We start from the raw sequence: 56,093 nt of genomic DNA, 5'->3' as shown, positions 1-56,093 counted from the left end.
AAGAGCGAGTTGATGGTCGTCGCCTCTGCGCACGCCCTGACCGGAAAGCGCGTCTGCTTCGTGGGGGTGGGCCTCCCGAACATCGCCGTGAACCTCGCCAAGCGCACCGTCGCACCAGAGATGGAGCTGGTCTACGAGGCGGGCGTCTTCGGCGCAAATCCCGCACGACTTCCACTCTCGATTGGTGACCCAACGATCGTGACCGGCTCCACCGCCACCGTCTCCATGCACGACCTCTTCGGCCTCTACCTGCAGGGGGGTCGCATCGATGTGGGCTTCCTCGGCGGCGCGCAGATCGATCGATTCGGCAACTTGAACACGACGGTGATCGGCGACTACGCGGCACCGAAGACGCGCCTCCCTGGGTCGGGTGGCGCATGCGAGATCGCGATCAACGCCAAAGAGATTCTGGTGATCATGCGCCAGAGCACGCGCAGCTTTGTGAAGGAGCTCGACTTCCGCACCTCGCCTGGCAATCTTGGCGGCGCCGTCGCGGCGGCAAAGACGCGCGCGGCGCAGGGCTGGGGCGGCAGTGGACCATCGGGCGTTATCACCGATCTCGGCGTTTATGGATTCGACGACGACGGTGAGATGGCGCTGCGCAGCCTGCATCCGGGCGCAACCCTTGATGAGGTGCGTGCATCGATCGGTTGGGAGATCCGCATCCCGCAGAGCTTCCCCGCCACGCCGACGCCGACCGACGAGGAGCTGCGCCTGATCCGCGAAGAGCTCGATTCGACCGGGGCATACGTCTCGTGAGTAGCGGCAAGATCTTCAGCCGCGGCGGTCCCGCGCTCCCCATCGCCGCCTCTGGTGATGGTGCCTACATTTCCGACACGTCGGGGCGTCGCTACCTCGATGCCGCAGGCGGCGCCATTGTTGTGGGGATCGGCCACGGCCGACGCGCCGTTGCCGACGCCGCAGCGGCAGAGATGGCAAAGATCGCCTACGCCCACGGGAGCGCCTTCACCGCCGAGGCGCTCGACGCCTGGGCGAGTGAGATTGGTCCACTTCTACCAATGAAAGACCCGTCGCTCTACCCGGTCTCTGGCGGTTCGGAGGCTGCGGAGACGGCGCTCAAAATGGTGCGCGCCTACTGGCTGGCGCAGGGTGAACCCAATCGCACCGTGGTGGTGAGCCGCTGGGGGAGTTATCACGGCAACACCCTTGGTGCCCTCGACCTCTCCGGCCGCACTGGTTTGCGCCGACCGTATGAGCCTTGGCTCGGGCGCTTTGAGCATGTCTCGGCCCCGTATTCGTATCGTGCTGGTCTCGACGGCGCCAACGCGATTGCCAGCGGCGCCGAGGCGGTCGCCGAACTTGACGCGCTGCTAAGCCGCGTTGGCCCAGGACGCATCGCCGCCTTCGTTGCCGAGCCGATCGTTGGCGCAACGCTCGCCGCCGCCGTCCCACCCGACGATTACTGGCCAGCGGTCAGCGCCTGGTGCGCGCGCAACAAGGTGCTGCTCATTGCCGATGAGGTGATGACTGGATTCGGCAGAACTGGAACCTGGTTCGGCGTGAATCACTGGGACCTGCAGCCGGACCTGCTGCTCGCCGCAAAGGGAGTCACGAGTGGCTATTGGCCGTTTGGCTTTGTTGCAGCAGCCGGCCACGTAGCTGAGCCGATCTTGGCGAGCGGCTTCGTTCACGGCTTCACCTATAGCCACTCGATTCCTGGAGCCGCCGTCGCGCGCTCTGTGCTGAAGATTCTGCGCGACGAGAACCTTATTGAGGCCGCCGCCGCAAAGGGTGATCAGCTCCGCTCGGCGCTCAGCGAAGAACTCGCTCATGATGCGTGGGTCGGCGAGATTCGCGGGCGTGGACTTCTGCTCGGCATCGAACTTGTTGCCGACCGCGGGAACAAGGCTCCGCATGCGCGTGCCAAGCGCGTCACCGAGCGCGTGTTGGCGCACGCCAAGAACGCGGCCGATGTTGGCCTGCTGCTCTATAGCGCCACGGGCCAGGCCAACGGCGTAGACGGCGACCAAATTGTGATCGGTCCACCGTTCGTCATTGGCGACGAGGAGATTGCGCGCATCGCGCGCGGGACCGCCGCAGCGATCCGCGCGGTACGCGACGAGGCTTAGGCGTTAATCGAGAGGGTGATCTCGACGTTCCCTGCGAGCGCTGCTGATATTGGGCAGCCGCCCTTCGCCCCTTCGGCAAGCTCCGCAAACTTCGCAGCATCAAGACCCGGAACATCGCCCTTGAGGGTGAGCGCCGACTTCGTTACGCGCCAACCCGCCTCGACCTTTTCAAAGGTCACGGTCGCCGAAACGTCGAGCTGCTTGGCCGGAGTTTCGTTGCGCGCCAGGCCGCCCGAGAGCGCCATTGCGAAGCAGGATGCGTGTGCTGCAGCGAGCAACTCTTCTGGAGAGGTTGATCCATCGTGCGCCTCTGATCGTCGCGGCCAACTCACTGGCAGTGTGCCGATCGCACCGCTCTCAAACGAGGTGATGGCCCCAGAGCCCTCGAGAAGTGTGCCGTTCCATGTGGCGGTAGCCGTTCGCGTGGTCATGATTAACCCCCCTTAATACGTTTTTAGCCCCGCAGCATCATCGGCGGGATTCCGCGATACTACGCCTGTTGGGCATTGTTGCCCACTCCAATCGGTGAAATAGAGGGAGGCTCCATGTTTTTCCTGACCAGGCTCGCGGTCGCTCGACGCAGCGTGACCATTTTGATCGCACTCGCAGTCTTCGGCGGGGGCGTGGCGAGCTGGGGGAGCCTGAAGCAGGAGTTGCTTCCAAACATCGACTTCCCAATCATCACCGTGATCGCGCCATACCCGGGCGCAGGCACCGCCGACGTTGCCGAGCAGGTGGCCGCGCCGATTGAGGCCGCTGTGGCCTCAGTTGCAGGCGTCGAGTCGCTCCGCTCAGTCTCAACGACCGGACTGGGCTTCGTCTCCGCCCAATTTGCCTACGGGAGTGACGTCAAGGAGATCCTGCGCCAGATTGAGGCCGCGATCGACGGTTCGCGCCTCCCCGCTGGCGTTACGCCAGTGGTTCGCAACTTCAACATCAACTCTGCTGCCGTTGTCATCGCCACACTGACCCCAAAGGGCGACACGACGTTGACGGAGCTGGCAACGCTTGCGCAGGGCGAGCTGATGCCGAGCCTCCGCGGCATCAGCGGCATCTCGGCCGCCGATCTCTCGGGTGGCAGTGAGACCCAGGCCTACATTCAACTTGACGCAGCAAAGCTCGCCGCCACGGGCGTCAGCATGTCGCAGGTTCAGGGCGTGATTCAGGCGAACAACCTGACCTATCCGGGTGGCCAGCTCCCAATGGGCAGCACCCTCGTGCCCGTGTCGGCCACTGGCCGCTTCACCTCAGTTGCCGACCTTGAGAACCTCATCGTTGGTGGCGGAGTGACGCCAGCGGGTCAGCCGTACCCCGTTTTTCTGAAAAATGTTGCGACCGTATCGCTCGCCGAAGTGCGCACCACCGGCTGGTCTGAGACGAACGGCACCCCTGGTCTAACCATCAGCGTGAGCAAGTCGGCTGATGCCAATACGGTCACCACCGCCCAGGAATCGATTGCCGCCATTGAGAAGTTTGCCGAGGCACACTCGGCCCAGGTGAAGGAGTCGGTCGTTACCGACGCGTCGATCTTCATCCTGGAATCAATCGACTCGCTCTTGCAGGAGGGTGGCCTCGGTGCCGCCTTCGCCGTCGTCGTCATCTTCGTCTTCCTGCTGAACCTCCGCTCAACCATCGTTGCTGCGGTGAGCATTCCGCTGAGCGTCTTGTCGGCAATTATCCTGATGTCAACGACCGGCATCACCATCAACATCATGACTCTCGGCGGACTCGCCGTTGCGGTCGGTCGAGTCGTCGACGACTCCATCGTGGTCCTCGAGAACATCTATCGGCACCGCAGCCAAGGGGAGCCCATCGGCGAAGCGGTGCTCAACGGCACGCGCGAGGTTGCCTCGGCGATCACCAGTTCGACCATCACGACGATTGCGGTCTTCTTGCCGCTCGGCGTCGTGGGCGGCCTGATCAGCCAGTTCTTCCTCCCCTTCGCACTCACCGTTACCTATGCCCTGCTCGCATCGCTGATCGTTGCGCTCACAGTGATCCCAGTGCTCGCCTACTTCCTGGTGAAGGTGAAGGGCGCTAAGGCAACCATTCCGTACGCGGTTGATACCGACCACGAAGAGATCTCCATCTGGGGACGCCTCTATCTCCCAGTGCTCGGACTTGCGCTGCGTCGTCGCGCGACGAAGCTCGTCACGCTGCTCATCGCGTTCAGCCTCTTCCTTGGGGCAACCTCGCTCGCAGGCTCCATTCCAACCCAGTTCTTGAACAGCGGAAGCGAGAAGGTGCTCACCGTGACGGTGAATCCGCCACTCGGCACCTCCACAGAGCGCGTCCTCACGCGTAGCCGCGCTGCTTACGAGATCCTCGCCAAGGACCAAACGGTTGAGTTGGTAACGACCTCGATTCCGAGCGCGGATTCAACAGGCACGCAAACGCTCGTCGCCGCGACAACCGGCCGAGCGCCAAATGCCGCCCGAATGACCGTCGTTCTTAGTGCTGATACAGACCTTGCCAAAGCGAAGACGCGCCTGGCAGAATCGCTCGCAGAGGTGGGCACCCAGGGATGGACCGTGACGATTGAGGAGATTGGCTTTGCAGCCGGCTCCAACGCCATCTCGGTCATTGTTACTGGTGAACGCGCCGCTGACGTAGAGGCCGCATCGGACCTCCTCGTTGCAACGCTGGCCTCGAACGGCGACCTCGCAAACGTCAAGAGCGATCTCGTAAAGGCTGGCCGCCAGATTGAGATCACCGTCAACCCATCAGCGGCCGCGATGGCCGGCCTCTCAGCGGCGCAGGTCGCTGGCGAGGTGCGCAATCTCCTGGTCGGTTCGCAGCTCGGACAGATCACGATTGACGGCTCCAAGGTGAACCTATCCATGAAGATTGACAGCAGCTCCATCAGTGACATTGCCCAGCTCGGTGCGTACCTGGTTGGCGGCGCCAATAAGGTGCCGCTCAGCAGCATCGCAACGATTGAAGAGCTATCCGTTCCATCAAGCATTACGCGCATCGACCAGGCGCTCGCCGCAAACGTGAGCGGCGAGATCGCGGTCGCCGACACCGGCGCCGTGAACACCGCCGTGAAGACAGCGGTTACCGAACTGCAGGACGCAGGGAAGCTGAGCAAGGTCGACGTGCGCCTTGCCGGCGTGACGGAGCAGCAGAACGAGTCGTTCAGTGGCCTCTTCACCGCCATGGCCGTCGCAATCCTGCTCGTCTACCTGACCATGGTGTTGGTCTTCAACTCGCTTGTTGATCCGCTCGTGATCATGTTCAGCCTGCCACTCGCCGTGATCGGTGCCTTCCCGGCACTGCTGATCACCAATCGCCCGATTGGCATCTCGGCACTCATCGGCTTCTTGATGCTCATCGGTATCGTGGTAACGAATGCCATCGTGCTGCTCGACCGCGTTGAGCAGCTACGCCACGAGGGGGTCCCAACGAAGGATGCCCTTCTGCGCGCCGGCGCAACACGCGTTCGCCCGATCTTGATGACGGCGGTCGCCACGATCTTGGCGCTCCTGCCGCTCGCAGCAGGGCCGAGCGAGGGCTCGATCATCGCCGCCGAGCTCGGCACGGTGGTGATTGGCGGACTCCTCTCATCGACGCTCCTCACCCTGCTCGTGGTGCCAGTGGTGTACAGCCTTATCGACGGGCTCAAGGAGAGCCTCTCACGCGGCAAGCGGGCGAAGGCCGCCTAAATAGGGGTCCCGAAGCCAATCCTGATAGAATCAGTCGGGATTACCCCACAGAGTCCAGCAGGGAAGAGGAGGCTCCATGACGATCGCCAAGGAGACGGTTCGCGACGAACGAGAGCAGTACGCCTTCCACGATGACATCACCTACCTGCGCGAGACGAAGGCCGGCCTGACCGAGGCCACGGTTCGGGAGATCTCCGAGACGAAGGATGAGCCAGCCTGGATGCTGGAGTATCGCCTCCGCGCCTACAAGCACTTTGAGGCCCGTGCGATGCCGATGTGGGGCGGCGACCTCACGAAGCTCGACTTCTCGAAGATCGTCTACTACCGCAAGCCATCTGAGCGAGAAGAGAAGTCGTGGGACGACGTCCCCGACCAGATCAAGAAGACCTTCGAGCGACTCGGCATCCCTGAGGCGGAGCGCAAGTTCCTTTCGGGCGTTGGCGCGCAGTACGACTCCGAAGTCGTCTACCACTCCGTACGCGAAGACCTGCAGAAGCTCGGCGTCGTCTTCATGGGTACCGATCAGGGGATGAAGGAGTACCCAGAGATCTTCAAGAAGTACTTCGGCACCGTGATCCCAGCTGAAGACAACAAATTCGCCGCCCTCAACTCGGCCGTCTGGTCGGGCGGCTCGTTCGTCTATGTGCCGAAGGGTGTCGAAGTGCCGCTTCCGCTGCAGGCCTACTTCCGCATCAATGGACAGAACACCGGACAGTTCGAGCGCACCCTGATCGTTGTTGATGAGGGTGCAAGCCTGCACTACATCGAGGGCTGCACCGCGCCAAACTGGGCAACCGACTCACTGCACGTTGCCGTCGTTGAGGTGATCGCACTTCCGGGTGCCAAGGTTCGCTACACCACGATTCAGAACTGGTCAAACGATGTCTACAACCTGGTGACGAAGCGGGCGCACGCGCACGCTGGTGCCACCGTTGAGTGGATTGACGCCAACACGGGCGCACAGCTCACCATGAAGTACCCAGGCATCTACCTGCTTGGCGAGAAGGCGCACGCCGAAATCGTCTCTGTCGCTGTCGCCTCAAAGGGTCAGCGTCAAGACACCGGCGCGAAGGCAATACACCTCGCGGCCAACACCACGAGTCGAATTGTTGGCAAGTCGGTCTGCAAGGACGGCGGCGTGGCAACGTACCGCGGCACGGTCCGCGTGGCGCCTGGCGCAACCGGTGTCACCACCAGCGTGCGCTGCGATGCACTGATCCTCGATGAGGGGAGCCGCTCCGAAACATATCCGTACATCGATATTCAAGAGGACGACACTTCGATGAGCCACGAGGCGACTGTCGGGCGCGTCTCCGATGATCAGATCTTCTATCTGATGAGCCGTGGGATGACGGAGAACGAGGCAACGAATTTGATCGTGCAGGGCTTCCTTGAGGTCTTCACCAAGGAGTTGCCGATGGAGTACGCCCTTGAGTTCAATCGCCTGATTCGACTCGAGATGGAGGGGGCCCTCGGGTGACCCGTCGCGCTCTAGCTGATCTCCCCCTCGAGTGGGCGACAACCGACATGATCACCACGCTCAGTCCAGGGGGCGCTGGCTTAGCTGAGCGCACGGCGGCACTCGCCGCGTTTCACGCCCTGCCAACGGAGTCGAACCTGCTCTTCACCGGATACGTCGACATGCGAGCGGCAGAGGTAGAGCGCGCCGCGCCCGCCCCGCTCCCACAAGAGATTCGTTCCCTACCCGGCACTGCGCTGCCAGAGGGCGCCGCTGCACTGATTGAGATTTCGAGCGCAGGTGTCGGCGCCTACCTTGGTGCGGAGGCCATCGCCGCGGGCTTGAGCGCCACGCCGCTCAGTCCATCCACACCGATGGGTGGCGCCAGCGAGGACCGCACCGCCGCGCTCGTCGCCGCACTCTGGAACACCGGCGTCTCGATCACGCTCAACGCCGGTCGCCTGAGCGCACCGATCGTGATTCGCGTCGTCGCCCCAGAGTCTGGCTCCTCACTTCTTGCCCGCATCGCCGTGCAGCTTGGCGATGGCGCACAGGCCTCGATCGTCGAAGAGATCAGCGGCAGCGCCGCCGTGCCCGGCGTCGCCACCTCACTCTTGGCGATCAGTAGTGAGATCACGCTCGGCGCCCGCGCATCGTTGGCGCTCTCATCCATTCAAGACCTCCCTGAAGACCGTGCCTATGTGACGGTTCGTCGCCACACCTTTGGCGAGAAGGCGCAGCTACAGCTCACCGTTGCACAGGTCGGCGCACGCCTGGTGCGCGGGCGCATCGATCACCTCCTTTCGGGCGATGGATCTGGTGTTCGCCAGGTTGAGGTGGTCTTCGGCGCCGGCGATCAGATTCACGACCTCACCACCTACAGCCTGCACTCCGGCCAGAAGACGGTCGGCGACCTGTTGGCGAAGGGTGTGTTTGCCGGGAACGCGCGCGGCTACATCAAGGGGGTCACGACGATTCCGCGCAGTGGACGTGGCACCAACTCGTATCTCGGTGAGTTCGGCATGCTCCTCTCGAAGACGGCGCGCAGCGTGGCGATCCCATCACTCTGGATTGACCAGCCTGACTGCGAGCGCGCGGCGCACGGGAGCTCCGTTGGGCCAATCGATCCCGCCCAGATCTTCTACCTCCGCTCGCGCGGGCTGACCGATGCCGAAGCGCGCCGCACCATCGTGATGGGATTCCTCGAGCCCGTCGTTGCTGCACTCCCGCTCGATGCCGACGCTGAGCGCCTGCGAGAGGTGCTTGCAGCGAAGCTTGATGCCGCGCTGGCGAAGCAGCCTGCGGCGCTCGCCTCTTAAACGGCGCAGATGCCAGCAGAGCGCCTCTTCCCCGCCGTAGAACTTCCTGACGGCACGATGCGCCTTGCGTGGCCAGGCGGCGCGGCCATCCTGGTGGTGAATCGTGGCGGCAAGCTGCTAGCGGTCGACGGCGTTTGCACCCACGAGTATTGCGAGCTGGATCGCGGCTTTCTCTCGCCAGCCACCGTTGACCGGCCCACGGTGACCTGCCCCCTGCACCTCTCGCGATTTGACCTCGAGAGCGGGGAGCCGCTCGATCCACCGGCCGAGATTCCGCTCGGGGTTCATGTGGTGAGCGTCGACGATCAGGGGTGGGTGGTGCTTCAGACCTAGCCCTGCGCAGCGCGCTACGATGAGGGCGACGCGCACCAAATGCGCAAGAGGGGAGCCCCAATGCAAGAGATCAAGGATCGCGCCGCAAGCATCGCTGGCCTCGCCTTAGAGTGCGACGCAATCTTCTTGTACGACGCCCTCGCCAAGATCGAGAAGGATCCTGCGCGGCGCAGCGCCTTTGAGCGCATCGCCACAAGTGAGCGCCGCCACGCCGCCATCTGGGAGGCGAAGCTCCTCAGCCTCGGCGAGCAGGTGCCTGCCAGCAAGCGCCCAAGTTGGCGCGTGCGCCAGATCACGCTCCTCGCTCGACTCTTCGGCACACGTGCCGTGAGTGACATGGTCAAGGCACTCGAAGGGTACGAAGAGGAGATCTACGGCGCCCACAGCGACGTTGCAGAGGTCACCGATATTGCCGCCGATGAGGCGAAGCACGCCGACATCTGGCGCGAACTCGATGCTGGCAAGAGCGAGGGTGCATATCGCGCTGGGCTCGCTGAGACGAAGGCGCGGGAGCCGTGGCACCGCGCCGGCAACAGCGGCACGCTGCGAGCGACCATCTTCGGCGTCTCCGACGGGCTTGTCTCTAATGCCGCCTTGGTGATGGGCATCGCCGGAGCAACCACAGCCAGTGGCCAGGGTGACTTCGTGGTGCTTGCCGGTGTCGCCGGCCTCCTTGCCGGTGCGTTCAGCATGGGCGCGGGCGAGTACGTATCGATGCGCAGTCAGACCGAGCTCCTTGAGCGCCAGATCGAACTGGAGCGCGCAGAGCTCGAGGCGATGCCTGAAGAGGAGGAGGCCGAGATCGTAGCGATCTATCAGGCGCGCGGCTTCCCCGATGAGGAGGCAAAGTCAATCGCCAAGCGCCTGATGGCCGATCCGAAGATTGCACTTGAGACGCTCGTTCGCGAAGAGCTCGGCCTGGACCCAGAGCAGCTTGGATCACCTTGGGGTGCATCCATCGGGTCGTTTATCGCCTTTGCGATCGGTGCATTTGTGCCGCTCTTGCCGTTCATCCTACTGGACGGCTCCACCGCACTCTTGATCAGCATCGCCTTGACGGCGGCCGCGCTCTTCGGTGTTGGCGCCGCGGTGAGCCTGTTGACTGGAAAGTCTGCAATCTATACAGGGCTACGCCAGCTCGCCATCGGCGCCGCAGCGGCAGCCATCACCTACGCCGTTGGATCGCTCATCGGGGTCAACATCTAAATGTTCCCGCTGCCGCCTGATCCGGTACTCATCGCGCTCGGACCACTCGCCATTCGCTGGTACGGCGTGCTGTACGCCGTAGGCCTGCTGGTGGCTTATCTCTTCATGGTGCGCGAGGCGCGTCGTCGCTCGTTGAACGAGAAGCTCATCCTTGACGGGCTGATCATCATCTCCATTGCGGCACTTGCTGGAGGCCGCCTCTATCACGTGATCGATGCGTGGGACCGCCTCTATGCGGCAAATCCCATTGCCGCGATCATCCCGCCGTATGAGGGGCTTGGGGCACCAGGTGGACTCATCACGGGAGCCATCGCCCTCGTTGTGATCTTGCGCCGCTGGCGCCAAGAGCCGTGGGGCTGGGTCGACGTTGCTGGTCCGGCGATCCTGGTGATGCAGGCGATTGCGCGCTGGGGAAACTGGTTCAACCAGGAGCTCTACGGCACACCGACCGATCTTCCCTGGGGGCTCGCGATTGACTGCGTCCATCGTGCGATCAGCGTCTCGTGCGCAACCATCGGCGACGCAGCTACGTTCCATCCGCTCTTCCTTTACGAGTCGCTATCGGGTCTGGCGGGCGCACTGATCCTCCCCGCGCTCGGGCAGCGGCTCAAGGGGCATCTGCTTCCCGGCATGGTCGGCCTCGGCGCCGTCGCCTGGTACAGCGTGACCCGCCTCGCCCTCGAGGGCCTTCGACTCGAGAATTGGCGGGTGGGCGGCATTGCAACCGCCTACTTCGTGATGGGGGCGGTCTTACTGGCCACCCTGGCCGTCGCGATCGTGCGCCTGCGAACTGCCGCCCCCGCCAAGAAGCGGCGCCAGCGGTAGGATCAGCGTGCTCGGCGACACCGCCGAGGGAGGAGGGCTCATGGCCAAGATTCAGCGTCGCAAGGTCACCGTTATTGGCGCAGGGAACGTTGGCGCCACAACTGCACAGCGCATCGCTGAATCCGGGCTCGCCGATGTCGTCCTGATTGACATCGTTGAGGGGCTCCCACAGGGGAAGGGGCTCGACCTTGCCGAGGCGGCTCCGATCGTGGGTCACGACGCCCACATCATCGGCACCAATAACTACGACGACACGGCGAACTCCGATGTGATCGTGGTCACCAGCGGCATTGCCCGCAAGCCGGGGATGAGCCGCGACGATCTGCTGAACACCAACGCTGGCATTGTTCGCAGCGTTGTGACCGAATCTACCAAGCGTTCCCCCGACGCCATCTTGGTTGTCGTCACCAATCCGCTCGATGCGATGTGTCACGTAGCGCTGAAGGCCTCGGGCTTCCCGAAGCATCGAGTGATCGGCATGGCCGGTACCCTCGACTCCGCTCGCTATCGCACATTCATTGCCGCTGAGGCTGGTGTGAGCGTTGAGGATGTGCGGGCGTTCGTGCTTGGCGGCCACGGCGACACGATGGTGCCACTGCCGCGCTACTCATCGATTGGCGGCATTCCGCTGCCAGAGTTCCTCGCTGCAGATCGCATCGAGGCGATCGTCAAGCGCACTCGCAGCGGTGGCGCGGAGATCGTTGAGCTACTGAAGACCGGCTCGGCCTACTACGCGCCAGCCGCCGCGACCTTTGAAGTGGTGGAGAGCATCCTGCTTGACCGCCGTCGGTTGATTCCGTGTGCCGCGCTCCTGGAGGGCGAATACGGCGTGAACGGACTCTACGTAGGGGTCCCTGTCGTGATTGGCGGGAACGGCATCGAGAAGATCATTGAGATCACGCTCACGGTTGATGAGTCGGCCGCCTTCCAGCGCTCTGCAGATGCGGTGAAAGAGCTCGTCGATCTGCTCTAGCGCCAGCGGCGCTCTCGTTTAGAACCAGCGAGCGGTGATGACCTTCTTCGTAGTGTAGAACTCCACCCCATCGCGACCGGTCGCGTGCAGGTCGCCGAAGAAGCTCTTGCGTCGACCGCTGAACGGGAAGAAGGCCATTGGGGCGGCAACACCCACATTTACGCCGAGCATCCCCGAGGTTGCCTTGCGCTTGAACTCGCGCGCCGCAGAGCCGGAGGCGGTGTAGATGCTCGCGGCATTGCCGTACTCGTTCGTCTCGGCCATCAGGCGGAGTGCCTCATCAAGGTCCTTGGCGTAGAGCACGGAGAGGACCGGCCCGAAGAGCTCCTCGCGTGCGAGCGGCGACGTTGGTGTGATCTCAAGCAGCGTTGGGCCAACGAAGTAGCCCTTTGCAGGGCCGGTGCCGCGTCCGTCACGCAGCATCTTGGCGCCAGCGGCGACCCCTTCGTCGACCAGTCGGTGAATGCGCTCGCGCGCCTCGCCGCGAATCACGGGACCGAGCGAGATGCCAGCATCAAGGCCGAATCCCATCTTGAGCGTGTCGGCGTGCTCAAGGAGTCGCGGCAGCATACGTTCGCGCGCCTCACCAACAAGGGTGAGCACGGAGCCTGCAAGGCAGCGCTGCCCCGCATTGCCGAAGGCAGACTCCGCGATGTTCGGCACGCTCTGGTCAAGCACGGCGTCGGGCATGGCGATGATGTGATTCTTTGCGCCACCGAGCGCCTGCACGCGCTTGCCACTCTTAGCCGCCGTCTCGTAGACAATGCGCGCCACGCGCTCTGAGCCGACGAAGCTGATCGCATCAACACCTGGGCTCGTGATCAGGCTGGTGACCGTCTCAACGGCGCCATGCACCAAGCCGACAACGCCCGCCGGAATGCCGGCCTCTTCGCAGATCTCAATGATGCGCTGCGCCGAGATTGGGGTGCGCTCGGACGGCTTCAAGATGAAGGAGTTACCGCAGGCGATCGCGAGTGGCAGCATCCACATGGGAACCATGAATGGGAAGTTGAACGGCGTGATGCCCGCGACGACACCGACGGGGAAGCGCACCATCTCGGAGTCGATGCCGCGCGAGACCTGGTCGAGGTTCTGGCCCATCAGGAGCGTTGGGGCGCCACAGGCAAAGTCAACGACCTCAATGCCGCGGCGCACCTCGCCGGTGGCATCGCTCAGCACCTTCCCGTTCTCGGTGGTGACGAGCTTGGCGAGCGCCTCGCGGTTGTCGAGCATCGCCTCGCGCAGCTTGAAGAGGTAACCGGCGCGCTCTGGTGGCGGCATCTCCCCCCACTCGAAGGCGGCGGCTCGGGCCGCGTCCACGGCAGCCTGCACGTCGGCGGCATTGGAGAGGGGCACGTAGGCGAGGGGGGCCTCGGTTGCCGGGTTTGGCACCACCAGCCGCTCGCTCGAAGAGGAGGCGACCCAGTGCCCGTTGATGAAGTTCTTTAGGGTGGCCGGGGCGCTCTGTGCGGCCAAGCTTTCAATAGTTGTTCCCATGGCGAGATTCTCGCCGATCTGCGCCCCGAGCGCAGCCCACGGTGTGATTGTCTCGCGCCACGCACCACCAGAAGGGGGGTATCCTGAGGGGTAAGAGGGCGCGCCTGCGCCTAACCGGCGGGAGGGACCATGAGCGCAGCCAAGAGAACCCCAATGAGTGGGCCAGAGATGGTGGCTCTCTCGAAGCGTCACACCATGACCGAATGGTCTGCGCAGGCTGCAGCGAACCCTATTCCAATTGCCCGCGCGAAGGGCTCCTGGTTTTGGACCCCCGAAGAGGAGAAGTTCCTCGACTTCAACAGCCAGTTGATGTGCACCAACATCGGCCACGGCGATGAGCGTGTGCTGAAGGCCATCACAGATCAGGCGGCCACCCTGGCCTACGCGAACCCATTTATGGCAACGGAGCCACGCGCCCGACTCGGCGCGAAGCTCGCCGAGATCTGCCCTGGCGATATCGACGCCTTCTTCTTCACCAACGGCGGCGCCGAAGCGGTCGAGAACGCCTTCCGCATCGCGCGCCTCTACACAGGTCGGCACAAGATCGCCGCACGCTATCGCTCGTATCACGGCGGAACCTCTGGAGCGCTCAGCGCAACGGGAGACCCGCGTCGCTGGTTCGCGGAGCCCGGCATGCCTGGCATCTTCCGCATCCCAGACTTCCACGAATTCGGCGCTGCAGAGCCACGCCCCGCTGCTGATGTACTTGCGGAGACCGAGAAGATCATTCGCTTCGAAGGTCCACAGACCGTCGCCGCGATTATTGTCGAGCCGGTTGTGGGCACCAACGGCATCCTCATTCCGCCCGATGGCTATATGCAGGGCCTGCGTGACATCTGCGACCGCCACGGCATTCTGCTGATTGCCGACGAGGTGATGGCCGGATTCGGCCGAACAGGGAAGTGGTTCGCCATTGACCACTCAGGCGTCGTGCCCGACATGATCACCATGGCGAAGGGTTTGACCAGCGCCTATGTGGCACTCGGTGCACTTGGCATGCGACGACCGATCGCCGATCACTTCGCCGAGAAGGTGTTCGGTGGTGGGTTGACCTACAACAGCCATCCGCTCGCCTGCGCGACCGCCCTCGCCACCATCGAGGTCTACGAGGAGGACGACCTGATCACCCGCGCCGCAACGATGGGGAAGACGCTCCGCGCGCATCACGAGCGGCTGAAGGCGAAGCACCCCTGCGTTGGGCCGATTCGCAATATTGGCCTCTTCGGGATCATCGAGCTTGTGCGCGATCCGAAGACGCAAGAGCCGATCGCGGCGTTCAATACGAGCGCACCAGAAATGTTGGCGCTCGGAGCATTCTTTCGGAAGAACGGTCTCTATACGATCGTGCGATGGAATGGATTCTTCACGAATCCACCGCTCATCATCACGAACGAAGAGCTCAACTTTGCGTTTGATGTGATCGACCGCGGCCTGACAGAGGTTGACAAGGCCCTCGGGCTGGCATGAGCGACGCTCGCGTCGGCGAGGGAGTGCCACCACCGGTGATTACGGTGGTGCAGCGTGGCCAGATCACCGAGGTGGCACATCGCGGTGACGTGGCGGTGCTGGCCGATGGCGGCCGCCTCGCCGCAAGCGTCGGTGAGCCAGATCGATTGATCTCATTGCGGAGCGCGGTGAAACCCTTCACCGCAGTGGCGGTGCTCGCCGCAGCAGACGAGGCCGGCCTCACGCTCGACGACGAGATGATCGCACTCGCCTCGGCGAGCCATGCGGGCGCGGACGAGCACACGGCGGTGGCGCAGCGCATGGTTGACATCTTCGGGCTGAACCCAGCACACCTGGTGCATGGTCGACCACAAAGCTTGCGTGGTGGCAGCGGTGATCTGCTCGCGCACATGTGCTCTGGGCAGCACCTCTCACTCTTGCTGCTGGCGAAGGCACGTGGATTTGATCCGATCGGGTACGACGCCTTCGATCACCCCGTGCAGCGCGAGCTGCGCACCGTGGTTGGTGAGCTGCTGAGCGTTGACCTACACGCAGCTCCGTGGGGGATGGATGGGTGCGCTATCCCCACCTCTGCGATTCCACTTCGCGCGGCGGCTGAGGGGGCGCGGCGCTGGGCCACCCCGCACGACCCACTCGTACCAGAGCGCTACCGCGCGCTTCTAGAGCGCGTTCGCGTCGCCGCCGTCAAGAACCCGCGCCTCATCTCTGGGGCAGGCTCTCTTGATACCGATCTCATTCGTGGCGGCGAGGGTCTCGTTGTGGCGAAGCAAGGGGCTGAGGGGCTCTGCCTCGTTGGCCTGCCGGGCTACGGCATCGCCGTGCGCACCGAGGATGGCGATGCTGCGGCGCGCTCTGGCCGCGTCGCAACGGTCGCCGTACTTGCGGCGATCGGTGCCAGCGTCGCCGCAGCCTCATCGCTCGAGGCGCATCGCATCGTGAACCTTGCCGATCCGCGGGGCGGCGCAGCACTCGCCACGGTATCTCCAGCAGCAGCGCTTTCGCTGCTTAAGGTTTCGTAGGCCATGTCAGCAGCGAAAATGCGCGTAGAAGAGGCGTGGCGAGTACTTGGTCTCCCTGCTCGGCCTTCTGCACTTGCCGTCAAGATTTCCTTCCGCCGATTAGCAAAGTCAACGCATCCTGATGCAATTGGGGGTGGTGAGGCGACGACTTTGCAGTTTGCGCGGATCACCGAGGCGTACGACGTTGCACTCGCTGACGCCATTGCAGCGGGTCGACTTGTTGGACCCGGTCGAGGCCAGCCACCAGCGCGTCCAGCACCGGCGACTCGCCGTGCAGCGCAGCCGCCGCGGCCGAAGTCTGGTGCACAACCAACCGCTAGTGCACGTCCCGGCTCCACGACATATGACGGAGCGACGGAGGAGGAACCGGTCTGGGATGGGGCCGCCTGGGTTGGTGCCGACTCCGGTACGTACTGGACGGTGAATCCGCGCGAGTACGCCGACCCCCGCAAGCATGGCCCCGAGTATCGAGCCCGAGGAAAACGACCTGTTCGGCGAACGCCGCGCGAACGCACGCAAGCGCAACCTGTTGCGCGACCTCAGAGAGCAGGGACACGTGGCGTGGCTCGATCGACCTCTCTCGCCGTTGGCGCCGCCTCGCTCGTTCTCATTGCGGTGCTGGTGAGTGGCTCACTTCGCCTGCTCGCGGCTGCGGCCCTCTTTGCACTTCTTGCGTTTGTGACCTTGAGTCGGCGTCGCAGGTAGGATCAGAACTATGGCAACCACACGTCGAGCAGCTATCACGGCGGCGGCGCAGGAGTATCTGCTCGCCTTCCGCAGCCACAGCGACGACGAGGGGGTCACCCCGTCACTCGTCGCGAAGGATCTCGAGGTCAGCAAGCAGGCGGCCGCTGAGATGTTCCGCCGACTCGCCGATGACCGACTGATCGCGCCGTGCAGCGGGCATGCGCGGCTTTGGAAGCTCACCGCCTCAGGCGAGAGCGCCGCCGATGCCGTCTTCCGCCGGCACGCGCTTTTGGAGTGGCTTTTAACTGGGATCGTCGGCATGCCGTGGGCGGCGGCCGATGTTGAGGCGCGACGACTGCACTCGTCGATCTCGCCCGAATTTGAGACGCGCCTCGAGGAGATGCTTGGCCATCCGCAAACCTGTCCGCATGGGAATCCGATCGACCGGGCAACCGAGGCGCGGCGGCCGAAGGGGGAGCCACTCGCAGCGCTCGAGGCGGGCGAGGCGGCCACGATCTATCGCGTTACCGAGGCGGCCGAGACTGACGCCGCACTGCTCAGCTACCTCGAGGCACGTGGGCTCGTCCCTGGTGCAAAGATCACTGTCCTCTCGCGGAGTGCATCGCTGGATTCACTCACGCTGGATGGACCGATCGGTCGAGCCTCACTTGGCCTCCGTCCCGCTGCGCTCGTGCACGTCATACGCGGTGCCGTTGATGCTGCCCTCTTCCACCAGATTCCGGTCCGACCATGAGTGACGTTGTGCGCGTTCGCATTGCGCCGAGCCCAACAGGGCCGTTCCATATTGGTACGGCACGCACAGCGCTCTTTAACCTGCTCTTCGCACGTCGCCACGGCGGCACCTACGTCGTGCGCGTGGAAGACACCGATACGGCCCGCTCCACCAAGGAGTTTGAGGCTGACATCCTTGCTGGTCTCGCCTGGCTCGGCCTTGCCGCCGACGAGGGGGTGGTCACAGAGGGGGAGCGTGGTGACCGCGGCCCCTATCGGCAATCAGAGCGCAGTGAGCGATACACCGCCGTCGCGAATGAGTTGCGTGCCAAGGGGCTGACCTACCCCTGCTTCTGCACCCCAGGCGATCTCGACGCAGAGCGCAAAGCGCGTGAAGTCGCCAAGCTCCCGCCGCGCTACTCCGGTCGCTGTGCCGCTATTCCCGCCGAGACCTCGGCCGCCCGCATCGCAGCTGGCGAGTCGGCAGCACTGCGCTTCCGTATTAAGCCGGGCGTGGTCGTTATTGAAGATCTTGTCCGCGGGCGAGTGGAGATCGACAGCGATGCACTGGGTGGTGATCTGGTGATCTTGCGCGCAGATGGCACGCCGCTCTACCACTTCACCGTGGTGGTCGACGATGCCGACATGGGGATCACCCACGTTATTCGCGGCGAGGACCACCTCTCCAACACGCCGAAGCACATCCTCCTCTTTGAGGCGCTCGGCGTGCCGCTACCGAAGTTTGCCCACCTGCCGCTGATCCTGAATCCAGACCGAACGAAGATGAGCAAGCGCAAGAGTCAGACCGCCCTCGTCGACTACCGAGCGGAGGGCTTCCTGGTTGAGGCGCTGATCAACTTCCTGGCACTGCTCGGCTGGTCAACGGGGAGCGAAGATGAGGTGCTCTCCATTGACGAGCTGCAGGAGCGGTTCAACCTTGAGCATGTGCAGAAGGCCGGCGCGGTGTTCGACCGCACCCGACTGGAGTGGCTCAACGGCCAATGGATTCGACGGCTGAGCAACGAGGAGTTGCTCGTGCGACTACGCCCCTTCTACGAGAGCGCTGCAGCAAACGGCACGTTGCAGCGAGCGGCCACCGACGCGGAGATCGTTGCGCTGATCCCGTTGATCCGTGATCGCATTCCGCTCCTCTCGTCTGCGGTCGCGCTCACCGACTTCCTCTTCGCCACCGCGCTCGAGCATGATCGTGCCGCGCTGGTACCGAAGCGTTGGGATGCCGCCACCACCCTGCAGGCGCTCGCGGCGGCGCGCCCGCTGATCGCTGAGGCGGTTGGCGAGGGCGAACAGCCACTCCTTGATGCCGAGGATCCGCTCGAGGCGCAGCTCCGGGCGCTCGCCGAGACGTCGGGCTGGAAGTCGGGCGACCTCTTCATGGCACTCCGTGTCGCGGTGACAGGGCGAACGGCAACGCCGCCACTCTTCGACAGCATGCGTCTCCTCGGCCGCGCCCGCGTGCTGGCGCATCTCGACGCCGCCGTCGCACTGGTGAGTGGCACCTAGCGTTTACATGGCGATAACACCCTCCCGTCAGAGTTTCGCCGTGGCTGAACAACCGATCAAGATTCTGCTGGTTGAAGATGAGCGAGCCCTCCGTGAGGCGCTCGCCGATGCGCTGACGGGCGAGGGATTCGTTGTCACCCAGGCCGACACCGGCGCTTCAGGGCTCGCCGCCTTTCGCGCCGCTCCACCAGACCTGATCCTGCTCGACCTGATGCTCCCCGAAATGGGCGGCATTGAGGTCTGCCGATCGATTCGCAGCAGCTCGCGCGTGCCGATCATCATGGTCACGGCAAAAGCGTCTGAGAGCGATCGCATCAGCGGCCTTGACCTTGGCGCCGATGACTATGTGACGAAGCCCTTCTCCTCCCGAGAACTCGTCGCGCGCATTCGGGCAGTGCTCCGCCGCGCTGAGACTGGGGCTAGCCCCGTTGCGGTGGGCTCTCGCCTCCGCATTGCCGAGGCGGAGGTTGACCTCGAGGGTCAGCGGGTACTGCGAGACGGCACCGTGGTGCACCTCAAGCCGAAGGCCTTCCAGCTGCTGGCGTTCCTCATTGAGAACCCGGGTCGTGTGTATACCCGCGAGCAGCTCCTCGACAAGGTGTGGGGCTATGACTATGCCGGCGAAACACGCACGGTCGACGTGCACATGCACGCCCTGCGCCAGGCCATGGAGGCGATCCCAGCCGAGCCGGTGGCCCTCCAGACGGTTCGCGGGATCGGCTACGTTCTCCGCCGCCCAGCCTGATCCACACACCCCTCCTGAACGAGAGCCCCGCGCGCGGGTAGGATTGACCACATGCGCATGAGCGAACTCTTCTTTACGACCCTCCGGGAGGACCCCGCCGACGCGGAGATGCCTTCCCATCGCCTTCTGCTGCGCGCTGGGTATATTCGGCCGCTGGGTGCCGGGATCTACTCGCTGCTCCCACTCGGCATGCGCGTCAACATGCGCGTCACCCAGGTGATCCGTGAAGAGATGAATGCGATCGGCGCCCAGGAGATGTTGATGCCGGTCGTGCATCCCGCTGACCTCTGGCGCGAGACGGGGCGCTACGACCAGATCGGCCCAGAGATGGGCCGCTTCAACGATCGCGGTGGCCGCGATATGGTGCTGGCGATGACGCACGAGGAGGTGGTGACCGACCTGCTGCGCAAGCTGATCAACTCGTGGCGTCAACTCCCACAGCAGATGTACCACTTCCAGACCAAGTGGCGCGACGAACCACGGGCGCGCGGCGGACTCATTCGCGTGCGCGAGTTCACGATGAAGGACGCCTACAGCGCCGACCGTGATGAGGCGGGCCTCGACCGCTCCTACAAGCTCTACTACCACGCCTACACGCGCATCTTCGCGCGCCTCGGACTCGAGGCAATCGCCGTGGCGAGCGACGTTGGCATGATGGGCGGCTCGCTCGCACATGAGTTCATGGCCTTCAGCACGTTTGGCGAAGATAGCCTCGTGCTCTGCGATGGCTGCGGCGCTGCGGCAAACCGCCAGGTCGCCGCCGTGCGGCGCGAAGTCGGGGCGAGTGCGCCACAGGAGCCGCTCAAGGAGATCGCAACGCCAGGTGCCTCAACCATCGATGAACTCGCGGCACAGCTCAAGGTTCCTGCATCAACCTGTGCCAAGGCGGTCTTCTTTGCCGACCGCGACGGCCGGTTGATCGTTGCCATTGTGCGCGGCGACGATGAGGTTGAGGAGACAAAGCTCACCAACGCTATCGGCGCACGAGACCTGCGGCCCGCCCGCGAGGAGGAGATTCGCGCCGCCGGCATGGAGCCAGGGTACGCATCGCCTGTTGGGATCAAGGGTGCAACCGTGGTCGTAGATGAGCTGGTCGCGTCGACCACCAACATGGTCGCTGGGGCGAACAAAGCGGGTTATCACCTTACTGGCGTGAACGTCGGCCGAGACTACACGCCGACCGCCGTCGCCGACATCGCCTCAGCGAAGGTGGGCGATGCCTGCCTCGCCTGTGGCGGCCAGCTACGCATCGAGAACGGCATTGAGGTTGGCAATATCTTCAAGCTCGGCACGCGCTACACCGGCGCTTTGGGTGCGACGTACGCAGACGAGGCGGGGGTCTCGCACCCGATCGTGATGGGCTCCTACGGGATTGGCGTTGGCCGCGCGGTGGCCTGTATCGCCGAGGCGCACCACGACGAGAAGGGCCTCTCCTGGCCGATCTCGATCAGCCCATTCGACGCGCAGGTTGCGATCGTTGGCGCGAATAAGGATCCGAAGGTTACCGAGATCGCACTCGCCCTTGAGGCTGAGGCGGAGGCTGCCGGCATCGAGCTGCTGGTCGATGATCGCGCCGAGACCCCTGGCGTGAAGTTCGCCGACGCCGAACTGATCGGTGCCCCATGGATGATCACCATCTCACCACGCTCGCTTGAGGCTGGCGGCGCAGAGGTCACACGTCGATCGACGGGCGAGCGCAGCGTCCTCCCAATCGGGGCAGTGCTCGACGCAGTTCGTGCCGCACAGGCCAGTGATCGCGCCGCCGTTGAGGCGGAGCTACTCGCGCGCGGCTATCCACCGCGGCATGCGGCGCGCGATCCTCACCCAGCCGCCTGATGCCAGACTTCGTCATCGGGCTCGCAACGGTACTGATCTCTGCAGGGATCACCTATCTGATCGCCCGCCGGTTCTCTGAGCAGGGTGTTGCAACCGAGGCCGACCGCGCAGTGCGTGAGAGCAGCCGGGCAGACGTCGCCTGGGACCGCGCCGATCGCCGCTCTGAGCGCCTGAACGCCCTCCTTCAGGCGACCGATGACGCCATCCTTCGCGTTGGCTCCGATCTCGTAATTCGTGCCGCGAGCCCGGTCACCGGCGAGATCCTCGCCCGTGGCGACGTGCAGTTTCGTGGGATGCCACTCATCGAAGCGACCGTCGACTTCCGGCTGGAGGAGCTCACCATAAAGGCGATCGCAGGCGAGGTCCATCGCGGCGAGATTGATATTCGCGACGGTCGCATCGATCACTCCGATGAGGCACGGCACGTCTCTGTTGTGGCGGCACCTGATGGTGACGGCGGAGCCTGGCTCGTCTTGCGTGACCTCACTGAAGTGCGTCGACTGCGACAGATCCGCACCGAGTTCGTGGACAACCTCTCGCACGAGCTGCGCACACCGCTCTCAACGATTCGCCTCCTCGCGGAGACGATTGGCGGCGCGGCGGCGAAGGGTGATGTCTCTGGTGTGGCAAGCCGCAGTGCCAAAATCGAGGTTGAGGTGCTCCACCTCGTGCAGATGGCCGATGAGATGCTTGACCTCGCCACGCTAGAGGCGGGCGAGATCCCGCTTCGCAAGGCCGAGTTCGACCTCGTCGCCTTGGCCGAGGAGGTCGCGCAGCGGTTCGCTCCGGTTGCGGCGCAGCACGGTGGTGGCATTGATGTGATCGGGGCGGGCCCGCTCCTGATTTCTGGCGACCGCGATCGCCTCCGCCAGGCGGTGGCGAACCTCGTCCATAACGCCGTGAAGTACAGCCGCGAGGGCGGGCGAGTAGAGCTACACATTGACCGACTCGGCGATGGCGGGACACAGATTGCGGTGGTTGATCACGGCATTGGCATTGACCGCGCCCACCTCTCACGCATCTTTGAGCGCTTCTTCACAGTGGAGCGGGTTGACGGTGGCGCAGGGGCCGTCGGTGGTGGTGGAACCGGACTCGGCCTCGCGATCGCCCGACACGCCGTGCTTCGTCACGGTGGCGACATCACCGTTACCTCAACCGCTGGCGTTGGAACGACCTTCACGATGACGCTGCCAGCCGCCGGAGCCGAATCCTGAGCCGTCGCTCGAGCGCGATCGGTCACGCCCGCGAGACACTCCAGCGCCCGATTCTCCTCGCACATCGCGGGGCCCACGATGCAACGCTCCGTGAGAACAGCCTCGCCGCGCTCGTTGCGGGCGCGGCGCAGTGCGATGGCGTGGAATTTGATGTGCGCTTTAGCGCCGACGGGGAAGCGGTGATCGTGCACGATGAGACGCTTGATCGACTCTTTGGGGTGCCACGGCGTATCAGTGAACTCTCAGTTGGCGAGCTAGTGGGCTTAGGTGTGCCGACGCTCGCGGAAGCGCTGGCTGCCATGCCGGCCACCACGCTGATCAACCTAGAGCTAAAAGAGCAGCCCACCGACGCGCTCTTTACGATACTCATTGCCGCGCGCGGAGCAGTTGCGGAGGGGGTCGTCATCTCAAGCTTCTACCCGGGTGTACTCCGTGCCGTCAAAGAGCGCGCGCCCGACTGGTCGCGTTGGCTGAACGCTGAAACCACGGTGGAGGCGGAGCGAGCGACTGAACTTGGCTGCGTCGGCCTCTCTGTGTCAATTGATCTATTGGACGATGCGAGCATCAGCCGCTGGCGAGCAGCGGGGCTCGAGGTTGCGGCCTGGACCCTTCGAGGCGTGCAGGGTGTCAGATGGGCGAGTGATCTGCGTCTTACTGCCCTCTGTGTTGAGGGTGAAGGGGCTACTGCCGCTCGCGCGGCGACGCGTTAGCGCTCGCTCTTCGGAGCGCGTAGGTGCGCGGGTGGAACAAGCGCAACTAGGCGGCCGCTCCCTGGTGTGTATGGGGCGGGGATGTCGATGCGGATCATCGACCCTTTCTCAACGGGAATTGTTGCGATGCCGGTCAGCTCGGCGATCAGGTTTCCAAGGTGCGGCTGGTGCCCAACGAGGAGTAGGGCGTCGTTACTGCGCCGAGAGAGGAGCTTGGCGACGTAGGCTGCTGTTGGGCCACTGGCAAGCTGCTCGTCAATGGTGGCGGTGGTCTCTAGCGCTGCGGCGATAACGGCGCAGGTTTCGGTGCAGCGGCGAGCTGGGGAGGTTCGGAGCGATCCGACGTTGGTGCCAGCGGCAACGAGTGCCGCCGCAAGTCGGGCGGCCTGCTTGACCCCCTTAGAGCTGAGTGGTCGCTCTGCATCTGGGCCAATCCACTCGGCTGGATCACCAGCGTCGGCATGGCGGACGATGTATAGGCGCTTCAACTCGTTGGTTGACGTTGAGCTGTCTGAACTCAAGGATTGAGGTCCTCGACCTCTCCAGAGGCAAGGTAGACGATGTCTTCGGCGATGTTGGTGGTGCGGTCCCCGATGCGCTCGAGGTAGTGCGCTGCGAAGAGGAGGCGAGTCCCGCGGGCCACGTTGGACTTATCCGCCTCCATCAGGCGGATGCACTCATCAAACGATTGGCGGTAGAGGGCGTCAATCTGGTCGTCGCTCACCGCCACCTCACGGGCCCGTACTGGGTCGGCGTCAACGAGCGCCATCAGGATGCCGTGCAGCTGCGTTGCCGCTAGCTCGCCGATCTCAGGCAGGTGGAGGTAGCGCTGCAGCGCTGGCTCTGGGGCGAGCTGCGCGGCAATCTTCGCGACGGAGGCGGCATGATCGCCAATTCGCTCGAGCTCGTACGCCACGTGGTTCATCATCAGGAGGTTGCGCAGGTCGCGGGCCACCGGGCTCTGTGTTGCGATGGTGGTCGTGATGGCGGTGATGACCTCGTGCTGCATGTCGTTGATTTTCCGGTCGCCAATTATCACGGCGAGTGCCCTGTCGGCGTCGTGGGTGACGAGCGACTCGAGAGCCTCGCGGATTGCGGACTCCGCCATGCTCCCCATGCGGATCACGGTCTCTTTTATTGAGCGAATCTCACGATCAAGCGGCTCACGGGCACCCTGTGGCGCAGCCGTGGCTGCACCATTATCGGTGCGTGCAAGGATCTCCTCGATCTCGTTCTCAACTCGGCCGTGGTCGTCTCCTGTTGCCATTTTCCCTCCTCGCTCTCTGCTGAATTGTTCCACATCCTACCGCCCTAGCCCCTCCAAGAGGGAATCGCGGTTCACGGTTAGGATGCGTGGATGTTGCCTGCTCGTCGTTCACGCAGTGTTCACGCGGAGAGGCCGCGTTCAGGCGGCGCCCCTCGCCCCCCCAAGGCTGCCCGTGGCCGGGTGGGGAGCTCTCAGGCAGGGATCCCGCGGGTCTGTGCCGTGGTCGATATTGGCTCCAATTCAACCCACCTGTACGTGGCGGTTTCGGACGGGGTGCGCCAAGAGGTGATCGCCGATGAGTCGATGCCGATTGAGCTCGGTCGGCTGGTGGAACAGGATCGAATGATCGGGCGCAAGGCCACGACGGCGATCAGTGAGGCGCTTGCCGCCTTTCGCACGCGGGCCAGCATCCTGGGTGCCGACGAGTTGTTTGTCGTTGCCACCGAACCGTTTCGCCGCGCCCGTGATCGGGAGAGTGTGCTTCGCGCCCTGCGCTTACCAAAGCTCAGCGCGCCGATTGTGCTGACTCATGAGGAGGAGGGGCTCCTCACCGTTCTTGGCCTTCACCATGGACACGACCACTCTCTGCCACAGCTTGTCGTAGATATTGGTGGTGGCTCGACCGAAGCCGTTGAACTCCACCCTGGCGAACTTCCGCGCGCGATCGGTATCTCGGTTGGCTCTGCGCGCCTCATGGCGCGCGTCTCGTACCAGGACCCACCACGTCCGCGAGAGTGGCAGGAGCTCCGTCGACACGCCCAGATTGCGCTGGCCGACCTTACCGTTGCCGATGTCCACCGTCTCATCTTGGTGGGCGGAACTGCAACGCGCCTGCTCAAACTTGTTCCGGCAACCCTCATTAGTCGCACTATTCACCGCGATGATCTCGCAGCGATGGGGGAGCGGCTCGTGGCGCTGACTGCGAAGGAGGTTGCGGAGCGCTTCGCAATTTCGCAGCGCCGCGCGCGACTCCTTCCAGCTGGTATTGCGATTGTAGAGGCGCTCCTGCAGCGAACCACCGCGCGCGAGGTCACCGTTGACCGCGGCGGTATTCGCGAAGGCTTGGTCGTCGCCGTGGCACGAGCGAGTGATGCATGGCGCGAGGCCCTCCCAACCCTCGTCATGGAGACTCGGGCAGGCTCTTCGCGCTAGAGCGAGATTGAGAGCAGCCGAGCTGCACGGTCAACCTTAGATTCGCCGCCGAGCGTAACGCCGGGTTCCGTCGTGAACCACGCGCTGAGTTCGCCGGCTGCACGATCACGAGCCTCGAGCGAAACGGTGGCGAGGAACTCAATCTCGAGTTCCGTCCAGCGGCACTCTCCTTCGGGTATCGGCGCACCCGCGCGTACCTCGTCCACGCTGAGCAGCGCAATCTCTCCGTCGCTATTCGAGAGCGCCGCCGGTTGGCGCTCCTGGCGCAGTGTGAGATACGGCTGCAGGCGATCGAGCACTTGGGCGACGTCAACTCCAGCCTCCGTGAGCTTCGCGACAATCTCAGGGGGGAGCTCTTCGTTCCGTTCTGGTGCGCGCTCAATCTCTGTCCGTTCACTCAGCGGCCCTGAGGTGCCATTGGATCGCTCGGACTTGAGCGTGTACCGCAGCGTGTCACTATCAGATCGGCGCCGTCGCAGCCGCCAGCCGGCGGCGAGAATTTGGCCGCGATAGTCCAGGTACTCATCAAGGAGGTGGAGCCTGGGCTGAGCTTCGGCCGCTCGGTAGCCGTTGGGGAGTGCGGGGATGCGCGCGTGATCGAGAAGAAATTTTAACTCGCGCTCCATGGCGAGATTATGCCTGAGATGCGGCGATTGCCACCTGTCGCAAGGTTGCGAACGATGAGTTGCCCGTCTCTGTGAGGCGCTCCCAGGCCCCGTCTGGCTGTAGCTCCCAGGCGTTTGAGGTATCGGCGAGTAGCGCGGCGAGGATCTCTTCCGTCTTGCGGCGCACTTCACCCTCTTCTAGCGGGAAGAGCACCTCAACGCGCCGGTCGAGGTTGCGCTCCATGAGGTCGGCACTTCCGGCGAAGAGCTCAACCCCATCTGGCCCCGCAAAGCGATAGATGCGGCTGTGCTCGAGGTAGTCACCGATGACCGAACGGATTCGAAGGCGAGCCCCATGGCGCGCCGAATCTGGCAGAAGCCCGCACATGCCACGCACGATGAGGTCCATCGAGACACCCGCCTTGGCGGCGTGGTTGAGGGCCGCAATCATCTCTGGATCAATCAGCGCGTTCACCTTGATGGTGATGGAGGTCTCAGCGCCACCTCGTGCCTGCTCGGCAAGCCGCTCAATGCGCCCCCTGATCTCACTGCGCAGGTGATCTGGCGCTACGAGGATGCGCTGGTAGGCCGAGGTGCGCGCAGCACCAGTCAGGAAGTTGAAGAGGACCCCCACATCGGTGCCGATCACATCGTTCGTGGTGAAGAGGCCGATGTCGGTGTAGCCGCGTGCCGTCTTCGGGTTGTAGTTGCCCGTGGAGAGGTGCACATAGCGGTGAATGGAGGAGCCCTCTCGCCGCGCGATCAGCGTCGCCTTGCAGTGCGTCTTGAGGCCCATCACGCCGTAGACCACATGCGCCCCCGCCTCTTCGAGTCGTCGCGCCCACTCGATGTTCGCCGCCTCGTCGAAGCGGGCCTTCAGCTCAACCAGCACCACCACCTCCTTGCCAGCCTGGGCGGCACGAATCAGGTGTGCAGGGATGCTTGAGGTCGCTCCGGTGCGATAGAGCGTGGAGCGGATTGAGAGAACATCGGGATCATCGGCAGCCTGGGCAAAGAACTGGTCGACGCTCGCCTCAAAACTCTCGTATGGGTGGTGCACCAGCAGGTCACCCTCAGCGATCACCTTGAAGATGTCGCCGTTTGGTGACGCGCTAGACTTACTCGCAGCGATGCGCGCCGGCGTGACCGGTTGCCAACGCGGAGCACGCAGATCAGGGCGAGGGAGGCTTGCCACTTGCAGTGCGACGGAGAGGTCAAGCGTCCCCTCCACAACCTGCACCTCGCTCTGGCCGATCTCAAGTCCCACCAAGAGCATCTCAAGTAGCGCGCTCGGCATCTCGGTCCCAATCTCTAGGCGCACCACGCTGCCGAATCGGCGCTGGCGGAGCCCCTCTTCGATTGCTTCCAGAAGGTCGTCCGCTTCGTCTTCAGCGGTGTCGAGGTCGGCGTCGCGCGTGACCCGAAACAGGTGTGCGTCGAGGATCTCTGTGCCGGGGAAGAGGAGGTCAAGGTGGGCCAAGATCAGCTCTTCCATCAAGATCCAGTCGCCGTTACCAAATTGCACCATGCGCCCAAGGATTGTTGGCACCTTTACGCGCGCAAGTGAGATCTCCTGGTCGTCATGTGCACGGAGCCGTATCGCGAGCGAGAGGCTGAGCGAGCTAATCAGCGGAAACGGGTGGCGGGGGTGAACTGCGAGTGGGGTGAGGACGGGGAAGATCTCTCGCGTGAATCGCTCCGTCAGGATGGACTGCTCGGCGGCATCGAGGTCGGTCCACCTTCGAAGCGGCAACCCAGCGCTGTGCAACTCTTCGACGAGGGCGCCCCAGCTCTCTTGCGCCGATTCGGTAAGGAGGTCGGTCGCCTCGCGAATCAGTGCAAGTTGTACGTCGGGGGTTCGGCCGTCAGGCCCAGGGGTGCGTACGCCGGCGACCTGCTGATCTTGAATGCCGGCAACGCGCACGCCGTAGAACTCATCGATGTTCGATGCGACGATGCCAAGGAAGCGGAAGCGATCAAGAAGCGGACGCTTGCTGTTTGACGCCTCAGTCAAAACGCGCGCATTGAAGGCGAGGAGCGAGAGCTCGCGACTGACGCCAAGCGTCATCGTGGTGCACTCATGCAGGTGGCACATGAGCAGCGTTGTCGCAGCAGCGACCAGGTGTAGTAGCCGGTGCGATGGCCATCGCCCCAGAAGAGGCAGAGCGCATAACTGCCAACCATTTCGCCACCTTCGAGCTTCGTCTGGCTCGGGCTGAGGGTCGGATTAGCGTCGAGCCAGCCAGGGAGGCCAGCCTCACCGCGACAATAGGCACAGGGGCAGAGCCATCGCAGTGGAATCGACTCATAGGTGCTCACGTGCCCATCGCGCCAATCTAGTTCAAGGCGCTGTTGCTCACGGAGGATGCGAATGGCGACGGGGGCTCCCTGTGCTGGTTCCTGCATGCGGTGATTCTAGGCTTCGCAGGTAAACGCCAGATGAGCGGCTACGATGATGCACATTAGTGGCGGTATTGATGCCAGAAAAGCGCACCAGCACACGTCAGGCGCCTCGCACGAACCGAGCGTGGCTGGCCGTCGTTGCCCGCCTGGTCGCCTCGGCGACGCTGCTCCTCGTACTCCTAGTGGCGCCAAGCCCTTGGACGCTCCCAACCGACACGAGTGCGCCCGTACTCCTGCGCGCCATCATCGTCTCCCAGCCGCTCCCAGGCGAGGGTGGATCCTCCGGCAGCGCGACCGTCGAGTTGCTTGAGGGCCCACGGCTTGGAGAGCGCCTCACCGCCTTAGTCGATCAGGCGAGCGACATTGCAGGGTCAATTCCGTACAACCAGGGCGATGAGGTCCTCCTCACGCAGATCACCGACGTCGGTGGGGCAGAGGTCTTCGCCGTTGCGGATCGCTCCAGAGGGACTGCGCTGCTCATCGCTCTTGCAATCTTTGGCATCGCGGTCGTAGCGATTGCAGGAGCGGTCGGTGCACGTGCACTCCTAGCGCTCACCGTTACCGGCGTCGTACTCCTGCGATTCGGGATTCCCGCGCTCCTCTCCGGAGCCTCACCCCTGGTCGTCGCCGGGGCGATCTCCCTGGTCGTCGGAGTGTCATCTGTCGTGATTACGGAAGGGCTCAATCGTCGCTCAACTGCAACGATCTTGGGGATTGGAGGTAGCCTGATCGCCGTCGCACTTATCTCGGTTGTTCTTGATCGCCTCCTCGCCTTCACACCGTTTGCCGGCGATCCAGACCTTGTGAGCCTCATTCCGATTCTTGGTGGCAACGTCGACCTTCGCGGCATTGGACTTGCCGCGGCAATGATCGGCACGCTCGGCATCGTCGATGATGTCGCCGCCACACAGGTTGCCGCCGTTGAGCAGATTCGCCAGGCAGATGTGCGGGCTGGCACGCTCGATGTCGGCAGTCGGGCGCTGGCCATTGGGCGCTCCCATGTTGGGGCGGTGATTAATACCTTGCCGCTCGCCTATTTCGCCGCATCACTCCCACTTGTGGTCGCCGCCCTGATCGCCCCCGGTGGTATCGTAAGCCGACTCAGCACGGAAACCGTTGCCGTGGAAGTGGTTCGCGCCCTCGCTGGCACCGCCGGTGTCCTCTTGGCAATGCCGCTCGCCACCGCGAGCGCACTCTTGATTGGCGTAGGCGAGGAGTAGTTAGCTCGTCCCCAGTCGGTAGCCAACCCCACGGACTGACTCAGGGAGTGGTCCGCAAGCCTCCTCAAGCTTGCTGCGTAGCCGTGCGACGTGTGGCTTCAGCAGGAGCGGGTCCGGGGTGGCCTTGTTGGGCCAGGCGGCGACGAGGAGTCGCCGCTGCGGCACGACGCGACCCTTGACGGAGGCGAGGGCCTCCAAGATGTTGAACTCTGTCTTGGTGAGGGCGAGGAGCTTTGATCCGACGTGGACCTCATGCCGACTGATGTCGATGCGCAGACCTGCAGCACCAACAATCGTGCGGTCGCGAGCAGAACCGTCGGCCGGCTCACCACCGCGTCGCAGGGCGGCGCGTACGCGGGCAAGAAGCTCCTGGCGGCCGAACGGCTTGGTGACGTAATCGTCGGCGCCAGCGTCCAGGGCATCGACCTTCGCGGTCTCATCAGCTTCGCCAGTCAGCACGATGATTGGCGTGGCGCTGCGGGTGCGAATCTCGTGAATGACGTTTAGCCCGTCGCGGCCGGGCATGGCGAGGTCGAGAAGCACCAGTGCCGGCTTCGTGGCGTCAAACTTCTCGACCGCCTCGACGCCGTTATAGGCGGCGTGCACCAGGTAGTCGCCGGCGGTTAGCAGGGCCGAGATCGCACCAACGAGCGCCGGGTCGTCATCGACCACCAAGATCGATAGGGGCGTGGGTGGCGTCGCTTTGCTCATGTGGCAAGTATGCCGTGAGATGCGGAGGCGAGTGGCAACGTGAGAAGGAATCGGCTCCCACCGAATCCGTTCGGCTCGATCTTGATCTCGCCCCCCATCGCCCCCATCAGGCGGCGTGCCGCGTACAGGCCGATCCCGGAGCCGCTCATGGAGGGGCGTTGCGTTCGGCGAACGAAGGCCTCAAAGACCTCCTCCCAGTCTTCGCGCGGGATTCCCACCCCATCGTCGGTGAGATAGAGCTCGGCACGACCGTCGCGAGCCGAGCATCCAATCGAGACCGGTTCGCCCACGGGGGCGTACTTCGCCTCGTTCTCTAGGAGGTGTCCGAGCACCTGGCGAAAGCGACTCTCATCGGCGAGCACGATGATCGCCGACTCTGGCTCCTCCCAACGAAGGGAGTGATTGCGCAGGAGTGGCGCCATCTCCCGAATTACCGCACCGGTGATCTCACCGAGGTTCATCGGCGCGCATTGAAGTGGAAGGCTTGAGCCCGGTCGGGCGGCGGTGAGGATGGAATCAATCTGCAGGTTAAGGCGACCAACCTGCTGCATTGCCGCCTCACGCCAGGCGGCGAGGTCGGCCGGCTTCGCGGGAGATGCGCCAGATGCTGCATCGGAGAGCAGCTCAACGTACGCGCTCAGTACAGCCAGTGGTGTGCGCAGTTCGTGGGTGACGAGTGAGAGGAGTTCGGCGCGTGCGGTGTCAATGAGAGCGATCTCATCGTCGCGACGCGACACCTACGACCTCGAGGCGTCGCGCTCCGCGAGCCAGCGCTCCGCGTCAAGTGCGGCGCGACAGCCATCGCCTGCGGCGGTGACCGCCTGACGGTAGCGGTGGTCATGCACGTCACCGGCAATGAAGACACCGTCAATCTGGGAGGCAGACGTCTCGCTCTCAAGCTGCAGGTAGCCCGCCGCGTCAACGGGGAGTGCGCCGCCGAGCATTGCCGTATTCGGCTTGTAGCCGATCGCAACGAAGAGCCCGCCAGCGGCGAGTCGCTCTGGGGCGCTGGTAGCGCCAGGAGTGGTGTCGCGCAACATGACGGCCTCTGTGCTCTTCTCTCCGAGCACCTCAATCACTTCGCGGTTCATGTGCAGCTCGATGTTCGCGTGTGCTTCGACGCGCGAGATCATGATCTTGCTGGCGCGGAAGGTTTCGCGACGATGCACGACGTGCACCTTGGTTGCGAAGCGCGTGAGGAAGAGCGCCTCTTCAAGAGCGGTGTCGCCTCCGCCAACCACAACGACCTCCTGCCCCTTGAAGAAGAATCCGTCGCAGGTTGCGCAGGCGCTTACGCCACGCCCGCGAAGGCGGGTCTCAGACTCAAGTCCGAGCCAGAGCGCCGATGCACCAGTCGCGACGATGATCGCTTCAGCGCGGAATTCGCGACCAGCGCTCCACACCCGGTGAGGCTGAGCACTCAGGTCAACCCGGTCAACATCTTGGTCGACCATGACCGAACCGAAGCGCTCCGCCTGCGCGCGCATCTTTGCCATCAGCTCCGGGCCGTCGATCCCATCAGGGAATCCTGGGAAGTTTTCGACTTCGCTGGTCAACATCAGCTGGCCGCCAGGGGCGTAGCCACCGATCACGACAGGGGCCAGGGCGGCGCGAGCGGCATAGATCGCCGCCGTCAGGCCAGCAGGCCCAGAGCCGAGAATCAACAGCCTCGTCTCCGTTGGGGCGGCGGCTGCGGCCTTTGTGGCGACGGCAGGCTCGGCTGCTGGCGCAGCTCCACCGAAGTCAATCGTCAGCCCGAATCCCTTGGGGGTCTCTGCGCTTGTCATGGGGCGATTCTACGCCCCTTGCAGAAATGGGCTGATGGCCTACCGGAAGAGGTCCCAATCGGGGGGCATCAGGCTCGACCGGGCGCTCCCATCCTCTGCGACCTGAGGGTGTGCACCGCGGATCAGGGCGAGCGGACGACGGGCGGTCTTGCCGAGGGCGAGTTCGGCAGTAGCGGCGATCTGGTCGGCAACCGCGCGCACCGTTGCCGCCATCATCCGCCCATCGGCGTCGGGCTTGCCGCGCAGATCCTCAAGTGCCGCAATGCCAGCCACGCCAATCGCAACATCGGTGATACCGAGGCGCCACGGGCGGCCGAAGGAGTCGGTGATGATGACTCCGGGCGCCACGCCGGTGCGCAGGCGGATCGCCTCGCGAATCGCACGCGCCGAACCATCCGGATCGCGCGGCAGGAGTGTGACGACCTCGCCACTGCGCGGGCCAACGTTGCTGGCGTCAACGCCAGAGTTCGCGAGAACAAATCCGTGCGCGGTCTCGGTGATGATCACGCCGCGATCCATGCGCACGACGCGCACCGCCTCTTGCAGCACCACTTCGACCTGGCGCGCATCGCGACCCCACTTCGCCGCGTACTCCACCGCCTCTGGTCGTGGCGTGATGGTGGTCAACTCAACGATGGCCCCCTCCGCTTTGGAGACGATCTTCTGGGTAACGGCGATTACATCGTCGCCGCGCAGTCCGCCAATCGCGCTCGTCGCTGCGATCGTCGCCACGCAGCTGGCGATCATGGCTGGCAGGTCGTCGCCCGGTTGGATCTCGCCGAGCCCGTCAATGGGGAGTGCGAGCAGGCCCTCGGTCGGCGTTGGTGTGGCTGCTGTCCGCTCGCGCTCCATGGCGATCTGCAGGTCTTTGGGGGTATCAAGGTCGGCGGCGAGTGGTGAGCTGAGCGTCTCCACCGCGCCCCCATCGCGGCTCAGCTCGTTGCGATGCGCCGCTGCACTGTTCGCTCCGAACTGCGGCGTAAAGGTGTGCGGGAGTGGCACCAAGATGGCCGAGGTTCCGCCATCTGGTGATGCGAGGAGGCCTGGCTGTGACCCCGACCAACCGCTCAGGAGCGCATCGATGTTTGCCGCCGAAATCTCGGCAAGGTCCACCGGCAGAATCAGCACCGCAGATGCGCCGCTCGTTGCCGCGTGGCGTACGCCGAGTGAGATAGCCACATTGAGGTCAACGCCACCGTCATCGAGTGCCTCATGCCCGCCACTGCGCGCAAGGGCGCGGGCGAGTGGATCGGGCGAGACCAGGATGACGCCGTGGAGGCTCGCGGCGCGGCCGAGCGCCAAGAGGGTGCGCTCAAGCAGGCGTGCAGAGAACTCGCGCCGCTCCTCCTCACTGAGGAGTGGCGCCATGCGCGACTTCGCCGAGTCGATGGAGCGGAAGGGGAGTACTGCGGTGACGGTCACGAAACGGCGAGGACGGCGCGTGCCACGGCGAGGCGCGCAGCATCGTCAGACATCACGATCGGCGCAGCAACGCTCTTGCGGACGTGTGGTGTGAGTGCGGCGGCAAGCGCAGGCGTGAGGTCCGACGTCTCAACAAGGAGCGCATCCATCAGTCCAGTCAGATGCTTGGCGACACCCGCTGGTGAGACGTCGAGCCCTGCGGCGGCGAGCATGCGATCGGCCGGCCCCTTCAGCGCCTTTCCGCCAACAATTGGCGAGACTCCCACAACGAGTGCGCCACGAGAACGTGCCGAAGCGATCGCCTCGCGGATGCCAGGGATAGCGAGAATCGGGCTAATCGAGATCAGCGGATTCGATGGTGCAATCACGATGCGCTCGGCAGTGGCGAGGGCACCGAGGGTTTCAGCGGTCGGGCGTGCCGCCTCGGCGCCGTCGAAGGCAACCTCAAGAACCTCAGGCTTCGCCTGAGCGCCGACAAACCACGGCTGGAACTCCATCCAGCCATCTGGAGTGCGCAGGCGCGTGCGCAGTGGATCGTCGGTCGCCATCAGGATCGGCGCTTCGCTGAGTCCGAGCTTGCGCTGGATCTCGCGATTCACCTCCGTCAGGCGCCCGCCAGCGCGCAGCTGCGCGGTGCGATGAATGTGGAGGGCAAGATCGCGATCGCCAAGCCGGAACCAGTCAGGTGCGCCGATCTTGCCGAACTGCTCGAGGGCATTCCAGGTCTCACCGGCGAGACCCCAGCCGCGCTCGCGGTCGCCGAGATCGGCGAGGGTATAGAGCAGGGTGTCGTGGTCTGGGCAGATGGTGAGACCGTGCAGCTCGAAATCGTCGCCCGCGTTCGCGATGATCGAGAGATCTCCAGCCGGGAGTGCTGCGCGGAGGCCGTGGGCGAGCTTCGCTCCGCCAACGCCACCTGCCAGGAGTGCGATGCGCGGGCTCACGCGCTAAGTGCGGGGAGCACCTCGCGCCCGAAGGCGGCGGCCCATTCGGCTTGGTTCCGACCCACGTTGTGCAGGTAGATCTTGTCGAAGCCCATGTCGAGGTAGCGCTGAATCGTCTTGCGGTGCGTCTCAAGATCACTGGAGATCACCATGCGCCCAGCAAAGTCCTCTGGTCGCACGAGCTTTGCCATCTGCTGGAAGTCGGAAGGGTTGCGAATATCTTGCTTCGGGAACTTCATCCCGCCGTTCGGCCACTCGCGTAGGGCGTTGGCAAGTGCCTCCTCATCGGTTGGAGCCCACGATAGGTGTAGTTGCAGAATCTTCGGCATGGTGTCTGGGTTCTTTCCAGCTGCGCGCGCCCCTTCGGCGAACTTGTCGAAGACGGTTTGAATCTTCTCGTCGGCAGCGCCAACCGTGATGATGCCGTCGCAGAGTTCACCCGTCTTCTTGGCGGTGATTGGACCGGCGGTCGCCACGTAGATTGGTGGCGGGGCAGGGGGGAGCGTCCAGAGGCGCGTGCTCTCCAGCTGATACCAGTGACCGGAGTGCTTCACCTCCTTGCCGGTGAAGAGCTTGCGGATGATTTCGATCGCCTCGAACATTCGTGCGATGCGCTCGCCAACTTCAGGCCAGTAGCCGCCAACGACATGCTCGTTGAGTGCCTCACCAGAGCCGAGGCCGAGCCAGTGGCGACCCGGATACATCGCTTCGAGTGTTGCCGAAGCCTGCGCGACCGTTGCCGGATGCATGCGCCAGCCTGGGCAGGTGACGCCAGGGCCAACGTCACCCTTGGTGCGTTCGGCAAGCAGTGTCATCACGTTCCACACAAATGGCGCGGAGCCCTGCTCGGGCACCCACGGCTGGAAGTGATCGGCGGCCATGACGCCGCTGAAGCCTGCCTGCTCGGCGGCTACGGAGTAGCCAACGACCTCGGTCGGACCGAACTGCTCGAGCATTGCGGCGTAGCCAATCTTTGCGGCGCCAGTTCCCATAATCACTGATCCCCCTTCGTCTGATCGGCGGCAGGAGTGCCGCTTGCAAAAACGCTCTCAGCGTAGATCTCGATAAGAATACGTTGCTGGGAGCGGAAGACCTTGATGTTCCTGGCGAGCGCAGCGGGATCAGACAGGTAGCGTGCCGCCATGCGCCCGATCTGCACCTGGGCGCGCTCCTGGCCGTCATCGAGGCGAGCCCGCCCCAGGATCTGCACATAGTCGTACTCGTCCTCGACCATGAAGGAGCAGCGGGGGTCGCGGCGGAGGTTTGCCGGCCAGCGGCGCCCCTCGGCGCTATTGACCAGGATCGTGTCGCCCGCAAGCTCGTACCAGACCACCGCGGCGAAGGGGGCCCCATCGGCGTCAATCGTCGAGAGCGTGCCGAAGCGTGGTCGGTCGAGAAAGGTCCGAATAGCGAGATCCTGGATTCCTCTTGGGCTCATGAGGCGTACGCTACACGCAACGGAGCCCGCCGTCCTTAAGGTGGGCCCAGAAGTTGCGGAGGTGCTCCATGGCCCAGATCCACCTACACGCCGAGAGCGGCGACTACGCCCCAATCGTCCTCATGCCGGGAGACCCGAACCGCTCCAAGCGGATCGCAGCGCGATTCGATGGCGGACTCGAGAAGGCGAAGCTCGTCAATGAGCATCGTGGCCTCCTCGGCTACACGGGAACCATCAACGGCGTGCCGGTGAGCGTGCAGACGACGGGGATGGGGACGCCAACAACCAGCATCGTGATGGAAGAGCTGCTGAATCTCGGTGTTGAGACGTTCGTGCGCATCGGCACCTGCGGCGGCTTCCTGCATCTTGAGACGGGTGATGTGATTGTCGCCTCGGCTGCGGTTGCAAGCAGCGGCATCGGACCAATCCTTGGATTCGACGAGCCGACTGCGCCAACGGCCGACTTCGATGTGACGAACGTCCTTGTCGCCGCCGCAAAGGCCGAGGGCTTGACCACCCATGTTGGACCGATCGTCACCTCTGACGTCTTCTACGATCCGAATCCGGCCGGCACAGCTCGATGGGGTGCACGCGGCTATCTCGGCGTAGAGATGGAGTCAGCCGCAATCTTCTTGCTAGCGATGCGCGAGCGTGCCAAGGGTCGACCAGTTCGCGCCGGAACGATTCTCACCGTGTCTGACACGATCCGCGATGCGAAGGTTGTCGCCGAGGCCCGCAAGGGTGGTAGTGAGCCGTGGTACCGACTCCCTGAAGATGAGTTGATCAAGCGCATTGACCTAACGATCGGTGCTGCGCTGAAGGCCGCCGAGACGCTCGGCGCTCGCTAGCCCGCTCACCCGTGACGCGAACTGCGCCGCTCACAATCGGCGTCGCCCTCGGCACCATCGGCCTCGAAGGAGATGCGTGGTTGCGCGCCGCTGCGCGGCTTGCAACAGCGCCGATTGATCGCATCTGGATCTGGGATCACCTTATGGGGCGTGGCGCGCCGGAGCGCCCGGTGCTTGAGGCAACGAGCCTCGCCGCCGCAGCCCTCGCGCTGAATCCGAATCTGCGCGTCGGCACGCTGGTGCTCGATGTGACGAAGCGGCATCCAGCGCTCACCGCAAAGATTGCGGCGACACTCGACGCGATCGCTCCGGGGCGATTCACGCTCGGCGTTGGTGCTGGCGGTGATGCTGCAGAGCACGATGCGCTGGGCATGCCCTACGGCGAAGTGGGGGAGCGCATCGCGGCGCTGACCGAACAGGTTGCGGTTGCGCGCGCAATGCTGGGCGGCGATCCGCTCGAGCGACTCACGTTGACCGCGCCAGGAAGTCTGAACGGTGCGGCGAGTGCCCCACGTCCAGGCGCCCGTTTGCGCCTGCTGATCGCTGGCGACCATCCGAGCTCGATCAGCCTTGCGGCCTCTTTTGCCGATGAGTGGGTGGCCCCAGCAGAAACATTTGCTGCAGGGCTCGCGCAGCTGCGCGAGCGCGAACGCGCCGCTGGTCGCGCCGAACCGCCGGTGCGCACGCACCTGCTGCACCAGCTGAGTGCGAGCGAGCGACTAGTCGATTCGCCGTTCGGAGGAGATCCGCAGGGGGTACTTGCAGAGGCGCGCGCGGCCGGTGCCGATGGACTAATCGTCACGGTGCGCACCGAACGCGATGCCGAAGAGGCGCTCCAGCTTCTGGCGAAACTGCGATGATGTCCGCATGAGCGAAACACCGGTGCGCAACCAGATGCAGGCGTGCGTTCGCTGCGGCGCGCCTGTCTCGTTGCAGACGGCACTCTGCGAGCGCTGCAACCCACTGGGCCTTGCGCAGCCAGCAGCGAGCCAGGCGCACGGCACCGTCTTTCTCGGCATCGGGGCTGCGGTGCTCCTTCTGGCCTCCCTCGCAGGGAGCGCGTCACGAGGGATCGGCCCATTCACCGTTGCGATGAGCGCCGCCGACTCAGTGCCTGGTGGACTCGCCGTGGCGATCACGGTCACGAACACAGGAGCTACCGCAGGATCCGCCACCTGCCAGGTCACGACGAGCGAGATCGGCAGCGCCGGCCTCTCCGAGATCATCTCCACGCCGCGCATTGAGCCGGGGGCAACGGCCACCCTCGATCGTCAGCTCAAGAGCTTCGGCAGCGACCCCATCCCACTCGAGATCTCCTGCGGGAACTAGTTCGCCGTCGAGCCCTCTTCAAGGATGCGCTTCAGATGGCGCAGATCCGAACGAAAGATCGCACCGAGGATTGGCCGCTGAACGAATCCTCCGATGTTTGCAAAGAGCGGCGGCCGTAGGTACTCCATCCAATTGATGAGCGTGTGCTCTGCATCAATCTCTGTGAAGCGCAGTAGCCCCTCGCCAACAAACTTCCCCTCGTGCCGAATCGCGAAGGTGCTCGGTGGGTCGAACTGGGTGATCACTACATCGTCGGTCGTCGAGATGCCGAAGATGCGTACGGTGGCGCGACCGCGCGACCCGGGCTGAACCGGTGGTGGCGTGAGCATCTCAACGCGCTTCATCTCGTGCATCCATTCGGGCTGACGCGCAATGTCTGAGGCGTAGGCCCACACGGCGGAGCGCGGTGCTGCAATCTCAATCGTGAGGTTGATCTCGGGGCGTCGGATCGCACCTGAGTTGATGAGTCGCCCGAGCAGTAGTTCAACGACTACGGCACCGATGAGGCCGAACGCAGCGATCAAGAGCAGTGTCATTAGATAAGTACTCCGCCCGCAGACTCAATCTCTTGCAGTGCTGCGGCGGTGTCGCCTTCGCGCAGCTCAACGCCGGCGGTTGCGGCGACGGCTACCTCAACGGTGAATCCCGTGGTGAGCGCATCGAGTGCGGTTGCCTTGACGCACCAGTCGGTCGCAAGGCCACAGACCGTCACGAGCGTCACACCAGAGCTGTGAAGGAGCGCCGCAAGTTCGGTGGAGCGAACCTCACCGGTGATCGGATTGCGCAGCGAGAAGGCGCTGTAGCCATCCTCGCCGGCGACCCCTTTGCGAATCACCACATCGCCGGGCCGTTGCGCCAAGACCGCCTCGGGCAGGAGTTCGGCCCCTGGGCTCCCCGCGACGCAGTGCACCGGCCAGGTGCCGCCCTGTGGGGCGAAGTGCGGTGTGCTCTCAGGGTGCCAGTCCTGGCTCCACACCACGAGCTCGCCGTGGGCCCGGGCGCGCTCAACGAGGCGCAGCACGTGGGGGAGGGCGGCGTGGGCACCGGCAACGAAGAGGCTCCCCGAGGGGTCGCCGAAGTCGACCTGCAGGTCGACGATCAGAAGAGCACGCTGCGGTTTTGCCATACCCGCATCCTCGCACGGGGCGCTACCCTTGTGGAATCGTGCGAACCTTTGACTTCCTTGAGCAGATCCCCGACGCCGACCCAACGGAGACGGCACGCCTGATCGGCGAGATCGAGCGGTCTATCGCTGCTCACGGCCCTGAGCGCGCCAAGCTCCTGCTGATGCGCCTCCTCTCGCGAGCGCGAGACCTTGGCGTCGATCTCCCCACCCTCGTCACCACGCCGTACATCAACACCATCAAGACGAGTGACGAGCCCGCCTTCCCTGGCGACGAGGCGATGGAGACGCGCATCCGACACATCATCCGCTGGAACGCCGCCGCCATGGTGCTTCGCGCAAACAAGACACACGCGGGCATCGGCGGACACCTCGCCACCTACGCCAGTGCGGCGAGCCTTTATGAGGTCGGTTACAACCACTTCTTCCGCGGCAAGCAGGGAGGCGCGGGCGATCAGATCTTCTATCAGGGGCATGCCGCCCCTGGCATCTATGCGCGCGCCTATCTCGAGGGGCGCATCAACGCTCCGCAGCTCGACCGCTTCCGCCAAGAGACGGCCGGACACGGCGGCCTCCCCTCTTACCCGCATGCACGCCTATTGCCCGACTTCTGGGAGTTCCCAACCGTCTCCATGGGCCTCGGCGGCATCGGGTCGATCTATCAGGCGCGCTATAACCGTTACCTCCACAACCGCAGCCTCACCGACACATCGGGGAGCCGCGTTTGGGCCTTCTTGGGTGATGGCGAGATGGATGAGCCTGAGTCCGCTGGCGCGCTGACCCTTGCAGCACGCGAAGGGCTCGACAACCTGACCTGGGTGGTGAACTGCAACCTGCAGCGACTTGACGGCCCGGTGCGCGGCAACGGCAAGATCATCCAGGAGCTCGAGGGGCTCTTCCGCGGCGCTGGCTGGAACGTGATCAAGGTTATCTGGAGTCGCGAGTGGGATGAGCTCTTGGCGAACGATGCTGGCGGGCATCTGGTGCGCAAGATGGACTCGACCGTAGATGGCGAGTTCCAGAAGTACATCGTTGCCGGTGGCGCATACATCCGCGAGCACTTCTTCGGCCCAGAGCCAGAGCTCGGCGCGCTTGTAAAGCACCTCTCTGACGATGATCTGGTGCGCCTCCGCCGCGGCGGTCACGACTACCGCAAGATCCATGCCGCCTACGCCTCAGCCGTCGCGCATAAGGGTGCTCCGACGGTGATCCTGGCGAAGACGGTGAAGGGCTACTCACTTGGGGCTTCGGTTGAGGCCACGAATGTGACGCACCAGGCGAAGAAGCTCTCTGAGGCGGAACTCCTCGCCTTCCGCGATCGACTTGGACTGCCGATCCCTGACGAGAAGATCCCCGAGGCTCCGTACTACCACCCTGGTCCAAACAGTCCAGAAGCTAGGTACATCAATGAGCGCCGGGCAGCACTCGGTGGCCCGCTCCCAACGCGTGTCGTGCATCCGGTGACCTGGAGCGCGCCAGAGGTGGCGGTCGATGCCGAGTTCGCCGCGGGCAGTACTGTGCCAGTCAGCACCACCATGGCGTTCGCCAAGCTGCTGCGCAACCTGTTGCGCGATCCACACATCGGCCAGCAGATCGTGCCGATCGTTCCAGACGAGGCGCGCACCTTCGGCATGGATCCACTCTTTAAGCAGAGCGGCATCTATGCGCCGTTCGGTCAGCGCTATGAGCCGGTCGACTCTGAGTTGCTGTTGAGCTATCGCGAGTCGCAGAGCGGTCAACTCCTCGAAGAGGGGATCACCGAGGCTGGCTCCATGGCCTCGTTCCAGGCGGCCGCGACGGCTTATGCCACGCATGGTGTGCCGACGATTCCGTTCTATGTCTTCTACTCCATGTTCGGCTTCCAGCGCGTGGGCGATCAAATCTGGCAGGTGGGCGATGCACGCGGCCGCGGCTTCTTGATTGGTGCCACGGCCGGTCGTACGACACTCGCCGGCGAGGGGCTGCAGCACGACGATGGCCACTCGCAGATGATCGCGCATCTGCATCCGCATGTCGCCGCCTACGACCCGTCATTCGCCTATGAGATGGCGGCACTGATTCGCCGCGGCATGGATCGCATGCATGGCGGGCGTGAAGACATCCTCTACTACATGACGATCTACAACGAGAATCAGGCGCAGCCGGCGCGACCCGAGGGGACACATGTCGATGAGGGGATTCATCGCGGCCTCTATCGCTTCGCCGAGGCTGATGCCAGCGCGAGCGGACCAATCGTTCGCCTCTTCGGCTCGGGCGCGATCATGGGCGAGGTGCTCGCCGCGCGCGACCTGCTGCGTGAACGGTTCGGCGTGCGTGCCGAGATCTGGTCCGCCACCTCGTATTCAGAGTTGCGCCGCGAATCGCTCGTTGTTGAGCGCTGGAATCGACGCCACCCGGAGAGTGCGCCGCGAACCTCGTGGATGCAGGATCAGCTCGGCAGTGGCGGTGCGCCGATCGTTGCCGCCAGCGACTGGGTGACCGCGCTCCCTGACCTTCTCGCCCCCTGGATCGATGTGCCGTATCTGGTGCTCGGTACCGACGGCTTCGGTCTGAGCGATACCCGCGAGGCGCTCCGTGAGTTCTTCTCGGTCGACGCCAAGCACATCACCGCCGCCGCGATGGTGGCCCTGGCGCGTGGCGGCGAGCGCACGCCGGCCGAGGCGGCCGCGGCGATCAAGGAGCTCGGCATCGACCCTGATCGCCTCCCGGTCTTCGTTCTCGACCGCTAGATAGCGATACAGGACAAGGTCACTTGTCGTATTAGACAGGTGCGGTTGACCTTTTCGATATTAGATGGCATCATCTTCTTGAGCGTGCGCAGCAAGAGTGCGCAGCAGCTGTGAGAGGGGGATTCGCATGGAGAGCATCTTCGCCTGGGGCCTTGGAGGGCTACTCACCGGACTTCGTGAAGGGGTCGAAGCGGCACTCATCGTTGGCATCATTGCGAGCTACCTCGTAAAGATCGGCCGCGCCGATCGACTCGGCAGCCTCTGGTTTGGCGTCATCACAGCCATCCTCGCCTCCGCCGCAGTGGGCGGTATTGCATTCGTGGCCCTCGGGAGCCTGCAGGGGACCGCCGAGCAGATCATCGCTGGCACCACCTCGCTCCTTGCCGTGGTGATCCTCACCTACATGCTCTTCTGGATGCGCAAGCAGGCCGTCACCCTCGGCGCCGATCTTCGCAGTGGCGTTGATCGCGCAGTCGCCTCTACATCGGTGTTGGGACTCAGCCTCCTCGCCTTTACCGCGGTCATTCGCGAGGGGTTTGAGACTTCGCTCTTCCTGCTCGGCCAGACGACTGCAGCGGCGGGGGAGGGACTCCCTGTCATGCTTGGTGCCGTGGTCGGCCTACTGATTGCCGCCGGCATCGGCGTGTTGATCTTCCGTGCTGGATTGCGACTCAACTTGAGCTCCTTCTTCAACCTCACTGGCGCCGCCCTCGTGGTGATTGCCTCGGGCCTCCTCTCATACGGAGTCCATGAGTTCATTGAGGTTGGCTTGCTGCCAGGCCTAGTCACGCCGATCTACGACATCTCTGCCGTCTTGCCGCACAAAGAGGGGATCGGTCAGTTCTTGCGCGCCATCGTTGGCTACAGCTCAACTCCTGAGCTAACAACGCTACTCGCGCAAGGGGCATACCTCATCTTCGGCCTCTTCTTCTATGTGCGCCCGGTGCGACGAGCCGCTGCAGCCCGCGCCGCCACCGCAGCCTGACCGGCGCGCGCAGGCTTCGCGCGCCATGATGTGCTGATGTCGATACTTCACGTTGAGGGACTCTCGCACTCGTTTGGCGATCGCCCCGTGCTGCGCAACCTCTCGCTCTCAATCGCCGCAGGCGAATCGGTGGCGCTCTTGGGCGCCAACGGATCAGGAAAGTCGACGCTCTTACGCCTTGTGGCCGGACTCCTCACCTCTACGGCTGGGCGCGTTGCACTCGTTGGGAGCGCGGCTGCCGCCGGTCGACCAGAGGTCGGCATCGTCTTTCAAGAGTCACGACTCCTTCCATGGCGCACGGTGCTACGTAATGTGACGCTCCCACTGGAGCTGTCCGGCGAGTCGCTCCCGAGCGCGCGAACTACCGCTGAGGCGGCACTCAAGCGCGTTGGGGCTGGCGGGCTGCTCGACCGCAGCCCTGCCGAGATCTCAGGTGGTGAACGTGGGCGCGTGGCGCTGGCGCGTGCACTGGTGCGACAGCCGTCGCTCCTGCTGCTCGACGAACCGTTCGCCGCGCTCGATGCCATCACGCGCGCCCGCCTCGACGATGAGCTCCCCGAGCTGGTTGCAGGGGCGGCGACGCTGCTCGTGACGCACGATGTCGCCGAGGCGCTGCTCGTTGCCGACCGTGTGTTGATGCTCGGCGCCGACGGTGCGATTCACCTTGAGGTTCCAGGCTTGCGCAGCCTGCCTGCAGCTGAGCGCCGCGCCGCGCTCCTCTCACCGGACGGCACCGCGCGACAGACGCGCCTCTACGCCGCACTCGATTCGGTGTCGCATGCATAGGCTGAGTCAGATCACCCCCGTCGCCGTGGCCGCACTCTTGCTGGCGGCGTGGGAGTTTGGCGTACGCGCCGCCGCAGTGCCGCAGTTCATCTTGCCTGCGCCATCAGTGATCGCGGTGCGATTCGCCGAGGCGTGGGCTGACGGCACCATGCTTCGCCATCTCGTGCCCACGGTGACCGAGGTGACGATTGGTGGTCTGCTCGGTGGGGCGCTCGGCCTACTGATCGGTTTGACGCTTGGTCTCTCGGGTTCGGCTCGCCGTGTGGTCAGCCCCTACCTCGTTGCGGCGCAGTCAACGCCGATCCTCGCCCTCGGACCGGTGCTCGTGCTCTGGCTCGGGCCAGGGCTCACGGCAAAGGTCGCCGTCTGCGCACTGATCACCCTCTTCCCTGTTGCGATCTCAACCCTGGTCGCCGTGCGCGATGTCGATGCGGGAACCCTTGAGCTGATGCGGTCACTCGGTGCAACGCGCTGGCAGAGCCTTCGCTATGCACGCCTTCCTGCGGCACGCAGCGGCATCCTTGCTGGCGCACGCGTTGCCGCAACGCTGGCCGTGGTCGGCGCGATCGTTGGCGAGTGGCTTGGTGGAACCGCAGGACTTGGCGTGCTGCTCAACCTTGCCCGCGGTTCACTCTTCGACACGCCACTCCTCTTTGCGGATCTGTTACAAATCGCGATCGTTGGCGTGAGTGCGTATGGACTCGTACTTTTTGTTGAGCGAGTATTATCAAAAAAGATCGCCTGATGCGATCGCAAATGTAGGGGGGGTTAACAATGAATCGGATTTTGGTTGCACTGCTCAGTTCTCTCGCGCTGCTGATCACTGGCTGCACATCGAGTGCATCGCCGACACCATCAGCATCACCTTCAGCTTCGGCGACGGCAGTGCAGCTCACGGTTGGCCTCGGCTACATCCCCGGAGTGCAGTTTGCCCCCTTCTATTTGGCACAGCAGAGCGGCGCATATGCCGCCGCAGGCCTCGATGTGACGCTGCAGAACCAGATCGATCCTGACCTGATCAGCCTTGTAGGGAGTGGCGGACTTGATCTGGCCCTCGCCGACGGCACCAGCATGATCCCCGCCGTCTCACAGGGGATTCCCGTTCGCTATCTCGCCACCATCTACGGCGTGCTGCCGAACGTTGTGATCGCACGAACCGATGCGGGCATCATGAGCCCAGCCGACTTGGCGGGTAAGCGCGTTGGCACGCCAGGCCAATACGGTTCGGGCTATCTGACGCTGCTCGGCATCCTTGACCAGGCATCGCTCAGCATTGGTGATGTATCGCTCGACCTCTACCCAGATTTTGGGCAGACGCAGGCACTGATTAGCGGTGCCGCCGATGCAACAACCGGATACGCCAACAACGACCTTGTGCAGGCACAGGCGGCAGGCATTGAGGTAGAGGTCTTCTACGCATCCGCTGCGGCGCCATTCGCAGGGCCTGGAATCATCTCCTCACCAGCGACGATTGAGAGCAAGCGTGATGCGATTCGAGCATTCATTGCCGCAACGCTTGAGGCGATGCGACAGATTGCGGCGGACCCAGAGCTCGGCGTCGACGCTGCAGCGAAGGTTGTCCCTGAGGTTGCAGCGACCCCTGAGGCCCGCGCCAAATCGCTCGCCGTCATGCAGGCAACGGTCGGCGTCTGGGCAGGTCCACTACAAGAGAGCGCCGGCTACGGGGCAATTAGCGTTGAGGGCTGGGAGACGTCGATCAGCTTCATGCGCTCAATCCCTGGGCAGACGGTGCTCGACGGACTGAAGGCGAGCGATATCGTCGACGAGTCGCTACTCCCGTAACCTGACCGCCTCTAGACGAGCGGCCACGGGAGTGGCGGCCAATCGGGGCTCGGTTCTGGGAAGCAGCCGGTCGCAGCGAGGTCGCTGAGGCGCGCCGCTAGCTCATCAATCTCCTCTCCGTCGAGGAGTGGGGAGAGTTGCGCGCGTAGCTCTCCGTCTGCGGCCAGCCCCTGAAGGCCGCGCGCAATGACGAGCTGCTCCTCTTCGGTGAACGCTTTGCTGCGCCACGCCCACAGCACGGTGCGCAGCTTCGGCTCAACGGCGAAGGTGACGCCGTGGTCGACGCCAAGGATGCGCCCGTCAGGGAGGGGGAGGATGTGCCCACCCTTCCGGTCGCCGTTATTCACGATCGCGTCGAAGAGGGCGAGGTGACGCAGCCCCTCGTCTGAGGCGTTGACGAGATCAACCGCGCGATGAACTCCAACATGGTCAATCCAGAGTTGCACGGCACCCTCGCCGGCAGGGCCGTCGCGCAGGATCGTGGGCGGCACGACGCCAAGCGCCAGCGCCTCACTCACAAGATATGCAGCGGTCTCGCGCGCCGCGAGACTCCCCTCGGGGAAGTCCCAGAGCGGCGCCTCGCCGCGGATCGGCTTGTAGATCACCTGGAGCCCACCATCGATCTCACAGAGGAAGCTGGCGTTGCTCGCCTGCGCGATGCGCCCGATCGGTTTGAGTTCGGGCGAGAGGCGCATGAGGCGAAGCGCCTCGTCAATCTCAACGAGGCCTGAGGTGGTGGGGAGCGCCCCATGCCAGTTCGGTGCCGCTGCTGCGCCCGTCACCTCAGTTGAGGAGGGCGGCCTTGCGTGCGCAGCGGTGCCCACGCGGATCGAGCGGCACGCCACAGTTCGGGCAGATCGGTCGGCCCGCAGCGGCGAGCTGCAGGGCGTTCTCGGCGAATTCAAGGGCCGAAGCAACGCTGAGTGCTACGCGCAAGACATCGGGGCCTTCGGGTGCGTCGTTGATTGGTGGTGGAGCGGAGGCATCTTCGACACTCATGTCGTCACGGAACTCGAGGATGAGGCGCGTGAGCAGTGGATCCCAGGCGAGGGCAATGGTGCCGACGCGGAACTCAGCGGTGAACGGCTCGGCGAGTGCCGGCAGCTTTCGCGGTAGCGGTAGTGGCGCACTTGGCAACTGCACGCTGCCGCCCTCACTCAGGTCTTTCAACATCTCAACGATCCTGTGCGCGAGCACGGCAATCTGGCTCTTCTCAACGACGACAGTTGCGGCGATGCCGCCGCCGATTGCCTGAAGGTGAAAGATGCGCTGCCCAGGCTCACCAATAGCGCCAGCAATGAACTGGTCGGGTGGATCGAAGCGGATGATCCTTCGCGGCATCAGCGCTCTCCGCGCAGTCGTCCAAGGAGTGACGGCTTTTTTGGTTTCTCAGCGAGGCCGGCGGCTGCACCTTCGGCTGATAGATTCACGCGCACCACCGTTGGGCGCTCGCCGCTGTAGCGAATGACGGTGATGCTGGCCGGATCGATCGCGATGCGCTGGAAGAGGTCGAGTGGGGTGCCGAGTGCGTCGGCAACAATCGCCTTAATGATGTCGCCGTGGCTGGCGCAGAGCCACGTCTCGTCGTCGCTGAATCGCCCATCAATCTCGCGGATCGCCTCAACTGCGCGCGCCGAGGCGGCGCGGAGTGATTCGCCATTAGGGAAGACCATCGCCGATGGCTGGCGCTGCACGATGCTCCAGAGTGGGTCCTTCATTAGCTTGCGAAGCTCCTTACCCGACCAGTCGCCGTACTCCACCTCGGTGAGGCGCTCGTCAACCACGATGTCGGGGCGAGACTTAACGCTTGGGCCGCGCATCGAACGGACCGCTTCGGCAGTCTCAAGGCAGCGCTGCATTGGTGAGGAGACGATGCTATCGATCTGCACCGCACTCAGCGCCTCGGCGAGCGCCGCCGCCTCTTTGCGACCGGCTGGGCTGAGCGGGATCCCCTTGATGCGACCGCTCAGCTTGGTTCCGGTCTCGGCGGTGCGCGCGTGGCGAACGAGAATCAGGCGTGCCATCGGTCAGTCGAAGTGCTCGAAGAGTGGTGGGTAGCTGAGATCAATGGAGCGATTCTTGCCGCCAACCTCGGTGAGTGGCACCTCAACGATTGCACCGCCCTTCAGTGCGACCATCACGCCGAGTCGACCAGCCTCAAGCGCCTCTACTGCGGCGACGCCGTAGCGTGTGCCGAGCACGCGGTCCGCGGCGGTCGGTGCGCCGCCGCGCTGCAGGTGGCCCAGACGGGTGCAGCGCACCTCGAGCCCGCTGCGCTCTTCAAGGATCGTGGCGAGCGCATCGCCAACGGCGACCTTGTCGAGCCGTGGGTGGCCGAACTCATCAAGCGGCACCGATGTGGTCGTTGAGCCTGCGGCGGGGAGCTTCACACCCTCGGAGACGACGATGATCGAGCTGCCGTCGCCGATCGCGCGGCGCGCCTTCAGTTTGGTGACGAGTTCGTCAAGCGCTGCGGCGGTGAACTCCACCTCAGGGATCAGAATCGCGTGCGCGCCACCGCCAAGCCCGCCCCATGCGGCGACCCAGCCTGCGTCGCGACCCATCACCTCAACGACGGCGACACGGTGATGCGATGCGGTGGTGGTGGCGATGCGGTCGAGCGCCTCGGTGACGATGTTTGCTGCGGTGTCGAAGCCGAGGCAGCCCTCGGTCCCCCAGACGTCGTTATCCATCGTCTTAGGGATCGCATTAACTGCTGCGCCACGCTTGGCGAGGCCGGCAGCAACGGAGAGGGTGTCGTCACCGCCAATGGCGATCAGGGCGTTGAGGCCGAGCGCGCGCATGTTCGCCTCGGCGGCATCGAGGCCACCCTCGCGCTTCAGCAGATTCGTGCGGCTAGAGCCGAGCATCGTGCCCCCCTGCGCCTGGATGCCGTGCACGGCGGCGCGGTCGAGCGGTCGCGTGAGTGGGGCGCCAACCGTTGCGAGCCCCTTCCAGCCATCGAGGATGCCAACTACTTCATGGCCGCCCGCGGTGGCGCGGTGTACCACGGCACGAATCGCAGGGTTCAGCCCTGGGCAGTCGCCGCCACCGGTCAAGACGCCAATCTTCAGGCGTCCGCTCATCGGCTCGGTCCCGTCATCTTCTCTGGCCGAACGATCTCATCGAACTGCTCGGCGCTGACGTAACCAAGCTCAAGTGCCGTGTCGCGCAGCGTTGCGCCGCTGGCGTGTGCGCGCTTGGCGATCTCCGCCGCCTTGTCGTAGCCGATCAATGGCGTGAGCGCCGTCACCAGCATCAGCGAGTCGTTGAGCAGTTCGGTGATGCGTGCCGCGTCTGGCTCGGTGCCGGCGAGGCAGTGATCGGCGAACGATCGAGCAGCGTCGCCAAGCAGGCGGATCTGCGCCAGCAGGTCGAGCGCGATCAGCGGCTTGAAGACGTTGAGCTGGAAGTTCCCCTGGCTTGCGGCGAAGGCGATCGCTGCGTCGAGCCCGTAGATCTGCACGCAGACCATTGTCAGCGCCTCGGCCTGGGTTGGGTTCACCTTCCCCGGCATGATCGAAGAGCCTGGCTCGTTCTCGGGGATGCGCAACTCACCAAGTCCGGCGCGTGGGCCAGAGGCGAGCCAGCGCACATCGTTGGCGAGCTTCATCAGTGTTGCGGCGGTGGTGCGCAGTGCAGCGGATGCCGCGAGTGTTGCCTCCTGCCCAGCGAGTGCGGCGAACTTGTTCGGCGCGCTGACGATCGGCTCGCCGGTCAGCTTCGCGATAGCCTTGGCGGCGCGCTCGGCGAATTCGGGGTGGCTGTTAAGGCCGGTCCCAACGGCGGTGCCACCGAGGGCGATGGCGCGGAGCTCACCCTGCGCAGCCTTGATGCGGGCGATGTCACCCGCGAGCGCTGCAGCATGGGCGCCGAACTCTTGGCCGAGGGTGAGCGGCACCGCATCTTGCAGATGGGTGCGGCCAATCTTCACGATGCTGCTCCAGGCGGAGGCTTTTGCGCTGATGGTGGCGTGTAGGTGCCGCAGTGAGGGGAGCAGCGTCTTGCTGAGGGCGAGCGTTGCAGCGATGTGTAGCGCACTCGGGAAGGCATCATTCGATGACTGCGAGAGGTTGACGTCATCGTTCGGGTGAATCGGGCTCTTCCCGCCGCGCGTTCCGGTGGCGCTCTCGTTGGCGATCGAGGCGATCACCTCGTTCACATTCATGTTGCTCTGGGTGCCAGAGCCGGTCTGCCAGGTCGAGAGGAGGAACTCGCCGTCGGCGCCGCCGCTCGTCACAACGCTCGCAGCCTCGACGATGAGCTTCGCCTTATCGGCGGGGAGGAGTCCGAGTTCGGCGTTGACGCTCGCCGCCGCGCTCTTGATGGTGGCGAGGGCGTGGATCACCTCAAGGGGCATACGGTCGTTGCCGATGGCAAAGAGGTGCAGGGAGCGGGCCGTCTGGGCGCCCCAGTGCTGGTCGGCTGGAACCTCGATCTCACCGAACGAGTCGCGCTCCGTGCGAGTCTTCTTTGCGTTACTCATTGCCGCCTCCGATATGGGCGCAGCGCGCCTCTCCTGTCAGTGTAGGATCGCACGCATGAGCTTGGAGCAGGAGGGCCTGGCCCCCTTCACGGCGAGCGACGGGGCGACGCTCTTCCGACGCGTCTATGAGCCCGCAGGGGAGCCGCTCGGCGAGCTCCTCTTTGGGCACGGGCTCGGGGAGAACTCCAGCCGCTACATCCAGGCGGCACGCGCCTTCGCCACTGCTGGCTGGCGTACAACTACGTGGGATCTACGGGGTCACGGACGCTCCGAGGGGCCTCGCGGCTACGTGAAGGAGTTTCGGCGCTTCCATCTCGACCTTGCGGAGCAGGTGAGCGAGCTGCAGCGCACAGGGCGGCGAGTAGTTGTCGTCTCGCATAGCCTCGGCGGCCTCATCGCCTTCGGCGCCGTCGCCGCGGGGCTCATGAAGCCCGACTACCTCGTTCTCTCTGCGCCGGCACTTGAGGCTCGTATGGCGACCTGGAAACGCGTCGCTGCGCCAATCTTGTCGCGCGTTCTTCCTATGCTGCGAATTCCAACAGGGATCGGTGTCGACACTAGCCCTGGACAGCGACTTCAAAATCTTGATCCAGGCGCCCCTGAACATCTATACGAGGCAACGACACGTTTTGGCAACGAAAGCTTTCGCGCGCAAAAGGCGGCACGTGCCGTTGTCGCTGCTGGCGGCAACTTCCCAGTGCCAACGCTGGTGACGCAGGGTGAGGGCGATACGCTGGTGCGGCCAGAGTGGACAAAGCCGTTGGCAAGCCTCGGCAACATTGAGTACCTAACGTTGAAGGGGTTTAATCACCATCCGTTTGCAACGCTTGCCTACCAGGTTGCCGTTGATGAGATCTTGCTGCGAATCGGACGTCGCTAAGTAGGCCTAGTACTCCTGCCCGAGTGCAGCGCGTGCCTTCGCCGGATCATCAACAACAAAGGCGAAGGTCGCTCGCTCGCCCCATCGCCCCATGAAGAGGTGCCCGTAGACGTTCACACCTGCGGCGGCGAGACGATCGAGCACTGAGAGCATGCCGCCCGGCTGGTCGTCGACTTCGGCAAGCACGGACTCACTCTCGATGAATGTGTAGGAGCCAGCCTCTAGTACCGCGCGCGTCTTGACGTCGTCAGCGGTCTTCAAGATGACGTGGCCGACTTCGCCGATTCCACCGCCACCGATGGCCTTGAGGTCGACCCCCTGGCGCTCAAGCTCACGGCAGAGCGCGGCGAGCGCCCCAGGCTTGTGCGTAAGTTGGACCACGAACTGATGTGCCATGTGTTGAGGGTAGCGCGCGCCGCCGCGCTTCGCTAGGGGCAACCAGCGCGACGAGGCACCCCACGCAGGGGGCGGCGGCGGTAGGCTCAGGGGGAGCCCCGCCCGGGGCAGAGCTGTAGGAGGGTTGAGATGCGAGCGTGGAAGCAGATCATCAACGGTAAGTCGGTAGCGGCAAAGTCGGGGAAGAGCATCTCCGTCGAAGACCCGTCAACGCGCGAGGTGCTGGGCACTGTTCCACAGAGCGGTCGCGCCGATGTTGATGCTGCAGTGGCCGCGGCCGCGGCGGCCTTTCCAGCATGGAGCGCCACCACCCCCGCCGAGCGCGCACTCGCGCTGTTGAAACTCGCCGACGCCCTTGAGTCGGCGAAGCGGAAGTTTGTGAAGGCTGAGTCCGAGAACGCTGGCAAGCCAATTAGTGCGGTCGGCATTGAGGTTGATGCGGTCGTCGACAACCTGCGCTACTTCGCTGGCGCTGGACGCAACATGGAGGGGAAGGCTGTCGCCGAATACTTGCCAGGGCGCACCAGCATGATTCGCCGCGATCCGGTCGGCGTTGTCGCGTCGATCGCGCCGTGGAACTACCCGCTACTGATGGCCGGCTGGAAGATCGGCCCGGCGCTCGTCACAGGGAACACCGTTGTCTTGAAGCCATCGGCGCGCACGCCGATCACAGCGCTGATGCTTGGAGCACTCGCACAAGAGTTTCTCCCTGCCGGCGTCTTGAACGTGATCACTGGCACTGGCGATGAGGCTGGTGCGTATCTTGCGCAGCATCCGGGCGTTGGGATGGTCTCGGTGACTGGTGACACCGCCACGGGGAAGCGCATCGCCGCGGCAGGGGCTGCAACGGTGAAGCGACTCCACCTCGAGCTTGGCGGCAAGGCGCCCGTACTTGTCTTTGACGACGCCGATGTTGATCTTGTGGCGAGCACGATGCGTGCCGCCAGCTTCTGGAATGCGGGGCAGGACTGCACCGCAGCCTGCCGCATCATCGCTGGTCCAAAGATCTACGAGCGCCTCGTTGATGCACTCATTAAGCAGGTGAAGACGATCAAGGTCGGGCCGACCAGCGACAAGGCGACCGAGATGGGACCGCTGATCAGCGCAGCGCAACGCACGCGCGTGGACGGCTTCGTGCAGCGAGCGAGCAAGAAGGCTGAGGTCGTCCTCGGCGGCAAGAGCGTCGCCGGAAAGGGCCACTTTTATCGCCCAACGATCATTGCTGGGCCAGCGCAGAGTTCCGAGATCGTGCAGGACGAGGTCTTCGGGCCAGTCGTCTCGGTGCAGCGCGCCAAGAGCGCAGAGCAGATCCTGGAGTGGGCAAACGACTGCCAGTTTGGTCTCGCCTCGTCACTCTGGACGAGCGATATCGCCCGAGCCTTCAAGGTGAGCAAGGCGCTGCAGTTCGGCACCGTTTGGGTGAACGATCACTTCACGCTGGCGAGCGAGATGCCGCACGGCGGCTTCAAGCAGTCCGGCTACGGGAAGGATCAGTCCATGTACGCCCTGGAGGACTACACCGTGGCGAAGCACATCATGGTGCGGAGCGAGTAGGGCGATCCCCATCGGGCTGATGCCGTAGGCTGCACCAGATGCAGCACGACACCCCAACGCCACCCCCGTTTGAAGAGGGGCTCCCGCAGGAGCTCTGGTTCAGCGTTGACGTGGAGTGCTCAGGCCAGACACCACTAGATGGGAGCCTGATCAGCATCGGCGCCTGCCTCGTCGACGACCCGAAGAAGCGCTTCTACGTGGAGCTACGCCCCGATCCAACGAAGGGGTGGGGCCATAAAGAGGAGCGCGTGCACCGACTCTCGCGGGCTCACCTTGAGGCGAACGGGATTGATCGCCTCGAAGGGGTGCGCCAGTTCGCCCTCTGGGTCCGCGCCACCGCCGAGGCGACCGCACCAGAGTCGAGCCCGCTCTTCGTTGGCTTCAACACGCCATTCGATTGGATGTGGCTCACCATGGCGTTCACCGAGGCCGGCGTAAAGAATCCGTTCGGCATGTCAGCAATGGACCTAAAGAGCGTCTACTACACCCTGCATGGCGGCGAGAACCTGACCTGGAAGAAGACGGTGAAACGATTCGTGCGCCAGGTGTACCCAACCGATCTTGTCGCCGATCATCACGCCCTCGCCGATGCGATCGAGCAGGCGGAGCTCGCGCGCGACCTGCGCAGCAAGGCGCTCAAGAATCGCATTCCGCCAACAATCCCCGAGCGACGATGACGAAGGCCGCGCGGGGCGCGGCAGCCCAGCCACTCGATCAGGAGTTTATTCGCAAGGTCAACCGTGCCCTGCTTGCCTGGTACGCCGCCACCGCGCGACCGTTGAAGATCCGCGAGCGCTCCGACCCGTATAGCGTGCTGGTGAGCGAGGTGATGGCGCAGCAGACGCAGATCTCCCGCGTTGATCAGTTGGCGACCGCATTCCTTGCACGATTCCCAACGCTCGAGTCGCTCGCAGCGGCTGAGACCGCCGATGTGCTGGTTGCCTGGAAGGGGCTCGGCTACAACCGACGTGCGTTGGCGCTGCAGCGCGCCGCCGCTGCCGCTGTTGCGGCTGGCGGTCTGCCATCAAACGTCGATGCGCTGATGGAGCTCCCGGGCATTGGCCCGTATACGGCACGCGCCGTTGCTGCGATCGCGTTCGGCGGTCGCGAGATTCCCGTTGACGTGAACATTGCGCGCATCGTTGCGCGACTGGTCGACGCAGATGCGCCGCTGTCACCGCGTGAGGTGCAGGTGCACGCCAACGAGTTTGGTGGCGAACTTGCAGATGGCGAGGCTGGCGCGTGGGCGCAGGCGGCAATGGATCTGGCCGCCTCAACCTGTCGCGCCGCTGCGCCGAAGTGTGGCGAGTGCCCGCTGCGCGAGTACTGCCCATCAGCGGGTCGCACCTTCGCCAAGGTTCCACGCGGCAGCGAACCGCGAACCCCCTTCACGAAAACGGTGCGATGGCTGCGCGGGCGCCTGCTCGATGAGTTGCGCGAGGCCGGTCGCGCAGGCGTGCGAATCGCTGGCGAGCGTGGTGAACACAACGAAGCGGCGGTCGCGGCTACCATCAACAAGATGGTCTCCGAGGGGCTCGCTGAGTCGCTGGGAGGGGATCGCTACCGTCTGCCGCATCGCGGCGACTGAGGGGAGGGTCGTGGACGACCTTGAGCTGCTGAATCAGATCTTCGAAGAGACCCTGACCGAGCAGGAGGGGCTCCCGTTCGTCGCTCGCTTCCGTGAGGCCCTTCACGCCAAGAGCGCCGTTGATTTCAACCTGACCGCAGCCTCAACTGAGCAGTACGTCGAAGTTGAGCGCATCGTGCGGGCGCTGACGCTGCGCTTCCGACTCACCAGCCTGGTTGAGGAGCGCCGCCGTGCCGCACAACTCAGTGCGAACGCGCATCCGACCGCCGCCCCAGGGCCCGGCAGCTTTGACGCCGCGCTCGCCGATCTTGCCGCCGCGGGGCTTGCTCCAGCAGAGATTCGTGCCGCCGCGGCACAGGTCAGCTACCTGCCCGTCCTTACCGCTCACCCGACCGAGGCGCGCCGCCGCACGCTGATCGATACGCTCAGTCGCATCCGCACCCTGCTCGACCGACGTGCGCTTGGCGGCACCTTCGCCGCCGAGGTTGATCTGCGCCTGCGCGAAGAGATGACCAATCTGTGGCGCATGGGCGGCATTCGCACCCGGCGTGTCACCGCCCTCGATGAGGTTCGCTCAGCGCTGGTGCACTTTGATGGCACGATCTTCCGACTCGTGCCACGACTTCTGCGCAGCCTCGACGATGCGCTCGGCCGCCTTGAGAAGGCCACCGCACCATCGGGGCTCCGCGCGCCGTTGCCGCTGCCAGCACTGCGCTGGGGGACGTGGATCGGTGGCGATCGCGATGGCAACCCGAACGTCATCGCCGAAACGACTCGCGAGGCGATGCGCATCCAGGCCGACCACGCGCTGCGCGCCCTCGAGGCGGTTGCCTCGCGACTGATGATGTCCATCTCCGCAACGGTTGATGGCGGCGAGCAGGACGGCGCACTCGGCGCATCACTCGTTCGTGACGCCAAGGATCTTGGCGAGATCGAACGCATCCTCTTGCAGCGCTTCCCAGATGAGCCGTATCGACGCCGCCTCGGTGCCATCGCGAAGCGCATCGCGCGCACCCGTCGCGCGCGCATTGAGGGGGGCAGTGAGGCAGGCGGCTATGCAACACCCCAGGTGCTTGTCAACGAGTTGCGCGAACTTCGCGCGAGCCTCGTCGCCGACGGGCTAGAGCGTTCGGCGTATGGCGAACTGCTCGAGTTTGAGTGGCAGGTCGAAGCCTTCGGATTCCATTTTGCAATGATGGAGATCCGCCAGGCGCGTGGCGCGCACCATGCGGCGATCACACATCTCACTGCAGAGCTGGGCAAACCTGGCGCCACCGCCGCGCTAGAGTCGGCCAAGGTCACAAGCGCACTGGCACACGAGGTGGTTCCGGCTGTGACG

55 protein-coding genes (2 of these 55 running past the window's edge) are annotated in these 56,093 nt (G+C 64.3%); 33 read left to right on the top strand and 22 right to left on the bottom strand.

Translation table 11 applies throughout. The features are described from left to right. Both AC3LB0_RS04620 and AC3LB0_RS04615 read left to right on the top strand, forming a co-directional pair. Positions 1 to 759: the 3' portion of a CoA-transferase subunit beta gene (locus AC3LB0_RS04620; RefSeq protein WP_488649993.1), read on the top strand. 24 nt of this gene lie to the left of the window's left edge; 759 of the gene's 783 nt are visible here — the last part of the coding sequence; its start codon lies off the left edge, out of view; it ends in the stop codon at positions 757 to 759. Next, complete coding sequence (locus AC3LB0_RS04615) at positions 756 to 2,090, top strand: aminotransferase family protein (RefSeq protein ID WP_488649992.1); 1,335 nt, start codon at positions 756 to 758, stop codon at positions 2,088 to 2,090. The genes AC3LB0_RS04620 and AC3LB0_RS04615 overlap by 4 nt, the downstream gene beginning before the upstream one ends. Here the strand turns inward: AC3LB0_RS04615 and AC3LB0_RS04610 are convergent. Then, positions 2,087 to 2,521 (bottom strand): OsmC family peroxiredoxin, encoded by a 435-nt coding sequence (locus AC3LB0_RS04610; protein WP_488649991.1) that lies wholly within the window; start codon positions 2,519 to 2,521, stop codon positions 2,087 to 2,089. The genes AC3LB0_RS04615 and AC3LB0_RS04610 overlap by 4 nt on opposite strands. 114 nt (positions 2,522 to 2,635) lie before the next feature. On the opposite strand from AC3LB0_RS04610, the gene AC3LB0_RS04605 reads away from it, so the two are divergent. The 7 genes from AC3LB0_RS04605 (at position 2,636) to mdh (ending at position 11,870) form a co-directional block, all read left to right on the top strand. After that, on the top strand, positions 2,636 to 5,755 hold the full coding sequence (locus AC3LB0_RS04605) for an efflux RND transporter permease subunit (protein ID WP_488649990.1): 3,120 nt from the start codon (positions 2,636 to 2,638) through the stop codon (positions 5,753 to 5,755). An 82-nt stretch (positions 5,756 to 5,837) separates the two neighbouring features. After that, positions 5,838 to 7,235, top strand: coding sequence for a Fe-S cluster assembly protein SufB (sufB, locus tag AC3LB0_RS04600; protein ID WP_488650041.1), 1,398 nt, complete (start codon positions 5,838 to 5,840; stop codon positions 7,233 to 7,235). Then, a complete protein-coding gene (locus AC3LB0_RS04595; RefSeq protein WP_488649989.1) occupies positions 7,232 to 8,533 on the top strand; it encodes a SufD family Fe-S cluster assembly protein in 1,302 nt (433 codons plus the stop codon). The genes sufB and AC3LB0_RS04595 overlap by 4 nt, the downstream gene beginning before the upstream one ends. 9 nt (positions 8,534 to 8,542) lie before the next feature. Beyond that, positions 8,543 to 8,866, top strand: a complete 324-nt coding sequence (locus AC3LB0_RS04590; RefSeq protein ID WP_488649988.1) for a Rieske (2Fe-2S) protein — start codon at positions 8,543 to 8,545, stop codon at positions 8,864 to 8,866. A 39-nt stretch (positions 8,867 to 8,905) separates the two neighbouring features. Next, entirely contained in the window at positions 8,906 to 10,072 is a 1,167-nt protein-coding gene (locus tag AC3LB0_RS04585; RefSeq protein ID WP_488649987.1) for a VIT1/CCC1 transporter family protein, read from the top strand. Further along, positions 10,073 to 10,897: a prolipoprotein diacylglyceryl transferase gene (gene lgt, locus AC3LB0_RS04580; RefSeq protein WP_488649986.1), complete on the top strand. Its 825-nt coding sequence runs from the start codon at positions 10,073 to 10,075 to the stop codon at positions 10,895 to 10,897. 40 nt (positions 10,898 to 10,937) lie between these two features. Beyond that, a complete protein-coding gene (gene mdh / locus AC3LB0_RS04575; protein ID WP_488649985.1) occupies positions 10,938 to 11,870 on the top strand; it encodes a malate dehydrogenase in 933 nt (310 codons plus the stop codon). Positions 11,871 to 11,888: 18 nt separating this feature from the next. On the opposite strand, the gene AC3LB0_RS04570 is transcribed toward mdh, so the two are convergent. Then, on the bottom strand, positions 11,889 to 13,367 hold the full coding sequence (locus AC3LB0_RS04570; RefSeq protein ID WP_488649984.1) for a CoA-acylating methylmalonate-semialdehyde dehydrogenase: 1,479 nt from the start codon (positions 13,365 to 13,367) through the stop codon (positions 11,889 to 11,891). Between the two features lie 129 nt (positions 13,368 to 13,496). Here AC3LB0_RS04570 and AC3LB0_RS04565 point away from each other — a divergent pair, with 129 nt between their 5' ends. The 9 genes from AC3LB0_RS04565 to AC3LB0_RS04525 are packed head-to-tail and all read left to right on the top strand — an operon-like array spanning position 13,497 to position 23,298. Then, the gene (locus AC3LB0_RS04565; protein WP_488649983.1) at positions 13,497 to 14,834 is read left to right on the top strand and encodes an aminotransferase class III-fold pyridoxal phosphate-dependent enzyme; all 1,338 of its coding nucleotides are present in this window, start codon (positions 13,497 to 13,499) and stop codon (positions 14,832 to 14,834) included. Continuing rightward, entirely contained in the window at positions 14,831 to 15,853 is a 1,023-nt protein-coding gene (locus AC3LB0_RS04560; protein WP_488649982.1) for an asparaginase, read from the top strand. Before AC3LB0_RS04565 ends, AC3LB0_RS04560 begins: the two co-directional genes overlap by 4 nt. 3 nt (positions 15,854 to 15,856) lie before the next feature. Further along, positions 15,857 to 16,558 (top strand): J domain-containing protein, encoded by a 702-nt coding sequence (locus AC3LB0_RS04555; protein WP_488649981.1) that lies wholly within the window; start codon positions 15,857 to 15,859, stop codon positions 16,556 to 16,558. Between the two features lie 10 nt (positions 16,559 to 16,568). Next, positions 16,569 to 17,294, top strand: a complete 726-nt coding sequence (locus AC3LB0_RS04550; RefSeq protein WP_488649980.1) for a metal-dependent transcriptional regulator — start codon at positions 16,569 to 16,571, stop codon at positions 17,292 to 17,294. Then, on the top strand, positions 17,291 to 18,793 hold the full coding sequence (gltX, locus tag AC3LB0_RS04545; RefSeq protein ID WP_488649979.1) for a glutamate--tRNA ligase: 1,503 nt from the start codon (positions 17,291 to 17,293) through the stop codon (positions 18,791 to 18,793). The genes AC3LB0_RS04550 and gltX overlap by 4 nt, the downstream gene beginning before the upstream one ends. 40 nt (positions 18,794 to 18,833) lie before the next feature. After that, positions 18,834 to 19,538, top strand: coding sequence for a response regulator (locus AC3LB0_RS04540; protein ID WP_488649978.1), 705 nt, complete (start codon positions 18,834 to 18,836; stop codon positions 19,536 to 19,538). Between the two features lie 57 nt (positions 19,539 to 19,595). Next, the gene (locus AC3LB0_RS04535) at positions 19,596 to 21,374 is read left to right on the top strand and encodes a proline--tRNA ligase (RefSeq protein ID WP_488649977.1); all 1,779 of its coding nucleotides are present in this window, start codon (positions 19,596 to 19,598) and stop codon (positions 21,372 to 21,374) included. Further along, a complete protein-coding gene (locus tag AC3LB0_RS04530) occupies positions 21,374 to 22,588 on the top strand; it encodes a sensor histidine kinase (protein WP_488649976.1) in 1,215 nt (404 codons plus the stop codon). The genes AC3LB0_RS04535 and AC3LB0_RS04530 overlap by 1 nt, the downstream gene beginning before the upstream one ends. Continuing rightward, on the top strand, positions 22,582 to 23,298 hold the full coding sequence (locus AC3LB0_RS04525) for a glycerophosphodiester phosphodiesterase (RefSeq protein WP_488650040.1): 717 nt from the start codon (positions 22,582 to 22,584) through the stop codon (positions 23,296 to 23,298). Before AC3LB0_RS04530 ends, AC3LB0_RS04525 begins: the two co-directional genes overlap by 7 nt. On the opposite strand, the gene AC3LB0_RS04520 is transcribed toward AC3LB0_RS04525, so the two are convergent. Both AC3LB0_RS04520 and phoU read right to left on the bottom strand, forming a co-directional pair. Beyond that, positions 23,295 to 23,819: a SixA phosphatase family protein gene (locus tag AC3LB0_RS04520; protein WP_488649975.1), complete on the bottom strand. Its 525-nt coding sequence runs from the start codon at positions 23,817 to 23,819 to the stop codon at positions 23,295 to 23,297. The two genes, AC3LB0_RS04525 and AC3LB0_RS04520, sit on opposite strands and share 4 nt — an antisense overlap. Then, positions 23,816 to 24,565, bottom strand: a complete 750-nt coding sequence (gene phoU / locus AC3LB0_RS04515) for a phosphate signaling complex protein PhoU (protein ID WP_488649974.1) — start codon at positions 24,563 to 24,565, stop codon at positions 23,816 to 23,818. Before phoU ends, AC3LB0_RS04520 begins: the two co-directional genes overlap by 4 nt. Positions 24,566 to 24,745: 180 nt before the next feature. Here phoU and AC3LB0_RS04510 point away from each other — a divergent pair, with 180 nt between their 5' ends. Beyond that, entirely contained in the window at positions 24,746 to 25,717 is a 972-nt protein-coding gene (locus AC3LB0_RS04510) for a Ppx/GppA phosphatase family protein (RefSeq protein ID WP_488649973.1), read from the top strand. Here AC3LB0_RS04510 and AC3LB0_RS04505 read toward each other — a convergent pair. Genes AC3LB0_RS04505 through AC3LB0_RS04495 form a run of 3 tightly spaced genes read right to left on the bottom strand, consistent with a single transcriptional unit; the run spans position 25,714 to position 28,728 of the window. Continuing rightward, a complete protein-coding gene (locus AC3LB0_RS04505; protein ID WP_488649972.1) occupies positions 25,714 to 26,343 on the bottom strand; it encodes a CYTH domain-containing protein in 630 nt (209 codons plus the stop codon). The two genes, AC3LB0_RS04510 and AC3LB0_RS04505, sit on opposite strands and share 4 nt — an antisense overlap. Before the next feature lie 7 nt (positions 26,344 to 26,350). Continuing rightward, a complete protein-coding gene (ppk1, locus tag AC3LB0_RS04500; protein WP_488649971.1) occupies positions 26,351 to 28,390 on the bottom strand; it encodes a polyphosphate kinase 1 in 2,040 nt (679 codons plus the stop codon). Beyond that, on the bottom strand, positions 28,387 to 28,728 hold the full coding sequence (locus tag AC3LB0_RS04495) for a gamma-butyrobetaine hydroxylase-like domain-containing protein (RefSeq protein WP_488649970.1): 342 nt from the start codon (positions 28,726 to 28,728) through the stop codon (positions 28,387 to 28,389). Before AC3LB0_RS04495 ends, ppk1 begins: the two co-directional genes overlap by 4 nt. Before the next feature lie 71 nt (positions 28,729 to 28,799). On the opposite strand from AC3LB0_RS04495, the gene AC3LB0_RS04490 reads away from it, so the two are divergent. Beyond that, entirely contained in the window at positions 28,800 to 29,945 is a 1,146-nt protein-coding gene (locus AC3LB0_RS04490; RefSeq protein WP_488649969.1) for a YibE/F family protein, read from the top strand. Here the strand turns inward: AC3LB0_RS04490 and AC3LB0_RS04485 are convergent, their stop codons facing one another. The 7 genes from AC3LB0_RS04485 to AC3LB0_RS04455 are packed head-to-tail and all read right to left on the bottom strand — an operon-like array spanning position 29,946 to position 36,247. Beyond that, positions 29,946 to 30,656 carry a response regulator gene (locus tag AC3LB0_RS04485; RefSeq protein ID WP_488649968.1) on the bottom strand — a complete coding sequence of 237 codons (711 nt, stop codon included), beginning with the start codon at positions 30,654 to 30,656 and terminating at the stop codon, positions 29,946 to 29,948. Then, positions 30,653 to 31,393 carry a sensor histidine kinase gene (locus AC3LB0_RS04480; RefSeq protein ID WP_488649967.1) on the bottom strand — a complete coding sequence of 247 codons (741 nt, stop codon included), beginning with the start codon at positions 31,391 to 31,393 and terminating at the stop codon, positions 30,653 to 30,655. The genes AC3LB0_RS04485 and AC3LB0_RS04480 overlap by 4 nt, the downstream gene beginning before the upstream one ends. Beyond that, on the bottom strand, positions 31,394 to 32,443 hold the full coding sequence (gene trxB / locus AC3LB0_RS04475; RefSeq protein ID WP_488649966.1) for a thioredoxin-disulfide reductase: 1,050 nt from the start codon (positions 32,441 to 32,443) through the stop codon (positions 31,394 to 31,396). A gap of 39 nt (positions 32,444 to 32,482) precedes the next feature. Then, positions 32,483 to 33,865 carry a coenzyme F420-0:L-glutamate ligase gene (gene cofE / locus AC3LB0_RS04470; protein WP_488649965.1) on the bottom strand — a complete coding sequence of 461 codons (1,383 nt, stop codon included), beginning with the start codon at positions 33,863 to 33,865 and terminating at the stop codon, positions 32,483 to 32,485. Then, a complete protein-coding gene (gene cofD, locus AC3LB0_RS04465; RefSeq protein ID WP_488649964.1) occupies positions 33,862 to 34,809 on the bottom strand; it encodes a 2-phospho-L-lactate transferase in 948 nt (315 codons plus the stop codon). Before cofD ends, cofE begins: the two co-directional genes overlap by 4 nt. After that, positions 34,806 to 35,801 carry a TIGR03557 family F420-dependent LLM class oxidoreductase gene (locus AC3LB0_RS04460; RefSeq protein ID WP_488649963.1) on the bottom strand — a complete coding sequence of 332 codons (996 nt, stop codon included), beginning with the start codon at positions 35,799 to 35,801 and terminating at the stop codon, positions 34,806 to 34,808. The genes cofD and AC3LB0_RS04460 overlap by 4 nt, the downstream gene beginning before the upstream one ends. 2 nt (positions 35,802 to 35,803) lie before the next feature. Beyond that, entirely contained in the window at positions 35,804 to 36,247 is a 444-nt protein-coding gene (locus AC3LB0_RS04455; RefSeq protein ID WP_488649962.1) for a TIGR03618 family F420-dependent PPOX class oxidoreductase, read from the bottom strand. 68 nt (positions 36,248 to 36,315) lie between these two features. Between AC3LB0_RS04455 and AC3LB0_RS04450 the strand changes: the two genes are divergently transcribed. The 3 genes from AC3LB0_RS04450 to AC3LB0_RS04440 are packed head-to-tail and all read left to right on the top strand — an operon-like array spanning position 36,316 to position 38,424. Next, positions 36,316 to 37,095: a phosphorylase family protein gene (locus AC3LB0_RS04450; protein ID WP_488649961.1), complete on the top strand. Its 780-nt coding sequence runs from the start codon at positions 36,316 to 36,318 to the stop codon at positions 37,093 to 37,095. An 11-nt stretch (positions 37,096 to 37,106) separates the two neighbouring features. Then, positions 37,107 to 37,955, top strand: a complete 849-nt coding sequence (locus AC3LB0_RS04445) for an LLM class flavin-dependent oxidoreductase (protein ID WP_488649960.1) — start codon at positions 37,107 to 37,109, stop codon at positions 37,953 to 37,955. Positions 37,956 to 37,962: 7 nt separating this feature from the next. Beyond that, complete coding sequence (locus AC3LB0_RS04440; protein WP_488649959.1) at positions 37,963 to 38,424, top strand: hypothetical protein; 462 nt, start codon at positions 37,963 to 37,965, stop codon at positions 38,422 to 38,424. Here AC3LB0_RS04440 and AC3LB0_RS04435 read toward each other — a convergent pair. Beyond that, a complete protein-coding gene (locus AC3LB0_RS04435) occupies positions 38,421 to 38,960 on the bottom strand; it encodes an SRPBCC family protein (RefSeq protein ID WP_488649958.1) in 540 nt (179 codons plus the stop codon). The two genes, AC3LB0_RS04440 and AC3LB0_RS04435, sit on opposite strands and share 4 nt — an antisense overlap. Then, on the bottom strand, positions 38,960 to 39,550 hold the full coding sequence (locus tag AC3LB0_RS04430; RefSeq protein ID WP_488649957.1) for an isochorismatase family protein: 591 nt from the start codon (positions 39,548 to 39,550) through the stop codon (positions 38,960 to 38,962). Before AC3LB0_RS04430 ends, AC3LB0_RS04435 begins: the two co-directional genes overlap by 1 nt. Positions 39,551 to 39,588: 38 nt before the next feature. Here AC3LB0_RS04430 and aceE point away from each other — a divergent pair, with 38 nt between their 5' ends. From aceE to AC3LB0_RS04405, 5 genes are all read left to right on the top strand, one after another. Then, positions 39,589 to 42,276, top strand: a complete 2,688-nt coding sequence (gene aceE / locus AC3LB0_RS04425) for a pyruvate dehydrogenase (acetyl-transferring), homodimeric type (protein ID WP_488649956.1) — start codon at positions 39,589 to 39,591, stop codon at positions 42,274 to 42,276. A 127-nt stretch (positions 42,277 to 42,403) separates the two neighbouring features. Continuing rightward, positions 42,404 to 43,261, top strand: coding sequence for an FTR1 family iron permease (locus AC3LB0_RS04420; RefSeq protein WP_488649955.1), 858 nt, complete (start codon positions 42,404 to 42,406; stop codon positions 43,259 to 43,261). 36 nt (positions 43,262 to 43,297) lie between these two features. After that, a complete protein-coding gene (locus AC3LB0_RS04415; protein ID WP_488649954.1) occupies positions 43,298 to 44,047 on the top strand; it encodes an ABC transporter ATP-binding protein in 750 nt (249 codons plus the stop codon). Continuing rightward, on the top strand, positions 44,040 to 44,792 hold the full coding sequence (locus AC3LB0_RS04410; protein WP_488649953.1) for an ABC transporter permease: 753 nt from the start codon (positions 44,040 to 44,042) through the stop codon (positions 44,790 to 44,792). Before AC3LB0_RS04415 ends, AC3LB0_RS04410 begins: the two co-directional genes overlap by 8 nt. A gap of 29 nt (positions 44,793 to 44,821) precedes the next feature. Further along, positions 44,822 to 45,850, top strand: coding sequence for an ABC transporter substrate-binding protein (locus AC3LB0_RS04405; protein ID WP_488649952.1), 1,029 nt, complete (start codon positions 44,822 to 44,824; stop codon positions 45,848 to 45,850). Positions 45,851 to 45,861: 11 nt separating this feature from the next. Here the strand turns inward: AC3LB0_RS04405 and AC3LB0_RS04400 are convergent, their stop codons facing one another. Genes AC3LB0_RS04400 through fumC form a run of 5 tightly spaced genes read right to left on the bottom strand, consistent with a single transcriptional unit; the run spans position 45,862 to position 50,336 of the window. Next, positions 45,862 to 46,632, bottom strand: a complete 771-nt coding sequence (locus AC3LB0_RS04400) for an SCO1664 family protein (protein ID WP_488649951.1) — start codon at positions 46,630 to 46,632, stop codon at positions 45,862 to 45,864. A gap of 1 nt (position 46,633) precedes the next feature. Then, positions 46,634 to 47,191, bottom strand: coding sequence for a DUF3090 family protein (locus tag AC3LB0_RS04395; protein ID WP_488649950.1), 558 nt, complete (start codon positions 47,189 to 47,191; stop codon positions 46,634 to 46,636). After that, positions 47,191 to 47,874: an MSMEG_4193 family putative phosphomutase gene (locus AC3LB0_RS04390; RefSeq protein WP_488649949.1), complete on the bottom strand. Its 684-nt coding sequence runs from the start codon at positions 47,872 to 47,874 to the stop codon at positions 47,191 to 47,193. Before AC3LB0_RS04390 ends, AC3LB0_RS04395 begins: the two co-directional genes overlap by 1 nt. Before the next feature lie 3 nt (positions 47,875 to 47,877). Then, a complete protein-coding gene (locus tag AC3LB0_RS04385) occupies positions 47,878 to 48,924 on the bottom strand; it encodes a 6-phosphofructokinase (RefSeq protein ID WP_488650039.1) in 1,047 nt (348 codons plus the stop codon). An 8-nt stretch (positions 48,925 to 48,932) separates the two neighbouring features. Continuing rightward, positions 48,933 to 50,336 (bottom strand): class II fumarate hydratase, encoded by a 1,404-nt coding sequence (gene fumC, locus AC3LB0_RS04380; protein WP_488649948.1) that lies wholly within the window; start codon positions 50,334 to 50,336, stop codon positions 48,933 to 48,935. A gap of 55 nt (positions 50,337 to 50,391) precedes the next feature. On the opposite strand from fumC, the gene AC3LB0_RS04375 reads away from it, so the two are divergent. Beyond that, positions 50,392 to 51,216, top strand: a complete 825-nt coding sequence (locus tag AC3LB0_RS04375) for an alpha/beta fold hydrolase (protein ID WP_488649947.1) — start codon at positions 50,392 to 50,394, stop codon at positions 51,214 to 51,216. A 6-nt stretch (positions 51,217 to 51,222) separates the two neighbouring features. On the opposite strand, the gene AC3LB0_RS04370 is transcribed toward AC3LB0_RS04375, so the two are convergent. After that, positions 51,223 to 51,612, bottom strand: a complete 390-nt coding sequence (locus tag AC3LB0_RS04370) for a hypothetical protein (RefSeq protein WP_488649946.1) — start codon at positions 51,610 to 51,612, stop codon at positions 51,223 to 51,225. A gap of 129 nt (positions 51,613 to 51,741) precedes the next feature. On the opposite strand from AC3LB0_RS04370, the gene AC3LB0_RS04365 reads away from it, so the two are divergent. The 4 genes in view from AC3LB0_RS04365 to AC3LB0_RS04350 are tightly spaced (at most 38 nt apart) and all read left to right on the top strand, a layout consistent with a single transcriptional unit that may run on beyond the window. Then, positions 51,742 to 53,166, top strand: a complete 1,425-nt coding sequence (locus AC3LB0_RS04365; protein WP_488649945.1) for an aminobutyraldehyde dehydrogenase — start codon at positions 51,742 to 51,744, stop codon at positions 53,164 to 53,166. Positions 53,167 to 53,204: 38 nt separating this feature from the next. Next, the gene (locus tag AC3LB0_RS04360) at positions 53,205 to 53,843 is read left to right on the top strand and encodes a 3'-5' exonuclease (protein WP_488649944.1); all 639 of its coding nucleotides are present in this window, start codon (positions 53,205 to 53,207) and stop codon (positions 53,841 to 53,843) included. Further along, positions 53,840 to 54,754: an HhH-GPD family protein gene (locus AC3LB0_RS04355; protein WP_488649943.1), complete on the top strand. Its 915-nt coding sequence runs from the start codon at positions 53,840 to 53,842 to the stop codon at positions 54,752 to 54,754. The genes AC3LB0_RS04360 and AC3LB0_RS04355 overlap by 4 nt, the downstream gene beginning before the upstream one ends. Before the next feature lie 10 nt (positions 54,755 to 54,764). Continuing rightward, positions 54,765 to 56,093, top strand: the 5' portion of a protein-coding gene (locus tag AC3LB0_RS04350) for a phosphoenolpyruvate carboxylase (RefSeq protein WP_488649942.1). The gene runs 1,392 nt beyond the window's last position; 1,329 of the gene's 2,721 nt are visible here — the first part of the coding sequence; its start codon is at positions 54,765 to 54,767; its stop codon lies beyond the right edge, outside the window.

The sequence above is a fragment of the Candidatus Limnocylindrus sp. genome, assembly GCF_040397235.1.
GTDB lineage: Bacteria > Chloroflexota > Limnocylindria > Limnocylindrales > Limnocylindraceae > Limnocylindrus.
This window is presented reverse-complemented; position numbering and strand designations above follow the sequence as displayed.

Excerpts from the sequence above, each read along its gene's own strand:
- fumC (WP_488649948.1), bottom strand. The coding sequence starts at position 50,336 with ATGAGTAACGCAAAGAAGACTCGCACGGAGCGCGACTCGTTCGGTGAG.
- AC3LB0_RS04420 (WP_488649955.1), top strand. The coding sequence starts at position 42,404 with ATGGAGAGCATCTTCGCCTGGGGCCTTGGAGGGCTACTCACCGGACTT.
- gltX (WP_488649979.1), top strand. The coding sequence starts at position 17,291 with ATGAGTGACGTTGTGCGCGTTCGCATTGCGCCGAGCCCAACAGGGCCG.
- AC3LB0_RS04375 (WP_488649947.1), top strand. The coding sequence starts at position 50,392 with ATGAGCTTGGAGCAGGAGGGCCTGGCCCCCTTCACGGCGAGCGACGGG.
- AC3LB0_RS04395 (WP_488649950.1), bottom strand. The coding sequence starts at position 47,191 with ATGCCGCGAAGGATCATCCGCTTCGATCCACCCGACCAGTTCATTGCT.
- AC3LB0_RS04550 (WP_488649980.1), top strand. The coding sequence starts at position 16,569 with ATGGCAACCACACGTCGAGCAGCTATCACGGCGGCGGCGCAGGAGTAT.
- AC3LB0_RS04490 (WP_488649969.1), top strand. The coding sequence starts at position 28,800 with ATGCCAGAAAAGCGCACCAGCACACGTCAGGCGCCTCGCACGAACCGA.
- AC3LB0_RS04570 (WP_488649984.1), bottom strand. The coding sequence starts at position 13,367 with ATGGGAACAACTATTGAAAGCTTGGCCGCACAGAGCGCCCCGGCCACC.
- AC3LB0_RS04505 (WP_488649972.1), bottom strand. The coding sequence starts at position 26,343 with ATGGAGCGCGAGTTAAAATTTCTTCTCGATCACGCGCGCATCCCCGCA.
- AC3LB0_RS04370 (WP_488649946.1), bottom strand. The coding sequence starts at position 51,612 with ATGGCACATCAGTTCGTGGTCCAACTTACGCACAAGCCTGGGGCGCTC.
- AC3LB0_RS04435 (WP_488649958.1), bottom strand. The coding sequence starts at position 38,960 with ATGACACTGCTCTTGATCGCTGCGTTCGGCCTCATCGGTGCCGTAGTC.
- AC3LB0_RS04605 (WP_488649990.1), top strand. The coding sequence starts at position 2,636 with ATGTTTTTCCTGACCAGGCTCGCGGTCGCTCGACGCAGCGTGACCATT.
- AC3LB0_RS04365 (WP_488649945.1), top strand. The coding sequence starts at position 51,742 with ATGCGAGCGTGGAAGCAGATCATCAACGGTAAGTCGGTAGCGGCAAAG.
- AC3LB0_RS04450 (WP_488649961.1), top strand. The coding sequence starts at position 36,316 with ATGGCCCAGATCCACCTACACGCCGAGAGCGGCGACTACGCCCCAATC.
- AC3LB0_RS04440 (WP_488649959.1), top strand. The coding sequence starts at position 37,963 with ATGAGCGAAACACCGGTGCGCAACCAGATGCAGGCGTGCGTTCGCTGC.
- AC3LB0_RS04460 (WP_488649963.1), bottom strand. The coding sequence starts at position 35,801 with ATGGGAACTGGCGCCGCAAAGATTGGCTACGCCGCAATGCTCGAGCAG.
- AC3LB0_RS04585 (WP_488649987.1), top strand. The coding sequence starts at position 8,906 with ATGCGCAAGAGGGGAGCCCCAATGCAAGAGATCAAGGATCGCGCCGCA.
- AC3LB0_RS04355 (WP_488649943.1), top strand. The coding sequence starts at position 53,840 with ATGACGAAGGCCGCGCGGGGCGCGGCAGCCCAGCCACTCGATCAGGAG.
- ppk1 (WP_488649971.1), bottom strand. The coding sequence starts at position 28,390 with ATGACGCTTGGCGTCAGTCGCGAGCTCTCGCTCCTCGCCTTCAATGCG.
- AC3LB0_RS04360 (WP_488649944.1), top strand. The coding sequence starts at position 53,205 with ATGCAGCACGACACCCCAACGCCACCCCCGTTTGAAGAGGGGCTCCCG.
- AC3LB0_RS04590 (WP_488649988.1), top strand. The coding sequence starts at position 8,543 with ATGCCAGCAGAGCGCCTCTTCCCCGCCGTAGAACTTCCTGACGGCACG.
- lgt (WP_488649986.1), top strand. The coding sequence starts at position 10,073 with ATGTTCCCGCTGCCGCCTGATCCGGTACTCATCGCGCTCGGACCACTC.
- mdh (WP_488649985.1), top strand. The coding sequence starts at position 10,938 with ATGGCCAAGATTCAGCGTCGCAAGGTCACCGTTATTGGCGCAGGGAAC.
- phoU (WP_488649974.1), bottom strand. The coding sequence starts at position 24,565 with ATGGCAACAGGAGACGACCACGGCCGAGTTGAGAACGAGATCGAGGAG.
- AC3LB0_RS04430 (WP_488649957.1), bottom strand. The coding sequence starts at position 39,550 with ATGGCAAAACCGCAGCGTGCTCTTCTGATCGTCGACCTGCAGGTCGAC.
- AC3LB0_RS04415 (WP_488649954.1), top strand. The coding sequence starts at position 43,298 with ATGTCGATACTTCACGTTGAGGGACTCTCGCACTCGTTTGGCGATCGC.
- AC3LB0_RS04560 (WP_488649982.1), top strand. The coding sequence starts at position 14,831 with ATGAGCGACGCTCGCGTCGGCGAGGGAGTGCCACCACCGGTGATTACG.
- AC3LB0_RS04610 (WP_488649991.1), bottom strand. The coding sequence starts at position 2,521 with ATGACCACGCGAACGGCTACCGCCACATGGAACGGCACACTTCTCGAG.
- AC3LB0_RS04405 (WP_488649952.1), top strand. The coding sequence starts at position 44,822 with ATGAATCGGATTTTGGTTGCACTGCTCAGTTCTCTCGCGCTGCTGATC.
- AC3LB0_RS04485 (WP_488649968.1), bottom strand. The coding sequence starts at position 30,656 with ATGAGCAAAGCGACGCCACCCACGCCCCTATCGATCTTGGTGGTCGAT.
- trxB (WP_488649966.1), bottom strand. The coding sequence starts at position 32,443 with ATGACAAGCGCAGAGACCCCCAAGGGATTCGGGCTGACGATTGACTTC.
- AC3LB0_RS04410 (WP_488649953.1), top strand. The coding sequence starts at position 44,040 with ATGCATAGGCTGAGTCAGATCACCCCCGTCGCCGTGGCCGCACTCTTG.
- AC3LB0_RS04390 (WP_488649949.1), bottom strand. The coding sequence starts at position 47,874 with ATGGCACGCCTGATTCTCGTTCGCCACGCGCGCACCGCCGAGACCGGA.
- AC3LB0_RS04530 (WP_488649976.1), top strand. The coding sequence starts at position 21,374 with ATGCCAGACTTCGTCATCGGGCTCGCAACGGTACTGATCTCTGCAGGG.
- AC3LB0_RS04565 (WP_488649983.1), top strand. The coding sequence starts at position 13,497 with ATGAGCGCAGCCAAGAGAACCCCAATGAGTGGGCCAGAGATGGTGGCT.
- AC3LB0_RS04455 (WP_488649962.1), bottom strand. The coding sequence starts at position 36,247 with ATGAGCCCAAGAGGAATCCAGGATCTCGCTATTCGGACCTTTCTCGAC.
- AC3LB0_RS04535 (WP_488649977.1), top strand. The coding sequence starts at position 19,596 with ATGAGCGAACTCTTCTTTACGACCCTCCGGGAGGACCCCGCCGACGCG.
- AC3LB0_RS04495 (WP_488649970.1), bottom strand. The coding sequence starts at position 28,728 with ATGCAGGAACCAGCACAGGGAGCCCCCGTCGCCATTCGCATCCTCCGT.
- AC3LB0_RS04555 (WP_488649981.1), top strand. The coding sequence starts at position 15,857 with ATGTCAGCAGCGAAAATGCGCGTAGAAGAGGCGTGGCGAGTACTTGGT.